Here is a 57,671-nt window from a genome sequence, read left to right as displayed (position 1 = left end):
AATATTTGAAGAATGGCTTTTGCGTTATATCCTGTTGCTTGATTTCTTGAGACGTCATTTGTTTCGTTACAGAAATGCATGCAAATTTACTTTCCAGAGCTGGAATAGCAGAGGAGATTTCTTGGTTAAAGTCCAATAAACTTAATTGATCATCTAAGATTGTAAAGATGGACCACAATTGACTATCTGCTGGCAGTGACTTTATGCTTACGCTCCCGAAAACTTGTGAGCGTTCTAAGATGGTTTCAGTCATTATTGGTGGTGCATAAGCAAGCTTTTCTACGCTCTTATTTGCTCCGATGAATTTTCGCATAGAGGATATAGCCCAGACTTGTTTCTGTGCCGCCCAAATATATTTTTCAACATATTCCTCGAATAGCTGTTCTTCGAGCGCTTCTTTTTCACTTAGTTTTAGAGCCGAGAAGACAGCATTTTCTAAACTCTCCTTTTCTCTATCCTCGAGTTCCTTAAGATTATTCATATCTAATGCTTTTAGTTTGGCTTTTGTAGCTGGGTTTAGATTCGATAAGTCAAGATGCTTATGGCTTTTTAAGGCTTTTCGCTTTACATCTGATTTAGCTACACTTTTAAGCCAAATTTCTAATATGCGTTCTCGTGGGATGTAGTCACCAAGCTGCGACTTGTGTAACCAGCCAATCTTTTGATACGAGCTTTTAAGGCTTTCATCAATTCTCGATGCGACTACAAGTAAAGGGTAAGCTGTTTCGACAGGCCATTTCCCATGTTCCTGTATGATATCTTTTAGAATACAAATATAAGGAGCTATCATTTTCCCCTGTCGTCCATTAGAACGGAAATAAGCAGGGTCTTGAATAAGTTCTTCCGGAGAGAATAACCATAGCAAAGATCTTGAAAACTTTTCTGACACTAGAACACTCAAATGTCGTGATAAAACTTTTCGCATAAACTCCAGCTGATAACGATCCCAACAGTAAAACTGCACCGTAGGGCGTTTTGAGACGCTAGACATATCGAAGTCGGGATGTACATTGTTTTTAGAGTCAGATGCCCAATCAAACATTTCTTCAATCTTTGTAAGAAATAATTTTAGTTGGGTTAGTTCTGAGTCTTCTTTCATCTCTTGGACAATAAATACATCCTTTTCAAAAAACTTTGTTTTCGGTCGTTTTTCTTTTGGTAAATTCCAAGGAGCCATTGCTGAAAAAGCACCTTGCACCGAAAATGAAGCTGCTAACCCGTAAGATATATCGTAATTAATATGAAACATGATGCCCAAATTCGGCATTCTGGCTAACGTTATATTTTTAGAGGGGAAAAAGCTTGGTTCGGTTCGACGTAGTACAGCGTTGGCTTTATCTATAAGGCGATGTCGTTGTTTCTTCAGTTCGCTATGGGTATTGAATGCTTCTAGAGGTAATTCACTGAGGTTTTGGGCTGCATGTACTCCCCCCTCATTTATTGCCCTGCGTGCGCCTTTAGTTACTCCAGGAACAATACTTAAATGTTTTTCTTGATATGAGCAATGGGCACAAAACTTACTGAAATTTCGTATTTTTTGTTTTTTATAAGCTTCATACTTTTGGCTCATCATGCCCAAATAGTCACATATATCGCAGTTTGGAGTTAGATGATATTCAAGGTCTTGCCAGTTTTCCTTTTCAACCAGTACACGAGGAATATCTTCAATAAGCACCCGTTTTAAAGGGAGCATATACTGGTCAAAAGTTCTAGTACTAAGCTCTTGCATCCAGTTCTTTAACTTTTCTCTAACAGTATCCCCTTTGAATATGTAATTATCAGCCTTATCTGTCGCGTAGGAGTGTTTTGTCCATATACCTATAGTATCGACAACTAAATAGCGCTTATCTAAATTATTATATGCCAACCAATTTGATAGCATCCAACTATAAAGAGCGGCTTCTGCAAATTGTCCTACGCCAGCTTCGTCTGCCAATTTGACATCACTTATCATAAAGAAAGTGCGACTTTCATTTGCTTCAATATGCTTGATATCCCCATCAGGTAATACTTCATAAAGAGGTTCATCATTAGTCGTTAAAAGTTGAATATCTGATGCCAGTATTATGTCAGGCCGCATAAAGCCAAGATCTGGTAAGTTTGGAATTGACGATGTTTCAACACCTAGCTTCTCGTAAAGAGTGTGCATGAAACCTTTTGTGGAGAAGCTTGCTTCGAGAAGTAAGGTGTTGTTGTTTATACCTTTTTGACACCGCAACAACAGGTCTTTTTCTGAAGAATATTGATTATTATTGGAGTCATCTAAATGAATTGTGTTGGCAGGTAGGGTGTTTCGGAGAATTTCATAGTAGGTTTTTTCTAGCTTTTTTCCTTCACGTTGGCTTATTCCTAGTCCCCTAGAGCGAAGTTTAAATGGATCTGGTATTTCTAGACGCTCTCTCTCTGGATCCGTTAGATTTTTTTTACCGCCATGATTGATTATGGATAGAAATAGCCTCCGATCACATTTAGTTTCTAGGTGATTTACTACGATTTTTTTATCTATTTGTTCCATAGAGATTCTCCATACAAACTAAAACAACAATTATTTTGTTTGCGTATGTGCATGCCTTTGACAATTATAATTTTTTTCATAGAAAAGATTATATTGGCCTTTATTCAATATTAGATCCATTACTTTTTGATAGAGGTTGGCTTTGTAAGGAGGTGATAAATGAGTGGATCCAGATGATTAGTTCTATTATCATGAAAAGAGTTGGTCGTTTGGAGGTTTTACTGTGGCACAATCTTTTTTTCAGGCGATAGGCGTAGTAAATGATGCTAAATCGTTGAAGCGTTTATCTGTCAGTGTCGGTATAAAGGTTGAAGAGCTTAAGTATTATGATGAAGAACATATGCTACCTAGTTCAGATACATTTTATAAACTATCGAGACATTTGCCAGTTGAACGAAATAAAGTGGCAATGAAGATGGGTATTTTTACTGCTGAAATTAGGGAGTGGCTATCCATGAATGCTGACGATTTTGATGTGGGGATGCAAACTGCTTTCGGAGTTGATGAAAAAAAACCAGATTTCTCTACATCATTAGGTAAGCTATATCATGCAAGCTGTCTGGAAGTGTTACCTCAATTACCAAGCGATACATATGATTTAATTTTTGCGGATCCACCATTTAACCTTAAAAAAAATTACAATGAGAAATCAAAAGATGACCTTCTGGCTCATGAATATGAAGTCTGGTGTCAAAAGTGGTTGGATGAATGCATCAGGCTTTTAAAGCCTGGTGGGAGTCTATTTCTATGGAACATACCCAAAAATAACCAAAAGCTGAGCCAATATATATCTCAATTTTTGACCTTTAGGCATTGGATCGCAGTGAAGATGAACTATGGCTTCCCTGTTATAGGTAAATTGTATCCTTCCCATTATTCATTACTGTATTTTACTAAAGGAAATAAGCCGAAAGCTTTTAAGCCAGATAGACTTCCTTTAGAAACATGTCCTAAGTGTGCTCACGAATTGAAAAGCTACGGTGGATATAAGAGCAAGCTAAACCCCAATGGTTTGAATATGCAGGATGTTTGGTTAGATATAAATCCTGTGCGCCATAAAAAATACAAGAATCGAAAACACAATGAATTACCGATTAGTTTATTAGACCGAATTATAGAAATGTCTACAGAACCTGGTGACTTAGTTCTGGATCCGTTTGGGGGTAGTGGTACTACATTTGTTGTTTCTGAATTAAAAGGTAGACGTTGGGTCGGATGTGAAATTGGCGAAATTGATACAGCTACAGGGCGCTTGTCTAATATTGAAGAGGAGTGGGAGGTACTGTCTAAACAAAGGGACAGCTTAAACTCCTTATTTCCTGATAGTGTTAGGCAGAAAAGATTAAAGGGATCTTTGTGGGTAGATACTAACAGCAAAAAAACTAAAGTGAGCTAGGGTTTGGCAATAGAAGATCGTTGAAATACTTAATCGACCTTGAATGGCGTAATGGACCTGGGAAGAGCATATTCCGCAATTTCCCTTTGAGTATGAATCTTTATTATTTTACGTTTGAATTGCGATGTGTAGTTAGATAAGTCTAGTATGAAACTATATTTTCCCAACCTCAAATTTCCAAACTAAAAGACTGGCCCTATAGCCCCATTCAGTATGAAACTATATTGCGGGGCCACAACTTATTGGTAAGCCGCTTTTTTAGTCTACCAAAACTTCAATCTGTTACGTTTTAGAGCCCATTGAATCTTCAAAGAAAGATATCACACTTCACTCAAAACCTACCCCGCTTCTTTAGACCCCAAAAGCACTGCATTTTAATGGCTTAAAATATAAGCTTCAGTTTCTGACAATACCTAAATTTGCTCTTACGTTTCTAGAGAGCTGGGTTCAGAGAAAATGTTGGTTTTTCCTTGTAGCGCTTACTAAGTAGCCATCGACTTGGCAAAATTAATAGGTAAACCATGCCTGTAAGGTATAACAGGTTGGCGCTCAACAGATACACCATAATGTGGGATAACAGTGCTACTAAGACAATGGCCAAATCAGTAAATATTTCACGTTTTATTGATATTTTTGAGACTGTTAGAATAAGCTTCTCGCAGTTTTTATAAATGTAGATATTCATCAGCATTAACAAACCAAAGATAGCCATTAAAGTTGATGAGAATATGTGTATAAGTTGAGAGATTTGATTCAAGGTTAATGTTTCTTCCATTTTTATTGTGCTTTGGTAAAACGGAAAAAATGTTTCTAGTGCCAAAGTAAACATATACTTCAGCGGAAACACAAAAAACAAGATAGTAAACAAGAAACATGCAAGTAGGGCTTTTAATGGCGTGTCTACTTTATCAATAGAGCTTAGTAGTCTCGCTTGATTATTCCAAATGATGAACAACATCAAGAATGTGATAAAAAAGCCAATAAAACCATGTGACATACTCTCAAACTCGGCATAGCTTTTAGGTATTTCCATTTTCACAACTAAAAAAGTAAGTGCCAATCCAAAGATTGCATCACTTAATGCTTCTATTCGAGATTTTGAAACCATTCAATTCATACCTAAACGTTAGAATAAAAAACAAACTAAGATAACTGATTAAATAATAAAACCCTTATACAAATCAACAATGTTCAATAATTTGTTCCCTTTTTGAATTTTATGAAATCAACTAAGAATGATTTGAAAGTAAATTGAATTGACGAAAAAAGTCGCAATGCTGTGTTGGTTTTCATAAAAATTATAAGCAAATTATTTTAGAAGAAGTTTTGATACTTTTACTTTAATAAACTTCGATCCATCGCTTAGTTAGATAGTGATAAATAATTAACTTATCCAATAAATACAGATACTTGTGCATTACTCTAAGTATCTTCTTGTGATCACAAAAGCGCTCCTCATGGATGTAAGTATCTACAAGTCGATGACGATAGTGATAATCAGGCACAATTCATCAAGACGTCAGGCTTTTTGTACTTGAACTGCTAATGTCATTGGTTCTTACATCACCATTAAGGGCAAATCATGAAGCCGAATTTAACTTTACTCACCCTATTATTTTTCAGTCTCAGCGGTTGCTCTATGAGTCATACTGAGGACAAACCTAATGTAAAAGAAAGTGCGTATTTTGGAGAGCAGCCCCCGGGTTTAGTGCCTAAAATATTTGAGCCGAAGATTGTTTCACCAAACGGGGAGTTTGAAAGCGGTACATTCACGCCAGACATGCAGTCTTTTTACTTCACCAAAGCCATAGGCGAAGACAAAAAGCGAGGCTTCTTTGTTATCAATAAAGAAAACAATCAGTGGGGAAAGGCGTCAGAAACCGATCTACGTTGGCCGCAGTTTTCTTACGATGGCAGCAAAATGTTCATCGGCAAAATGTATCGTGAGCGTCAAGGTAGTGGCTGGTCAGAGCCTAAAAGCCCTGGCGCGTTCATAAAACATATGGCACATGGCAGATCGGTCTCTGCAAGTGGCACTTATTACTTTACCGGATATAAAAAGCGAGGTGTTGTTGGCGCTTTGTATTACTCTCGACTTATCAACGGGGAGTATGAAGAGCCTATAAAGCTAAGAGATGATATGAATCAAGGAGAGTACATAGCGGGTTCCATGATAGCACCTGACGAATCTTATTTGATTTGGAGTGTGCAACGAGCAGGGGGGTTTGGGCAATCTGATCTTTATATTAGTTTTAAAAGGCAAGATGGCACTTGGTCGAAGGTTATAAACATGGGAGCAACGATTAATACAGAAAAACAAGAAAGCTCACCTAAATTATCGCCTGATGGAAAATACTTCTTTTTTATTCGAGGTGATTGGCATGTCAATAAAAATGGCAAACGGGTCTATGAAGGAAAGCAGCATTGGGTTGATATTCAACTGATCAAAAACTTAAAACGAAAAAGCTCGTTTTCATTTTAATATTTCCTTCAACTAAACAACATACGCTAGAAAATTATAAATTGCACAAATAAAGAATATTAATTCTTTATTTGTGCATAATAATTCTTTAGAGTTGTAGCCAATATCAATTCAATGTTGAACAAAGGTAAGCTGCAGGTGCGTACAACTGAACTCGTAGACGGTTTTCGTCAATCAACACCTTATGTAAATGCGCATAGGGGGAAAACATTCGTAATCATGCTCGGTGGAGAAGCGATCGATCAGCCTGGCTGTCGCAGTATCATCAATGATATTGCGCTACTGACGAGTCTCGGTATCAAAATTGTATTGGTATTTGGCGCGCGACCTCAAATTAATGAGGCGCTGAGTGATGCTAGCATAATTACCCAGTTTCATAATGATGTACGGGTGACCGACAATGAGTCGCTTAAAGTCATTAAGCAAGTTGCTGGTGCTATGCAGCTCGATATCACCGCGCGTTTGTCTAAATCGTTGAGCAGCACACCCATGTCGGGTTCTAATCTTAACGTTGTCAGTGGTAACTTTGTGATCTCTCAGCCTTTGGGTATTGATAATGGTGTCGACTATCATCATTCAGGCAAAGTACGTCGTATTGACGTAGATGGTATTCGCCATCAATTGAACAATAACAGCATTGTATTACTTGGCCCGATCACCGCATCGGTCACTGGTGAGAGTTTTAATTTAACAGCAGAAGAAATCGCTACCCAAGTCGCGCTCAAACTCAATGCAGATAAAATGCTGGGCTTTTGTAAAGAAGCAGGGATATTAGATGAAAATGGCGAAGCTTTAGCTGAATTAATGCCAAATGAAGCGGAGCAGGTCTTAGCGCGTCATCGTGAACAAGGCTCTACCTGTATGAGTGCCTCGGTATTTTTGCAAGCGGCCATTGACGCATGTCGTGGCGGTGTGCACCGTTGTCACCTAATGAGTTATGAAGAAGATGGCGCCTTGCTTCAAGAGCTGTTCTCTCTCGATGGCATTGGTACGCAAATCGCGCCACAAAGCTCTGAGCAACTCCGTAGCGCAACGATTGGCGACATTAACGGCATTATCAATTTAATTCGCCCGCTCGAAGAGCAAGGTTACTTGGTTCGCCGTTCTCGTGAGCAACTAGAAATAGAAATTGAACAGTTTACCGTGATCGACCGCGATGGCGTGATCATCGCTTGTGCCGCACTTTATCCATTTGACGAAGAGAATATGGGCGAATTTGCCAGTCTTGCCGTCCATCCGCAGTATCGTGATGCAGATCGTGGCAGTATTCTACTTCGATCGGTCATCAATAAAGCCAAGCGCATCGGTTATAAGAGTTTGTTTGCGCTGACAACACGCAGTATTCATTGGTTTTTAGAACAAGGCTTTGATTGTGTGGGGGTGGAAGACTTACCAGATAAGAAACGCTCACTTTATAACTACCAAAGACGGTCTAGAGTGTTGAAATTAGATCTAACAAGATTGCCGAAAAATAGGTAGTCAGCTGGGCTTTTTTGGAGCACTTGTAGGCGCGAATTTATGTAGCGCTTGTTATTACAGTTGTCTGCGTGGGGTAAACCCACGCCTACAGTGTTCGTTTCAATTGATAGTTTCAAAATGGCACGAGCTAAATGTAGGCGCGACTTTATGTCGCGCTTGTTTTGCAGTTGTTTGCGTGGGGTAAACCCACGCCTACAGTGTTCGTTTCAATTGGTAGTTTCAAAATGGCACGTGCCAAATGTAGACGCGACTTTATGCCGCGCTTGTTTTGCAGTTGCTTGGGGTAAACCCACGCCCACAGTGTTCATTTCAATTGATAGTTAAAATAGGGCACGTTAAATGTAGGCGCGACTTTATGTCGCGCATGTTTTGCAGTTGTTTGCGTGGGGTAAATCCACGCCTACAGTGTTTATTTCAGTTGCTATCGTCCAACCGTAGCTTCGGTGATGGCGTCAAAACGATAAATCGCGAACTTCCCGCTGCTTTCATCTTTGCCCTTGTTTAAAACGGGTGATTTATGCAATTCATTAACCGTGAAATAGATTTGATTATTTGGACCAACTGCAAATCCGTCTGGCCAACTTAATTGCTCACCTTGAAATAACGTGGAGTACTTACCATCAGGTTTTATTACGCCAATACTGTTGTCGGTAATTGAGGTCACATAGACATTACCCGCATTATCGACGGTGATACCATCTGAAATTGGCTTGCTGCCATGGCGAACGACATGACTTTCAAGCTCAGAATTAGTCAACGTGTTATCTGTAAGGTACTTTGTTTCAATACGATAAAGACTTAAGCCACTCATCGCGCCAAAATATACCCAGCGATTATCTGGGCTGATGGTAATCGGATTTGCGCCAATACGTGCAGGCTGATCGCCAAGCGTGATAACATGACCATCAATAACCATATCGAGATCTTCAGGAGTGGTGTAATTGCTACCTTCAAGTACCCTGCGAGCTTGGCCCGTCGTGAGATCGACCACGATAAGTGCCGACGTTTTTGCTGAGCCAACATCGGTGATATAAATGGCGTTGTTGCTGTAATCAATGGCTAAGTCATTAACGAAGCTTGTATTATTAGTGATCGGAAAACCTAGATAAATAATTTTATGCAAAGACTCAGTACGGGTATTCCAAGCGACTAAACGCGCGTTACTTGTTGGCGTCGCACCATCAAGTAACCATAAAATACCTCTGCGATCGACATTTAAACCTAGTACATCGTTAAGACCTTGACCAAGTTCGTTTGGTTTGTGTGCCCAAGCCTCATTCGGGTATGGCACCGTTTGGCCATTTACTTTTAATTCCATGACTTTCACTGAATGGCCGTAAAAACCGTGCACACTAAAAAACACTCGGCCTTCGGAGCTGATTGCGATGTTGCCAGGGGGCGTCGAATTAGGCAGTGCTGTGACTTTGGTGAGTGTTGCTTGAGCATTGAATAAGCTCAAGCTGGTAATGAGTAACATCAAGATTTTGATGAGTTTCATAGGGTTTCCTCTGTGTGTTTTTCAGGGCAATTCTTGGCGCCATAGCAGTGCCTACATATTGACCTGTATATGCAGACTTATCTTTCAGGAGTGAGTGCCGCGTTTGAAGGAGGTTAAACTAAGCTGGCGCTACTAAAATTGTTTGCATGGGGTAAACCCAAACCAACTTTAATGCGGGTTGGGATCACTTTTGGCAAAGCGGGCTTTGCGTTTTTCAGCTGCCGTTTTTTCGCGTTCAAGTAACTTTTCTGCATTTACCTCAACCAATGGGTCAAGTGCATCTCGGGTTATTTCACCATCAGCCGCCAATGATAAATAACGGCCACAACACACACGCAAAAACGACGTGAAGTTGCCAATATCATGATCGGCATCGAGTGATTCGTGATACAAACGAGTGATTAGTTGCCCAACACTCAAGTCATCTCTAAAGGCGATTTCTTCTAACACGCGCCAGAAAAAATGCTCAAGACGAATTGAAGTGGTGACGCCATCAATACGCAGTGAACGTGTGATGTTCTTCCAACAATCTTGGTCGGCTCCGATAAAAAGTTGGCACATAGTGATGGCTCCTCGTTGGTTATGCTTTGTTTAATAGAGCGATAAACTGTTTTAAAAATTCAGGATGTGCAGGCCACGCAGGGGCTGTGACTAAGTTACCGTCGGTGATTGCCTGATCCATTTCTACTGACACATATTCAGCGCCCGCAAGTATAATCTCTGGCTTGCAAGCCGGGTAAGCCGAAATACGCTTACCAATAATGATATTAGCAGCCGACAACAATTGCGGGCCATGGCAGATAGAAGCAATTGGCTTGTTATTGTCAGAGAATGCTTTGATAAGACTGATCACATTTTCATCCAAACGCAAATACTCAGGCGCGCGACCTCCGGGTAAGTAAAGCCCATCGTAATCGTCGGCACGCACTGCTGCAAAATCAGCGTTTAACGTAAAATTATGACCTGGCTTCTCAGTATAAGTTTGATGTCCTTCAAAATCATGAATAGCCGTGGCAATCACATCGCCTGCTTTCTTATTCGGGCAAACGGCATCAACCTGATAGCCCATAGCTTGCAGTGCTTGAAACGGCACCATGTTCTCATAGTCTTCTACAAAGTCGCCGGTGATCATTAAGATTTTCATTATTCTTCGCCTTCTTCCTGTTGTTGAGTTTGTTGCTGATTAACCTGAGCTTTGGTTAAGAGATTTACTAACGTATTGATATTGAATTTATAAGTTCTTTTTCAAGTCTGCAGCCGGAGACTTTTAGCGATAACAAGGCGAATTTACGCGTCAATAGCTGGCCTATTGCAAGTAAATTCAACGCAGTTAACGTTGAAAGTAGCCGCTGGAGATAGATTTATTATCCAGAGCTCAGGTTAATTATTTAAACAAAGAATGAAAAGAGGCGGGTAACAGCCAATTACTACATGACTAACTAACAGTAAAAGTGAACAAACAAGGAAGCCATTTAGGGCTTCCTGTTATTATTAAAATTCAAAGTTAACTTGCACAGGGTAATGATCAGACAGTTCGTTGTAGTAACCATCATGATAATAACGGCCTGAGGGTAAGTTCCAATTTCCGCGTAAGTAACGCCAGTAAAAGTCACGCTCTGCTTTTGGGTAACGTACTAACATTTCTGGGGTGTTGGTCGGTTGCTTATGATCTGCATGCCAAAGTACATAATCAAGCGTGTCGTTATACTCTAAGCTGTAGTCAAAATAGTAGGCGTTCGCTTTAGTAAACCAATTATGCTTTGCTGAGAAAGAGCCAACCTCAGGCGTGTTGAAAATTAGATGACTGCGAACCACTTCGAGCATATCTGTAATTTCAGATTGTTTACTCCACTCAACGTTCATATCGCCGCCGATAATGACCGGCTCAGAAGTCGGAATTTGCTCACTCTTAATGAAGTCTTGTATCTCTTGTAGTTGGCCCATTCGCACAATATGTTCAGCCTCAGTGTCGCCATCATGTGTTGCTTGCAAATGCGTGCCAATAAGGTGATAGCGTTTGCCGTGTTTTTCTATTTCAACATAAGCGAACCCTTTGTTAGCCAAATAATCCCAGCTATCAGCCAAGCTGTTATTAAACACATGGGCTTTTTGTTTAATGATGGGGTACTTAGATAAAATCACCACCCCACCGCGGATCACAAAGGGGCTATTTGAGCAGTTACCCGTTAAGCTGTGCCAGCCAGTACCGCTACAGTCTTGGCCAACATTGGGAGTTTGATAAGGATAAAGTTGAGCGAGTTGCGCTAACGCAGCTTCGGATTCTTTGCTAAACGCTTCGCTGATAAGAATAACATCAGGGCTATCGTTTAAATGAGAAATGACATTTGGTAAACGCTCTGCACGATTTGCTTGATCCCAATCCTGCACGTTTAATTGCATAATATTATAAGCCATCACTTTAAGTGTATCGGCTTTACTGTGTGCGCTAAGCAAAGCTAGAACACATACTAAGACACGCATTAATTTCATTTTGTTCTCCGACAATTTCGGTTGTTTAAGCCCTCCCTGACGTCAGCACAGTCCAATTGCTAAAGTGAATGCTCGAATAGAGCAAAAACTTGAGCGCTAAAGTAGTGTTAAAGAATGTCGGTTTAATTGCGTGAAAGTGCCTTTTTTATGAAGCTTTTCTTGAGGTTATGTTGCTAGTTTAAAAATGCTTACATGAAAGCATTGTTTGATTTATGTAATCGTCTGCGTGGCCGATACATAAACGCCGTTGTTTAATTAAGGAAGCGCAATGCATATTGCTAGCATTGATAAGATGCCGATCAATTTCAAATCACCGACTCAGCCAGCAAGCGAAAAAGCAGCAGTTAGCGAGCACAAAGAAGTCAAAGTGGGTGACAGTGAAGATGCAAAAGAAAGCGGTAGCGATACCGTTCACATTTCTATGGAGGGAATGAAAAAACTTGATGAAGAATCAAAAAGTGATACAGAACATCTACCTCAGCACATTAAGCAAATGATCGAAGCGATTGAAAATATCATTGAAATGATCGAACAAGCCGAAGAAGTGCTAGCCAAAGCTAAAGAAGAAAATTACCCTGATGAAGAGACAAAAAGGCAGGTAATTGAAGGCCATCAGAATCAAGTTAGCAGCTTGCAGCAAGCTAAAAATGACGCAATCACAAACTTGATAGATGCAATGAAGGAAGCGGGTATTTCAGAGCCCGGAATTATTGCTGATTTAATGGGTTAAAGTTCAAATGTAATAAAATGTCGTGTTATTTTTGAATGTCTCCGGTTTTCAATGGACATTCAAAGTTGCTGTTGGGGGTTGGTTTGAGTCTAATTTAGCTTGAGTGTGGTGTTCAAGTAGGTTCTTCAATTTTGCATTTTGTCGCGTTGGCGACGGCAACCAAGGGGCGGCTAAGCAATTCAATTTGACGTTTTGCAGAAGTTCATCCTTGAAGTTGTTGCCTGTCGGCATCCATGGCCTAGCTCACCTTGTAGCGCATCCATGCGCTGACATTACTCATCAATGCATACTTTTCGGGTGAGATATAAAGGGGGTGGTGCTGCCTATACCAGCTAGTTTTTGTTTTCATTACTCAGTTGTTATCATCTCTTTAGTTTTAAACTACTTTACGGGATTAAAGTGAGAATTTTTAAATTTAGGCATGGTTCGCAAAAAGATTTTGAAGCGCTTGAGCAATCTTATATATGGTTTTCATCTTTGGATGGGTTAAACGATCCATTTGAAGGTTGCTTTTATTTAGATCCCGAAGTAAGCGATGAAGTTCTATTCAAATACCATAAAAACATACTTGCAAGAGAGCCTTTGAGTAATATCTCACCTGCAGATGAGGTTGTTAAAAGATTCATTGATGAGGAAAAAAAGCAAGTTGGTGGTTACAAGCAGTGGTTGATTGATCATATGACACTACCTGAGTTAGAAGAAGAGTTAGAGCTATTAAAGAAAAAGTATAGTGTTTTCAGTTGTAGTAGAGCAGCTGAAGAACATGAACATCCTTCGCCATTAAATAGAATGGCTTTATGGGGATATTATGCAAATGGTCTTAGGGGATTTTGTGTTGAATATGATGAAGATATATTATTTTCGAGTATTCAAGAGCTGAACTCTGAAATGATATTGGGTAAAAGCTTGATTAATTACTCTACCGATAATTTACTACCTGTTGTATCCCTTAAAGATACATTAATGGATTCCATAGAAGGGTCTGCTAAGACACATGCTGCCTTGTTGAATGCAATTAGAACTAAAGCTAGTTCTCCATGGTCTGTTGAGAATGAGCTTAGGTTTATTGCTGAATCTCCTAGCAAACAAGTCGCTCATTGCAAAAAAGCTATTAAAAGGCTTTATATTGGCTCTCGTATGAATCAAGCTGATAAGGATAGGCTGCTTAATTATGGTAGAGAGAATGGAGTGGAATTATTTGAGGTGATGCATTCAACTCAAAAAAAGACTTATGGGTACACATTTAGAAAATGTTTAACCACTAATTAGGAGGTTGTGGGCTTTTTTAACCCACGAGCTTTAACTTTTTAGCCAATTCAGAAACGCTTCTTTAGTATCAAAAACATGGAATTTTTTATCCTTTACGGTTTCAGCTTCATTAAGTAACCATCTATAAGCTTCTTTTTTGTAGCCGTCGCCATCAAAAACAATCACTAAATTATGTTCAGGTGCTTTTAATAACGATTTAAAAAAGAATGGGAATTTCTGATCCACAGAGCCTGAACTTTCCTGCCTGTGAGCTTCGACACGTATCAGCCCATAGTGAGAACTGTTAACTAAAAAGGAGCTTTGCCTGTTTGTACCATACATATCTTCATATGAGTTTCGTGTATTGAATGTGTTTGGCTCTGGCAAGGTATTAGAACTTGCTTTAAAACCAATAGAAACTAGCGAATCTTCCAGCTCTTTACAAAACCGTCTATTAGATTCTATTGGAGTACGCGCACTTAAAGGTTGAGGGGCTTCCTCGAATAATGAAAATTGGTCTTCCATATCAAATCCTTGAAATGTCAAAAGGGAGTTTTAATTTATTAATTGGATTGCTTCAAAGCAAGTGAATGTTGATTGAAAATTGCTCAAAATCAAAGTTTGCACTAATTCGTTTTCATAACAAACTTAAAGCGTATCTAAGCATTAGGTGTCATACCGAACTTGTTTCGGTATCCATTTTCAATCATTACATTGACTCAAATGAGTGGTGCAAAACCGCACCACTGTCTTTTAAAACCTCTCCACGACGACGCTCGCTTCCTTTGCTAACATCAAAATGTTTGCAATAAGAAGGAAAATTGAAATGCGTTACTTATCTATTTATATCAATGTATTGGCTTTGTTTTTTGTGGCGGGTGTGAGTGCATCTCAAACGCAAAATGAGGCTGAGATCGAGCAGTTGTTTGTCAATTATATGGCGAAATATAACCATTACATTCAGACTGGCGAGTTACAACATGCACCGGGTTTGTATCATCCGCAGGTGATGTTGGTGTCTGATAAGCGGGTGCCGAGTGTAGTGACAGAGGCGCAGTTGTATAGCCAAATCGAGGTGTTTTTAGACTCACTGAAAAAGCGCGGTGTAAGTAAAGTGAACTGGCAAAAAGTCGATATTCATTTATTAAGTAATAATATGGCGCTTGCCAGCAATGTGGCGATTCGGTACAACAAACAAGGTGAAGTGGTCGACAGAGTGGGCGCGAGTTATACCTTATCAAAACAAGATAAGGGGTGGCGCATTGCGGCATTTGCGGTACATCCGGTCGATAATGCTTTTGTTTTTAATACCAATACTCTTAATTAAGCGAGCTATTTTGAGGCAAGGAAAACTTGTCGATAACGAGGCGGAAATTTTGCTATTTAGTTGTTCTAAAAAAGAAATTTTCAACGAAGTTAGCGTTAGTTTTAGTCCCTAAAAATGATTGAGTATTATTGTGGATTGGTATTACCCAATAGTGGCGAGAGAAGATGGAAAACTGGGACGATTATCGACTGCTGCTAGCGGTGCAGCAAAGCAATAGTATACGTGCTGCGGGTGAGCGCTTAGGGGTGAATCACAGCACTGTGTCTCGGCGCATGCAGAGCATCAATCAAAATCACCCATTTAAGGTGTTCGAAACAACGGCATCTGGGATAGAAATCACGGAATATGGCGCAGTTTTGCTGCAAACTGCACATAAAATGCAAGACCTGATGGCTGAGCAGGCTCGTACCTTGGCGAGCCAAGATTTTTCGCAAAGTGGCGCGGTGAGTTTGTCTTTACCGCCTGCTATTTTGCAGTTTTTATTACTCGACGAACTTGCGCTGTTCCAACAGCAACATCCCGATATTCGCCTTACCGTTTTTACTTCTTATGACTTTGCCAACCTCGACAGTGGTGAGGCCGATGTGGTTATTCGGGTATCGAACGATCCCGGCGATGAGCTAGTGGGTCACCGGGTTTTCCCTATTCAAGTCGGTTACTTTGCGTCGCGAGAGTATTTAGCAAATACACCGCCTGAGCAGCGGGTTTGGATCACTGGTGCGAATAGCGATTGGGTGAAAAATACACCTTTTGCTGAGTTGCCCGTGCGTTATTTGGTTGAAGATTTAGTGACTCGGCACACTATGGCTGCAAAGGGCTTGGGCATGATCCGCGGTGCCTGCTATATCGCCGAGCATTACCCAGAGCTGGTGCCTGTGATTGATGAATTTACGCCATTTCAAGATCTGTGGGTGCTTACTCACCCTGAGCTTCGTGATACACATCGTATTAAAACGGTGATGCAGTTTTTGTTAGGGGTTTTGCGTAAAAAAAACGGTTAGATAAATACACTTTTTGTATATAAAGTCTATTTTTGAGCATAAATTGTTCCTTTATTAAACCCGATATTCCTGTTAAGTTGGATTTGTAACCTACTTATTTTTAAAGGATTAGTCGTGCATTTACTTAAACCTTTGGCACTTTCTCTTAGCTTAGCTCTGTCTGCAATGGTTGTTTCTCCGCTGGCGCTTTCTCAAACATCAGCAACCGAAGAACGTGCTGAATACACCCAATTTACCCATGTGTTTAAATCGAACATTTTAAATGAAGAGCGCACAGTCATTGTGCAGCTACCAAAAAGTTATAAAGCTCAACCTGATAAAGTGTATCCGGTTATTTATCGTTTAGATGGTGCAGGTAATCTGCCTTTGATCACCTCTGTGATTGAACGTTTGCAAAACGACAATGCCGCACCAGAAGCCATCATAGTGGCAATTGAAAATACCGAGCGATTGAGAGACTTATATCCGACCGTGAATGAAGAGCCACAAGGTCCTGTAGGGCTAGGGGGCGGAGGTAAAAAGTTTTTAGACTTTTTTGAAAAGGAGCTTATCCCGCTAATCGACGAAAAGTATCGCACCCATGATTATAAAATTATTGGTGGTGCATCGGCAGCAGGGGTATTTGCACTTTATGCAATGACCGAAAAACCGACCCTGTTCCAAGCGCATTTAGCTTACAGCCCAGCTGTGTGGTGGAATTATGGCGCTGCAGTCACTCGCACAAAAGAGTTTTTAAAGAAAAACAAAACTTTAGATAGCTATCTTTATATGAATATTGGTGAGGAAGCAGGTGTAATGCGTCAGCGTTATAATGAGCTACTTCTGAGCCTTAGAATGGATAAGCCTGCAAAACTTAAACTTGTTGAAGATAGATTTGATTCAGTCTCTCATAACCTAACGTCTGCGGCAGGCGCCTTTAATGCCTACCATAATTTGTTTATGGCTAAGCAAATGCCGTTGAAAAAGCTAACATACGACATGACCTCTATTGATGCATATTACAAAAAGCTCTCTGAGCAATGGGGCGAAAAAGTCGCACCACCAGAGAATGCAGTTAGGCAGTTAGGCTATCAGCTAATCGGCATGCGCAATCACGATAAGGCCATTCAGGTCTTCGCGCACAATACCAAGCTGCATCCCGACTCTGTCAATGCGTGGTGGGGGTTGTCTTATGGCTATGAACAAAAAGAAGATAACAAAAAGGCGTTAGAATTTTTAGAAAAGGCCGTAAAGCTTGCTGATAAATCATATCCTTATTACGACATGCTGATGAATACACAGACACGGCTTAAGGCTGCTGTGAATTTATAACCGCCATGTTTACGATAGCGGAGCAAAATAGTATTTGGTGGTTATAATTAAATGATGGCCAGTATTTATAGGTAAATTATGAAACACTGTTTTCTTATTTATTGTTGTTTATTTGCCTGTATTGCAATGGCTGAAAGCCCACGCTTGTCGGTGGTGTTTGAGCATAACCCACCTTTTCAAACTATTGATGCTGAAAATAAAGGCCATGGGCCAATCATTGATTTTGCTGAGCTATTAGTTGCATCAGCAAAATCAAGCTCGGAGTTTGAGGCTGAGTTTAATGGAAAGCCGTGGGCGCGGATCATGGAAGTAGATGCCTATCAGCCCAATACGCTTATTCTGTCTATTTCTAAAACCCCACAACGAGAACCGCATTTTACTTGGTTGACGCAAGTTTATACTGGTCAGCAATATATTTGGAAAGTGAAAGGGCGAGATGATCCTGAAAACCAGCCATTGCAAGTTGCTGTTGAACGTAATGCCCATAAAATGATGAGTATTAAGCATCATTTTGGTGAAGAAAATGTGCTTAAATCTCTCAATTCTGCACAAGCGCTGCATGCACTATTAAGAGGTCGAGTGGATAGATTTGTAGGCACGGTTTTCGCCGTTTCGGGTAAGTTGAAATCGCTTGGTCATAACATGAATGAGTTACAGCGTTTGGCGAAGTTTGATGATTCAGGGTTCGCTAGCCAAGGTTTATCGTTTGCACTCACCCTTGACTCAGATGAACACATCGAGGCGGCGCTTCGAAAAGCATTAAAGGATCCTAAAGTTGAGCAGGCAAGGGCCAAATTACAGCAGCAGTTTGAAGCGTCGGAGCGCCAACTGATGGCGGGATATTATACCAATCCTCAATAATACTTAATCATTTTGAGGGATTAAAACTGACGGTAGCTTCGTTGGAAATTTCTTATTTAGAACAACTAAATAGCAAAATTTCCGCCTCGCTACCGACAAATTTTACTTGCCTCAAAATAGATCACTTAATTAAGAGGATTGGTATTAAGCCTTTTCGTCGCAGGCTGATCAATTTGGCGATTTAAAGCGTAAACACTCTCATATTCTAGAAAAGCACACCGTAAACTTATGCAACATATGCTAACCCCACGCAAACTGTTAAACAGCAAATGGACCGCCGTTCACCCGCAATCAAAAGAAAAGCACTTTATGGTGACCTGTGTTGAGTTTGATGAAGAGGGTCGCGTGAATGAATGCATCATCGAAGCGGTGATGACCAAGCGCGAAATAGAGATTAACTGGCGCGATCTGAAAAATCCCAAAGTGTGGAAAATGGGCTGGCAGTAATTATTAAGATATTAGTTATTAAGGTATTAGTCATTCAGACTTTAATAATGCAATATTTTGGTCTAGGGAGATAACTTGCTCAAGCAATAATTTGTTGTCTCGAATATCTGTTATCTTCCAAGCAAATGCTTTTAAAGGCGTGAGTTGCTCAATAAATTGACCATCAAGGTCGTATCTATTCAAGGTTTTACTGTCAAAACTATAGCTGACTATCTCACCGTCATGCAGCTGCATACTTTTACCATTGAGCTCAGACAATAACCTGCTCTTTGGTTGAACATCGTCTAATAAGAGTTTAAAAACACGACCGTTTTCATCGCTGTAAAACAGTATTTGTTCAAAGATCCAAAGCTGTTTGATACCCGACAGCGGGTAAGGTGTGAGTTCTGCTGTTGTGATATTAAGTTTAAATAAAGTATCGGAGTTGGGTGTGTTTGCAGTAACAAAAAGCTGTGTGTCATCGGCCCAAGCTAATACCTGATTGAGAGGGAGCCTAGTGTCTATTTGTTGGTTTTTACCCGCCAAGTTTATGATATTCGCTTTATTTCGGCTCACCACTGCTAGCTGTTTACCGTCTGGGGACCAGCTAAATTGTGAAATAGGGTGTTGCTGTATCAAGTGGCTGAGCTGAGTTGTTTGTTCGCCTTGCCAAAGCCAAATCTGATCTTGTCCGCTGCGGTTAGATATAAATGCGATTAGCTCACCATTAGGTTGGTATTTAGCGTGACGGTCTTGGCTGGTGGCACGGGCTAAACTCGGATAAGGAAGTTGTTGTCGGTTTAATCCGTTAGGGGTCGGTGCTGGAGTTTTACCTGATACATTGATTTCAGCTATATCTATGTCTTTTCGGCCCGTGATGGCCAGTAACGAAGAGTTATTAGGGTGCACTGTAATGGCCGATAGGTTGGTTTGAGGTGTGCTGATTTGCGACACCTTGCCGTCAAAAGTTATGCGATAAAGTGCGCCATAACTGGTTACCAATAAATGCGCGCCATTTGCTGAAAACTGTGCGTCGAAGCGCTGATTTTGCGCAAGAAAATCTGGTAATAAAAGAGCTGTATTTGCGAGTATCTCACCTTGTTGGTTTAACACAATCAAACGAGAGCCTGCGCTTTGACTATTGCTAAACAGGGCAAATTTTTTACTCTCTTGATGATAACTGAGGTGGTAAATCTCATCTTGCTCTGATTTATAAAGGGCGCTGAACTTCTTGCTTAAGTCATCGTAGAGTTGCAGTTGAAAGCGATCACCTTGATAGCGTAAAAACGCATATTGATGATTCTCGAGTGCAATAGGTTGGCGCAGTTGTGCTTTGCCGCAATCAAAGCGTGGCGTTGGTTGTTGAGGTTGGTTTAGTGCCTGAGCAAAATCTAGGGTAGCAATACGCCAGCACTGCTCGATGAGTGCCTCGCTATCATGCTTGGCTTGTTCGTCACATTGGTTATGCTCTACAAATACCAATGAGCGACCATCGGGAGTAAATCGGGTATCTCGATAAAACCCCGCTCGCGAGGTCAATTGTGTTTCTTGGCCATTGGCTACATTTTTGGCCCAAATATGACTCTGACAAGCATGTGTTGAGCGGTTAAAAACGATATAGCTGGCATTTGGATTGAAGCTGGCAAAGCTTTCATGTGCTTCGCTGTGAGTGAGCGTTTCAATATGTTGATAGCGAATATGGGTGTCGTGATTTAAATACCACACCAAGCAAGTGAGAAAAATGCTCATCACTAACGCTAAGATTTTAATGCGATTACTTGTTATTCGTTTAGGTTCTTCCTTAAATGCCTGATAAGTATGGTTAACTTTTTCTTTGTTAGTCAGCTGCGAATTTTCTGACCAGCGCACGGGCAGCATCAGTCGGTAGCCGATCTTAGGGTGGGTGGCAATGATGTGAGGCGACTTTGCATCGTCACCAAGCACCTTACGTAATCTCGCAATGCAGCGCTGTAATGCATTAGGCACCACTTCTGTACCTTGCCAGACTGTGGTCATGATCTCTTGATGGCTAACAACCTCGCCTTGCTTTTGTGCAAGTAAATAAAGCACTTGTAAGATCTTGGGTTCGACCTTGGTTTCTTGTTGCGCAAAAATAACAACAGAACGAGCGAGATCAATCTGGTGCTCAGCAATAAAAAAGCGAACTTGGTCGGTCATGGAGATCAATTACATGGGCTTGATTGCAAAAGTATACGGTCATCGTAAGTTGATGTCGATAACCAGGCTTAACTTGTAACTCACTGATAAATATAGACAACAGTAATTCATCAGCTTTTCATCACAGCACCATTGTTGTTTTGTGCACTCACTCAAGCATTTTAAAAAGTCTTCAGAGTGAGTGATTTAAGGATTTCACCATGGCAGCACAACAACAAAAAAATGCGATACAAAAATATATAAAGTACCCAATATTAACGGCGTTACTGCTAATGAGTAGCGCAAAAGTCACGGCGCACACGAGTGTCGATGAGATAATAAATAAAGCAGCAACGGCTTATGGCGCCGAGCAGCTATCGTCGCTGCAAAAAGTACAGTTTTATGATGAGCTATATCAATACGAGCAAGCACAGACAGGAATCGCCAGTGAAGGCTCACATGGAATTCAACTGAGCCAGTTTACGCAGCAATTGTCGATAGATTTTAAGCTGCAAGCTAAGGTATTTAAGCGTGCGGAGACTCGGCTGATAGGCAATCATGGCAGTGAAAATATGGTGGTACTAGAGCGCCGTTTTCACGATAACAAGGGCTACTTGGTCGACCATTGTCAGGCCCGCTACCGAGAGGTTGACGGCTTAAAATGGCATAACGTGGATTTTGGCTTAGCCAGCAGCATAGATACCTTGGTGATAAAGCAGCTTACAAATAACAAGTCGCAATTATCATTAAAAAATAGTGTGTATATACAAGGTGTAAAACACGAAGTTATCGAACTAACTCAAAACGGTACTAACAATGTGCTTTATATCAATACACAAACAGGGCTACTAACTCGGCTGATAAAAACGCGGGGCGAGCACAGCATTCACTATGATTTTTTAGCGTACAAAAAAGCCAAGGGGATCAGTTGGGCGAGTGAAGTCTTAGTCAGTCGCGATAGTAAACCTATCTCACATATCGTTAATCGACAGCTAAAAAGTCATTTTGACCAATCAGTATTTACTGGCGTCACGGCAGAATATAAGGAGTTTCAGCAAGAGGCTTATTTAGACTTTCCGACGCCGACAGTGAATGAGTTAGAAAAAGGCGTGTATTTAGTAGGGCAAGGCTGGGGGTTTAGTTTATTTATTGATAACGGCGACCATTATATTTCGGTGGGTGCATGGCAAATGCCTGATGATACCTTTGGTTGGCAGCAGCGTTTAGCGTTACTGCAGCAAACAACGGGCAGCAACAAGCCAGTAAAGGGCTTTGTTGTGACCCACCATCATGACGATCATCTAATGGGTTTAAACGGAGTCGTAAAGCAAGGTGCAGCATTGTATGTGTTACCCGAGCACGAACCTGCAGTAAGAGCGAGCATTTCAGAGCCGCTGGCAGATACACAATTAAAACTCATATCCCATGCAAGTAAACTAGGTGATGGCAAGATCCGACTGCTTGATGTACCAAGCAGTCATGCTGCACACAATTTAGTGGTGTACTTACCCGGGCATCAGATACTGTTTGCTGAAGATATGTTTGGCAGCAGTTTTGCGAAAGGCTTTGACTCACCAAATAGCTGGCCGATGCGCGATGTGTACGCTAGAACAAGCAAGCTTAATCAAGCCATTCAGCAAGCTAACTTTAATGTTCAAACCTATGTTTCATCTCATCATGGCCGCGTTTTTTCTCAGCAAGACTTTATTGACATGCTGCAATTGCGCTGCCCGAGTAATAATGAGCTACAAAACAGGCTGTTTAACAAATAAAAAAATAGCGAGTAATCGTCGACTCGCTATTTTACCTAACGTTTGGAGGAGTTAGGGTTAGACGGTTTGCTGGGCGAGCCGAGAGTCAATGCTGGCGATATTCGCCATGAGTTGCTCTTTCACCCTTTGCAGGTGTTGCTGTCGCTGTTCAGGGGCTTGTTTGGCAAAGCGAAGCGCGCTGTAAAGACTGCGTTTCGAAACTTGATACTTGTTGGCGGCTTGCGACAGGCTGGTTTCACCTATCATCACGCTTAACATGGCTTCGTGTAAGTCTATTTGTTTGCTCATTTCGCTTTCTCCTTGGTGTTTCTAGTGGCTTGTTTCTCTTCATGAATAGGCCAAACGCTGATATTTGCATACCAATCTAAGTGCCAAATTAACTGCATGGTTTGAATCAAGTTGTGCATGTGAAAACCCCTGTAATAACTGCGTTGCAAACTAGATATAGAAAGACTTGTGCCAGAGTTTTAAGCTCTTGATTTATTTGGTTTTGTTTTTTGTGGTTTAGAGCTGATGCACTACTTTTGTGAGCAAATCAGGTAACTTGCACTGTTTCAGCGCATGTTATGAGCGCTATAAAATAGTGGATTTGAAGTGAGAGAGGGCTTATTGAAATAGGCTTTTAAAAGCGAAAAATAACTAAAATGTGATGTTTTGCAGGGGAGCATGACAGCAAAAATAAATTCATTTTTACCCTTTATGGGTATTTTGAAAGGTGATTTTGCAGCCTGAAAAGCGAGATTGATAGTAAAAAAATCGTCACATTCAAAAAAAATAAAATTTTTTATTTGGTCTTTTGGCACTAAAAAAGGGCTAAAAAGCCCTTTTCATTATTTCAAAATTTAGAATGTTCAGCTTTATTTTCTTTTTCTACAAGCAGTGAAAAATAGTGTTGGTATTAGCCAAAACAATGAGCCGCCACCGCCATCTGATTGCTGTGTCTTGTCGGTCGGTGTAGTGGGTGTTGTGGTGGAATCTTCGGCGCTAATGGTATAAGAAATTTCTTCTGTAGTGACTTTGTGGCCCTCAAAAAAACCACTCAAACTTAAGTTAAACGTGCCTGCTTTTGTGGCTTCAAATTCATAATGGCTACCCTGATGTTCAGCGCCGTCATGGGCTGTCCAAACATAGTTGAGCTGAACAGGCTTAGAGGTTTCAAGGGCGGGTTTAAAACTGAGTTTTTCGCCGACTTTCGCGGTTTTTTCTCCTGAGATCGCGAAAGATTCAATCACAGGTGTTACGGCGTCAACTAGATGTTGCTTACTGTAACTGAGCTTGTCGTTAACAAACGCTTTAAGGGTGACTTGGTAAAAACCGGGTTGCTTGTATTCGTGGTTGGGTTTGGCTTCTGAGCTGGTTGTGCCATCGCCAAAATCCCATTGATAAGCGGTGATTTCATTGCTCAAGGTTGGTTGAGTATTGAGTAATAAAATCAGCCCTATTGTTGTGCTAGAAAGCATGCGCATAATTTCTCCTTTTTCCTTAGAGATGTAATTTTCATAACTGAATTAACGTTTGGATCTTATATCAAAGTTTTCAATAAAACACCAAAACCGGTCCGCTGGATACAAATATTAAAATTTAATGAAATGTTAATTTTTGCTCTTTCCCGGTATTGCGAACAAATATTAAAACCGATAATAATATTAATAGAACAACTACTCAGTTTGAGTGAGATTGTTCGCTTTTATTTCAAGGAATGGTGATTATGAAAGTTATTTTAGGAACGTCAGCGGCGCTTTTGGGAGCCGTTGCGCTAGCTATGCTTTTGCCTGAAAAAGCACAGCCTGAACTCAATGTACAGTCTACAGAAGTCGTTCAAGATGTTGTCGTTACTGATACTCTTGAAAATTCTTCATTGTTGATGAAATCTGACCTAACAGCCGATCTTGAGGTTGCGAAAGTGCAACAGAACGAGCCTGTAAGTATTTTTTCGTGGCAAATTAGACCGCTTGAAGAACTCCATGATAAACGCGAGTTAGAAGCCGAATACCGGTTTTTAAAAGAGCGTTTAGAAAGTTCTGAAGCAGTCGATCTGGTTAATAACAATAAATTAACAAATGAAGATATCGAAGCACTTCAAAAAACCTTTTCTCATCTAAATCTTATCACTGAGCGTTTGATAGAAATCGCCTCGCAAGAAGCTCAACAAGAGTTTGAGCAGCGCTATGGTTCTGATGCGTTTGCACAAGACATGGCTTTTGTAAAAGAGACGGTGAAACAAACGCTCGCAGAGCGAAAAAGTCGTCCAGCAAACTCTTCGGAGTCTGTTGAACCAATGGTTGAAGCAGTAAACGTAGAACAAGATGTTCTACAAGTCGTAAACCGAGTGGAAAACACTCAACAATAAAACTTATATAAGGATGAAAACAGTGAAAAAGACGCTTTTAACATTGGCGGTTCTTTCTGTGCCTGTCACCGCAATGGCTATGCCTAGCTTACGTGATGACTGCCAGTTTAGCAGCCCAATTCAATCAGGTGGAGCTGATATTTTATTCAGCCAAAACTGTAAAACAGCGTATGTAGCGCCGCCTAACACAGGTAAGGTAACGCTATCGGGTTATCATGAAACTCAAGGTACTGAGTTTTGTGGCAACTTAGACAATGCAAAAGCAACTTACGATGAGTCGCAAACACGTTCAAAAACGTGGCGTGACAAGTCTGAGGCTATTTTGCTTGAAGTTGACCCGCTGATTGATGCGAAAATTCAAGCTAACGCAGATCTACTTGAGCTGAAAGGCAATATCGATTACTGGGTATTCGAAGAGCTTAAAAACAGCTACGAGATGGCGTTACTTGCTTACAACGGTCGTTATGACGACTATAAATTCTGTCTGCAAGACGGTCTGCTAACACGTGAAGAGTGTCAGCAAAACCTTCGTGACACAGTTCAGGCATACTCTGATGCTCGTACTGAGTACAACCGTTACCGCAGTGATAACCGTATTGCACTAGCAAAAATCGATGAGCTAAAAGCAGATATCGTTCGTTTAGATGAGCAAATTGTTGCGCTAGAAGAGCGAGTGATTAAGTACGATGACTATGCGATGTCTATCGAAAGTCGTGCAACTTATAACTACATTGATTTAGCGAGCATTTACGGTGCAAATGCGAAGATGTTGTATACCTTAGACTACGACAGCTATGTTGATGGTATTCGTGCACAGAACGCGCATATTCCTCAGATCACGTCTTGGAAGCAAATGCCATTAGTGGGTGCTGAGTTCTTCACAAATATGAACCCAGATTTCATTAATACGGCTGATCCAAACATGGGCTCGTTAAAAGATTTAACGCCTATTCATACTATGAACACAGCGCAGAAGCTGATCAGTTTCCGTCCTAAGGGCTTCTCAAACTTGTACGAGTCTATGGATGGTGAAGACAAGTCAACTGAGCCAGGTGCATACATGAACAACATCGATCCGAATGATGTTGATGCACTGGTATACGGTAGCTTTGGCTCTGCAAGTTCAAACCTAGCTATGAACCTGTTTGGTGCTTGTCCGTTGAAGAAGCAAGGTGTGTCAGATACACAACTAGCGGCTTCATTTGATTCATATGTGCAAACTGGTTTGCGTTTACAATGGCTAATTGAAGTACCATTTGGCTACAAAGCGCAATACAAGGCTCACAACATTTTAAGCCAGTTCTCTTCGAACAAGTCGAGCGGTTTCCTATTCTGGAAAAAACGCAAGTCGAGCTTCTACGAGTGGGCTAAAAATACGCAAGATCTGAAGATTGAGTTCATCGATCCACCTCTATCTCGCTACTGGACTGAAGAAATGGAAGAAACTGTGCGTGAGTCAATCATGCGTCGTATCGCCTTCGGTGTACTAGATAGTGTTTATCCACGTATTTCTGCTGCACCACTGAATGATGCTGAGCATCAAGCATGGTCTAAAGGCGCACAACAAATTGGTTGTAGCTTTGGTCCTTACGGCTGTGCAATCGGCTGGGTAGTTGGCACGCTAGATAACCGTAAAAACTACTCACGTTTTTACAGTGACAAGAGCCGTTACTACACAGAAGAGTCGACAAAAGTCACTTATCTTCCAAAAGAAAAGTACTTAACTTTCTCTGCTCAATAAGCACCATCGCTAGGCCAACTTAGGTTGGCCTTTTCAATAAGGATATAGACATATGTTGCGTTCTATTTCGGCGGCACTGGTTTGTGCAGCCTCAATTTCAGTGCAGGCATTTGAAGTGCAATTGCCTCAATACATTTCTCCGGGTGAGCAAGTTGTGATGAGTGCAGGCCCAATTGCTCAATACGATGAGTTTGCATGGCAGTCATCAAGCTTTAACGTACAGTTGCAAAGTTATGGTGATAAACAGCAGTTTGCTGCACTAAAACTGCCGAAATATGCCAATGACAGTCAAATTAGTGTGTATACCTATGGCTTGCAGGGGTGGAGTTATGAAACCCAACAAAATGTCATAGAGGTACGAGCAAACAAACCAAAACTGCCCAGCTCAATCGATATTGTTGGACCAAGTTCGTTATTGCTAGATCAGCCAAATGTTCTTGTTCTGCAAGGCGTAGCGCCAAATACCAATATTAGTTGGCAAGCGGTTGATGACAATGGCAGTGATCAAGGTGTGCAGTTACAAAGTGTGGCCGATAATCAACTCGAGTTGAGCTTAGACTCGGCGGCATTTCAAGGCGAAACAATTCATGTACTTGCGACCATAAACTTATCGGGGTGGCAATATCAGGTTACTCAGTCTTTTAATTTAGAAGGACAAGCCCCTCCACCAAACTTGGTTATTAATACGCAAAATACCTATCAAGAATTTAAAGCAGGCACATTATCAGCGTTCGTTGAGCATACTTTGCCAGAAGACGAGGTTACATTTAAGTGGCGAGTGATTGCTAAAGGCAATGCTGAAACTGTGCAGCTAAGCACTTCTGAGCAAGCTCAAACTCAGGTGCAAGTTGATGGCATAGATACGGTTTCTAAAGTCACTCTCGCGGTAAATGCAACGGTTCGTTCGACTGAAAAAACGGTTTCGTTGAACAAAGAATTTGATATTTCGGTGCTGCCAAATAAAGCGCCCACTCTCTCTTTTAATACCACAAAAACTCAGCTGTGGGCGGGCGAGTCAATGGCGCTTTCGGTGACAAGCGCCGATCCTGAACAAGATGCTGTCACACTCGATGTAAAGAATTTATCGACCGATTTAGTCGCATTAACCAAGCAAGGGTCTGGCTATGTGATCACGGCAAAAGCAATAACCAGCGACGAACAAGCCAAGTTTAAATTAATGGCGACAGATGAATGGGGCAACGAAACCTTTGAGCAAATAACTTTGCCAGTACGTCGTTTACCGACTGTGAGTTTTAGTCATCTACGTCGCTTATACGCACATAGCCCAGGGACGCTAAAAGCGGCCATTGATATCCCAATGAATGACGTAAAGAAAATTACTTGGCAACAACGCTTTGGTGAGCAAGTACAGCTCACCACTCCAGCAGAAATGACAACCGATTTTATGGCTAAATCAGGTGGCTCGGAGTTGGGCTTCGCGGTGCATTTAACCCTTTCTGAAGATGTGACTGTTTCTGCAAATACCAATTTGACCGTGCTTTCCTCCCAACGACTAAACGACACAGGGGATGTGCTTTATGTTGATAAGCAAGGCAATTGGACCCAACACATCGCAGATAGCTTGGCAGGGTTAGATGCATTAGTTGGGCGTGATGCAGCAAGTGTTTTACTCAAGCAAGGCGCGGGTCCGCAGGGATTTGATTTTAATTTCTTGAGTGAACAAGGCGATGTGGTTGCGGCATTTTCAACTCAAGCTGTGTGTCTAAGAGATAATCACACCGGTTTTGTATGGTTATTAAAAACCGCTGCAAACGGCGACTTACAAAGTAAGCAAAATATCAATCAAATCAATAGCAATATAACCGCGTTAAATGAAAAGCAGCGCTGTGGCATGCAAACCTGGCGGCTGCCAAATGCCGAGCAACTGCTCTCGGTGTTAAGCACGCACAAATCAGAGCATACCTTGCATTGGTTGACGGCTACCGAAGCTGGACTTGGACAGGTTTTCTCTCGTTTGCAACTGCTGAGTGCAACGAAAAAAGCAGACCAAAACTACATCATAAATTGGCACCCAAGTACGTTAACCTCGTCTTGGATGAGCAGTCAAAATGCTTATCACTTCTTACTGATGGCCGGAGAGTAATCATGAAAAAATTAGTCTTATTTACAGCGATGGTTGCGCTGTTTGGCAACGCAACTGAAACGTTTGCGCAATGTGATGACCTATCGGATGTAGCCAGGTTCAGCTCGGCGGCTGAGCAAACCATTATCGATTATAAACATGGACTAATGTGGAGTGCTTGTGCCATCAGTCCATCATCGGGTCGATGTATGGGTGAAACAGAAGTGCGCTCTAGAATGACCGGGTTGCAAGCTCTGCAGTTTGCAGAAGATGCGCAACTCGGTGGTCATGCTGATTGGCGATTACCTAACTTAAAAGAGGCGTTAACGCTATTCGGCGGATGCAATGACTTTACTTACCAAGCGCCTTTGCAAGCTGGTAAATATCAGCGCCGAATTTGGACGGCCACACTCGATGCTGGACTGTCTGGCGCAAGTTTAAAAACAGTCACGATGAGTGATGGTCAAATTGTGCCTTGGGCAATAAAAACCAGCGCAGCCTCGGTATTTTTAGTGCGTGATGTCGCGCAAGGAGCGCAGTGAGCTTATGTTGATCACAACCTTATTGAGTTTAGGTATTTCGCTAGAGCAGGCTTCGCAGACCACTCGGCATTTAAATATGCCAACGAATTTGCCACACAGCTTGGTATACAAAACGGTGTTGAACACCCTCACGGGTACCGATGGTGATGATGTTATTCAAGGCACTAATGGCAATGATGATATATCGGGTTTAGCCGGTCATGACACCTTGTATGGTGGCCAAGGGCTTGATTCCTTGTTTGGCGATGAAGGCAACGACACTTTACATGGTGGTAGTGGCGACGATTACCTGATTGGCGGCAGCGGCGACGATGTGCTGCAAGGCGGGCAAGATAAAGATGACTTGCGCGGTGGGCAAGGTGTCGACAGGCTCTTTGGAGAAGAGGGCGACGATAAATTATACGGGCAAAGTGGCAATGATTTTTTGTCTGGTGGGCAAGGGCGAGATCAGCTTTTTGGCGATGAAGGTGTCGATGAATTACGGGGCGGCTCAGAAGATGACAGGTTAGAAGGTGGAGATGCCAGCGACAAGTTATATGGCGAAAGTGGCAACGATACCTTGATCGGAGACGGCACCAGCCATATTGGCAATGATTATTTAGATGGCGGGGTCGGCAATGACACCCTAATGGGCGGCGCGGGTAACGATGAACTACTGGGTCAGGCAGGGCGCGACACATTATTTGGAGACGATGGCGATGATCTGCTCAAAGGGGGGGATGACAGCGATACCTTAAATGGTGGTAGAGGTAGCGATACTTTGCACGGCGAATTGGGCGATGACGAACTCTATGGAGAGGATGGCGACGATCAGCTATTTGGTGGTTCAGGTGCCGATACTTTAGATGGTGGTGATGGTAACGATGTTCTGCAAGCCGGCGATCATGATGATTGGTTGTTTGGGCAAACGGGGCATGATCACTTATATGGCGGCAATGGCAATGACATGTTATTCGGCTATGACGGTGACGATCACCTGTATGGAGAAGCGGGTAACGACATTATTGATGGCGGCTGGGGCAATGACACGTTTTATGACTCTGCAGGTACTGACCAATTTGAAGGGGGTGAGGGAGATGACTTGTTTTTACTCACCAATGCAGGTTATGGCCGTCACAGTATTATTGGCGGGCCGGGGCAAGATGTTATTCGCTTAGCCGAAGGTGAACAGCACTTTACGCAGTTGCACACCGATATTCAGAGTGTTGAGATACTGCAAGGTAATGCGCTAGATAATCAGTTAGTGCCAGCAAATGGCATTGAAAAAGTCGAAGGTTTTGCTGGCAATGATAGTTTGAGTGACAGCGCTGGCAATGAAAGCCTTTACGGTGGCCTCGGTGATGACACGCTGTATAGCACCGCAGGTAGTGACAATTTATTTGGTGAACAAGGGAATGACACCTTTTTTATTTCTTCGAGTACGGCAAGTGCATATGGTGGTGAAGGAAATGACACCTTTTATCTTTCTTCATCCGTAAACCTAATCGATGGTGGTGCAGGGCAAAATAGCATTGAACTTCAGAATGTTGCGTTTGCAGACATTAAAGCCAGTATCAATGTGCAATCGTTAGTGGGCAATGCACTGCCTAATACGCTAAAGCATAGCTTATCGGTATCTCAAAAGCAGACTACTTCTGCGCAAATGCATATTTCATTGGGAGCGGGTATAGATAGATTTTTACCCGGCGTGATCGCGGATGATCGACAAGGGCTGACTTATAGCCTGAGCTATCAAGCAGATACCGTCACCCTGCAGACTGGGCAATTTACCTATCACTTAAAAAATGATGTTGAATTCATTCTGTTTGAGCAAATCAAGCAAGGATATATCGCTAAATTTTTACTCAATTTGAAAACGCAAAAAATGACCGTGATCTCGGAGCAACCGATTTAATCCTATTTTTTATTAACTAAGTCAAAACTAACTAAAAGGATATTTTTGTGAAGTTTATATCGACAGCTGTTTTGAGTGTACTGGGGTTGAGTGCCCCTAGTTTCGCGGCTCAATATCATGCAGTACCCGCATTAACCGGTAATGCAAATATGGGGGTGAATTGTATTAATGCACAACAAAGCGTAGATAGCGTCGGGATTGCCAGTCAATGCCAGCAGTTAACTGTGCCTACAAACCCTCGCATAGCGGCGCAATTTCCTGTGCCGCCAAAACATTATAATGTGCAATTCAATAACCCCGACTCTCCTATTTTTCGAGAGTTTGACGGTTATCCAATGGTGATAGAGCGCAGCGCAGGAAAGTGCTTTTTACGCAATGAATTGGTCAATACGATTGAGCCGCAAAGGAATGTGTCACCGAGCGAATTCACGAGCTTTTCTTACGACTGTGCAACGGGTCCTGAAGAGAGCTTCGATACCAGTCGTTTACTTTATCAATACACGGTAAGTGGCGCGTTCCAGCCGCAAAATGACGCGCATTTATTTGCCTCGGTAACAATGCAAATGGCGGCTCATTACTTTGCTGACTTATACCCTCAACAGAGTGAACTTTGCCCTGCTTGGGGTGGTGAATATTGTTTAGAGCAATTGCAACAAAGAGTTGGTTACAGTGCTGAAGGGCAAAAATACTCGAGTGATTGGGATGGCAAATTTGTCAATTTAGCTGAAGGTGGCTCCGTAGTAAGCCAGTTCTCACACGCCAGCTCACTCGATATCGTTGCGCATGAAATTGGCCATGCACTGCTTACTTGGAATAGTCCTCTGCTTTATCAAGGAGAAGAGCCCGCCGCGGTACAAGAAGCCTTCTCTGATATGACTGCACTGGCGGCCAGAGACTACTATATTCGCCATCTTGATGGCAGTGTCGAGCGTTCATTTTTAGATAGCCCTATGGCACAAGCTTGGCAAAACTCAGCAGAAAAAAAGTGGTGGTTAGGCACGGGCTTTAAATTTAATGGCAGCCCGCTGAGATTTATTGCTCAACCAAGATTCGATTTAATCAGTATTGATGACGCCCGAGATATTGCCGATGCAAATGGACCACATCAAAAAGCGGGTGCGTTGAATAAGTTCTTTTACTTATTAGCGGATTCAGCACAGTGGAATATCGAAAAAGCTTATAAATTGGCGCTAAAAGCGGCGAAAAACTGCTTTAAAAGCGATACAGGGATGACCGCTGCAGGATTGTGTTTTGAATCAGAAGCGCCATATGCTGAAAGAGCATTGATCAGAAGCTTACTTAAACAAGTGGGTATTGTATCTGAGCAAGCCAGCGACACACATTTGGCTTTCGAGGTCGAGCGTCAACTTGATGAGTTAACGTTTGCAATTACCGACAAGCGATTTAGCAATAGCCAAGCGAGACAGTTTGAAATTTTAGTTGATGGCGTGTCTTTTTTCGCATGGCAAAAAAATAATGGTCAGGGCAGCTTTGCGAATGCAAAACACGGCCGAGTGAGTTTGCCGCTAGGTGCTAATCTCATTGAGTTAGCCGTGAAATTATCTGATGGCCGTACTTTGTCAGCAGCAAGACATATTTTTAGTGCTGAGCAAGCGCGATGTCAGCCAAAGTTAACGGGCGCTGCAGCGACGAATGTGCAAGTAAATAACGAGCAACTCAACATAGAGAAAGCGTTTGCGCATCTGAATGTGGCGACTGATTTATATCACCAAGATAAATTAACGTTGCGTTTTAATACGCCGCTTAATAATCGCTTTGTGTCGGTTTTTGCTGATCTGGATAGAGATAGAGTGTTTGAAGCTGACAATAACAGCAATGAGCTTATTTATACGCAAGCAGATAGCACGTATGAAGTTACCTTTAACTTGCTGGCTACGGAGCAAATAAATGCGGGTCCATTACTGTTAAGAGTGCGTATTGATGATGTTCAACAGAATGCATGTGACACAGCTAACAATGCTCAAGTGATTGACCTAAAAGTCAATCTAAAGAAAGGCAGCAACTTACAGTCTGTCGACTTCGCGACGCAGCAAGTGAATGACCAGATCACCTTTACAGCGCAAGCAACAGGGCAAGGTAATTACACCTATAACTGGTATTTTGATGACCGATTAGAAGCCAGTAATAGCAACACCATTACGCGTTCAATTAATTCAGATACCTTAGTGAAAGTTGAGTCTTTGCTTGCAGGTAAAGTGGTTGCCACAGAGCAAAGAGTGGTGAAACCCGTTGCACCAATTAACCTTGCAATTAATTGTGTCGTAGAAGGCACGCAGTGTCGTTTTAATGTTGACCATGCTTCGCTACCAAGCGGGATTTCAGGACGATATTTCTGGGAGTTTGGCGATAACTTAAATACTTCAGATACTCGAACGAATGCAGAAAGCTTCTTATTTGATTATAAAACCAGTGGGCAATACAGCGCGAAACTCACTGTGTACCTTGATAGCTTGAATGCACAGTTTACAGCGCAAACGTCAGTTAATATCGCGGTGGCTCGTCCTGAAGTGACGTTTACCACACAAGCCGACTCGCAAAACTCATTGCAAATACTTTTTAGTGCTCAGCATATCGACACGTACAAACAAGTATTTTGGTCTGTAGAGCAAACGCGCTATGAACAAACTGACTTTACGAAACCTTGGCGTCATACCTTTGCCACTGCAGGTACACATGCCGTGCTACTTACAGTGGTTTACCCCGATGATACGAGAAAAACCATTCGCAAAGAAATCACGGTTGAAGCAGCGGCAGGTAAAACTCAATTGCAAATATTGAGCATTGATACCGACCTTAAAAGCTGGAATTGGTGGTGGTGTGACAGTACTGAGGCTCGCAATGTTACGCAAGCCACAGAAGTCACAACCGCTTGTAAATATGCGCAAATTGATATGCTAAAAGTGAATACCAACTTCGAAGATAGCAGCCTATTGAAGTATGACTACTGGGTCGATCTTAATAAAGATGGGGTATTTAGTCAGGATGAGAAAAATACCAATCATACGATTACCCTAGGCAGCAATCGCATTCCTGTATGTGTGACAGCATACACACTTGAACATGCCGAAACATCTTCGGCCTGTATCGCACCTGACGGCGGTGCAACCTTTAACTTTTATATAACTAAGTAAGATAACTTTTGTAATTTTAAGGAAAAAAAATGAAATTTAATCTATTGGCTCTGGCTATTAGCTCCACCTTGGCATTAGGCAGTGTGACTGCAGATGCACAACCAGCCGAACACAAAGCGGTAAAAGCGTCACTAGCAAGCAACATGCAACAAGATGGCGTACAGTATTTAGATCCTGATAGCCCAGCAGCACGTGCCGAGTTGGCTGAGATGTTTGCCGAAGCAGGTTGGACGGTAGAAAATAGTCCTCAGTTATACAAGCAGCTTCATACCCCGCAGCAGCGCATTGCTCAGTCTGCCTTTGCTAGCCCATCGCTATCTACATTAGAAAATAAAGAGTTAGAGTCGTTGTTTAGCCACCTTGGTTTTAACATCGTTAAAGAGGGTGACACTAAGTTATTCAAAGTGCGTTTATTAAACTCTGAGCCAAAGTCGACTCAGATGACGGTCATGACCATTAGCTTGGTGAATGAGAATGGCGATCAGATCACCACTAAGCAAACCTCTCGTTTCTTTGGTGATGCAACGGCATCTGAATCACGTAAATTATTGGGTGGTGAAGCCACATTAGAAAGTGCTTATGAATATGTAAAAAAAGCCAAAGCGATTTATGGTGAAGGTACTGCTTATGTAATATTTAAAGACGGCACTAAAGTACTCAAAAAAGGCAAAGTTAAATACGACCGTAATGCGATTTTAGGTATGCTTAGTAGAGAGCTTGGTATTCCTATGTCGAACAAGTATCGCGCGGTAAACCTTAAACCAATTGAGCCTATCAAACCGATTGATCCAATTATTATCGAGCCAATTGGTCCAGATCCAATCTATTTAAGAAAGGCACCTGCTGAAGAGTTTAAATATGCAGAGCAACCTGAGTTTCAAGTTGCTAACTTCGCTGGTGGTAACTTCTTTGATCATGTTGTGAGTCATCCAAAAGATTGGAAGAAAGCCGATGCGAACAACAAAAATGTATCGGGTCAAGACGGTAAGATCATGGTGTGTCTAAACCGAGACTATGGTGACTGTGACTACCCAATGATCCAATCTGGTGGTGACTACAACAACATTCCGCATGTGACGATCCCATTCCAGGGTTCGATTACGCTTCCAACTTATATTTCTAAGGTTTTATTTAAAGAAGATAATGTTTTAGAAAGTAATAATGTTCAGCCAACAGATGTGTTGATCCAGGGTAAAGATAGCTTTGTAGATAAGCTGTCGTATCATACAGATCATGTTAAAAATAGCTTCAGCCAGTACTTTACCATCGATTATTCTTTCGATGCCGAAACTTGGTTGCCACAATCGGTTTTACGTTGGAATATTCCTCGTGATAAAGGCTTGTTTGCAAAGCCGGGTATTTTTGAGCGTCGCCAAGATGCATACTGGATCTTAAATATTGCCATTGAAGAAAACTGGATGGGTAGTCCTGAAGATGCGTCTGCATTCTTTGGTATTTCAGGCGACGACTATAATGCTGAAACGGGCTACAGTTCTTATATTATCGCTTCAACTGAAGCGCCTGCGCTACCTCAAAGTGGCGCCGTATATGAACAAGCACCATTACAATTCTCTTATAGCTGTTTAGCCGAAGGTTCACTCATTTTGATGGCCGATGGCTCTAAGGTGGCAATTGAAACGCTTAATATTGGCGATTTTGTCACTGGCGCTAGCGAGTTCTCTCCAAAGATCAAAGAAACACTTCGAATTGCTGATATTTCAGTGGGTGTAGAGCACCTGCCTATGATCCAGTTAACAACCGATCAAGGGCAAGTACTGACATTAACTGAGTCTCATCCAGTACTACGTGAAGGCGGTCAACCTGTGTGGGCACTGAACATTGAGAAAGGCGATAAGATCCAAGTTAATGGTGGCCTTGCGACCGTTACTGGCTATGAAAAAGTAGACTACAAAGACAACGTATATAACTTGAAGCTAGAGCGAGTAAATGGTGAAACCGAGCAAGGCGAAAGTTTTGTGATGTTTGCAAACGGCATTTCAGTAGGCGATTTAGCAATGCAATCAGAGAATGAATTTGATACGCATAAAGAGTCGGTTGAAGATGTATTAAAGCGTTTACCAGTTGAATGGCATACCGATTACTTAAACAGCTTAAAAACAGGTAAGTAAACCTTCTGAGTTTTAATAATTAGCTAAACCCAGCTTAAAGCCGACCCATGTCGGCTTTTTTAGCTTGTGTGGAGGAGCATTTTTATCATCATAAAGATTATACCGTTCCACATTAAATCAGCATTTTTAACGAGAATGTATTAGAAATTCGATTCCCTAATATGTAGACTGATAGTTATCACTTATAAGGAGATTAATTAGTGAAACGATTTGCTTTTACGGCATTACTGATGCCGTTAATTTCAATTGCTGCTACCCCTTCATTTGCAGCTGAGAATACTCATTTCGCTGTGCCTGCGATGATGGGGAATGCCAAAATGGGCTTGCTGTGTGCTCAGGCGCCAGAGTTTGCGAGCCGTGATTGTCAAACAGCAGTGATCCCCGACAATGGCCGAACAAGAGCGCTGTTTCCCTATATTCCAGAGCAATATAACTTATTGTATCGGGACGAAAATAGCCGGTTATTTTCTCAATTCAGTGGTTATCCGTTTGTTATAAAATATCAAGATGGTATGTGCTCTTTAGAAAATGCCGCTGTGGTTACGCGCCAGAATACGGTTGATTATCCTGTCTACAGTTACATCTGTGACGGGGCTGCACAAGAAAGTGCGGATCTCTCACGAATCCAAGTTCAGTATACTGGTTCAGGTGTTTTTCAAACTGAAAACGACGCCCACTTTTATGGCGGTATCACTATGGATATCTTGCATAAAGAATTTGCCGCTATGTATCCAAATACCACCGTTCCATGCGATTCAGAGGCTGAGTATTGTTTAGAGCAACTCAATATTGTGGTAAATGGTAGTCATAGTCCATACACCAGTGCTTGGAAGGATGGAAGAATTTTGTTGGGCAGAGGTATTATTGGAAATGGAGTTTTTCCGCATGCCACTTCTTTAGACATGATTGCCCATGAAACAGGCCATGCCTTGTTAACTTGGAATTCGGAAATAGGCTATGGGGATGGTGATAACTCAGCCATTGGAGAAGCGTTTTCCGACCTCACCGCACTCTTCGTTCGCAATGAGTTTTATAAGGGATTGCAAGCGGGTGGCGAAGAAAACTTTATAGAATCAGATGCACATCAACACCTATCCGATGATGGCCGTTTTTTCTATGCACTGTCATGGGACAAATATATTCATAATAGAGCGCTGCGTTATTTATACTCACCGATGACAGATGGTCAGAGTATTGATGATTGGCGTGATATCGAAATTGAAACGCCTGGACCACACTACCAAGCAGGGATTTTAAATCGCTTCTTTTATCGTTTGGCGACATCGAACGGTTGGGATATTGCAAAAACATTTCGCTTAACCATGAAAGCGGCGCAGACGTGTTTTGTAGAAGATACTACGTTTGAGCATGCGGCCTTTTGTTTGATAGATGCAGCCGAAGAGCAAGATAAAGCAAGGGTGTCTGCTAAATTGCAAGAGGTGGGGTTAGTCCCGACAAACTCCTTAGCAAACAATCTCGATTTTTCAATTGAGCGCTTATATACCTCAATAAATTATGCCTTGGCAGAGTTAGAGCAAGCTGATTTAACCGCGGTGAATGTCAGCATCAATGAGCAATCTATTCACCAGTGGCAGTCAAACTTTAATACTCAGTCGCAGTTCAATGCTATCAAGCAAGCGCAGCTCAATTTAGATGCGGGCGAGCATGTACTCGCAATTGAAACTACGAACCAAGAGGGGCTCACTAAAACGGGTTACCGTTTATTAAGTATTTTTAATCAGCCAATCTGCCAGCCACAAACAGACACAGTGGTATCGAACCAGTTAACGGTTGGCACTGAAGATTTTGCTTTGACGCAAGGGTATGAGTTTTTAACGGTCAACGAGGCTTGGTATAAACAAGCTTTGGGTGATTTTCAATTCCATAATATGCCTGCCAATAAAGTGTTATCGGTATTTTATGACTTAAACAGAGATCGCCAGTTTGCAGACTCTGAGAAAGTACTGACGAGCACAGAAGCGAGCTCATTGATGGCATTACCCAATATTGATGCTGTACCAGGTGATATGTTGGTGAGACTACGTATTGATGATGCCGAGGCAAGCGCATGTGCTGAGAACGCGCTAAGTCAGGCTGTTGACTTGAAGGTGCATATTGAAGCGGGCACTCCAAGCACGCCTATCGACTTTAGCCATAAACAAGTTGAGCAAACATTAAAACTGGCGGTGACGCCTAATTATGCAGAAAACACACTATTTCGTTGGATCTTTCCAGAACAGGTGATTGAGCAAACAGCGTCTGAACTAGAAAAAGCGATCAATGCGCAGGGAGCGTATGTGGTTGCATTAGAACATGTCGAAAATGATAAAGTGTTAAGTAGAGCCGAAAAGCATATCGAGTTGATTGCTGATCCGAGCTTAGTCATCACATGTGAAACGCAAAATACGCAGTGTGTGTTATCAGCAAGTCATGATCCGCAAAATGCGGCTGTTGAGTATCAGTGGACGCTAGCTGGAGAGCAGATCACCAAGCAAGATAATCAGCCGTTTACGTATGATTTTGGCGAGTATGGTGAGTTCGACCTTTCATTGATTCTGGCTTACATAGATGGCACGGCTGAATTCTCAACCGCGACTCGAGTCACACTTGAAGAGTCTTTACCTGATTTAAGTTTAGTGATTGGTAAGCAAGTTAACAGCACAATCACCTTGCAAGCCGAGAGTGAGTTTGATGAGCGCTTTACATTAAATTGGCTCATTAATGGTGAGTTACAGTCGAGTCATGAAAAAGCAATAACGTATGAGTTTACGTCTGCGCAAACGGTGACCCTGCAGTTACTAAGAGCAGGTGAGGTTGTAAAAGAAGTTTCTCAGCTAGTTACACCTATTCTTGATCCAAACCTGACTATTCAGTGTGTACTTACTGGCACTCAATGTGCGCTGTCGGTAGAGCATGACTTAGCCGATTCAAATCTAACTTATCAATGGCGTTTAAATGGTGAAGACATCTCTAAAACGTCAAAAGATACCTTTAATTATGACTTTGCAGGATACGGAGAATTCACGCTTTTACTTACCTTACAAGCGCATGACTCTAATGCAGAGTTCACGACAAGCAAAGTAATTCAGATCCAATCTCCTGAACCACTGCCTGAGGTCGGCTTTAGCATTTCACAGCTAAATAACATCTTTACTTTTACTTTGAATACGGCGTTACCAGCTGGGTACCAAGTTATTTTGGTTATTGATGGGCAAGCATATGAATTGGTAGAAGGTCAGCTACAGCTTGAGTTATCAGATGACACCTCAAGTTATACTTATGTTCTAAAAAAACAAGGGCAAGTACTTAATCAGCAAACGCGAGATATTCACAGGGAGGCAATGCCGAGTTTGGACTTTGAGTGTGTGGCAGAGGGGTTAAGTTGCCAGCTAACTGCAACGCATAATAGCGAAACCCAAGTTGAGGCATATTTATGGTCTACATCGGTTATGTCAGAAGCTGTAAAAACTTCTGAGCCGCATTATGTCATGCAGTTCCCAGAAGCGGGTGAGTACTCGGTATTATTGACCTTAGTGACGGAGTCGGGTGCTCGTTTTACGAAACAAAAAAGCGTGACGGTTGCTGAACTGCCTTATGCAGATGTCGCCATTTCATTTTCACAACATAATGCGACTTTAAAGCTAGAAACAGAAAACAGTGACAGCCTGGGAGGGCAATATCAGTTTGTTTGGTTGCTTAATGGAGAGCAAATCACTGCGAAGCAACTAGAAACTGAGTTAGCGACTTTAGCAACAGATTATGTTGTGAAGCTGCAAGTGCTCATGGCGGGGGAAGTGGTTAAAGAAGTATCTCAAACCATTTATGTATTTGAGGATATAGGATTAGATTTTGCTTGGCAGAATAGCGCAAATAATCCATTACAGTTTTCTTTTCGAAGCTTGTAGGTAGAGTAGCCAACCAAAAGTTGATTAGCATACACCTAAAATAAAGGGGCCATTTGGCCCCTTTGCGGTTTATACCAATCCTCAAAATAGACCGCTTAATTAAGAGGATTGCTGTAAGCTTTTTACTTTTAGGTTCTTAAAAGTCCCAGCTGACTGTTCTTATGCTCAACTAATTTCATAAGATGTTGTGCTGCGTCTTCAATGGTATCGGCTAGTTGCGCAAGCTCTGCTGCCGCATCAGAAATCCCCGTCATATTTGCACTTAAATCTTCCGTTACAGCACTCTGTTGCTCAGCTGCGGTGGCGATTTGGGTGACTTCATTTGATATGTCATCTAGCGCTTGTACCATTTCACTCATTTGTGCTGCAGCGCTACCACAATGGGTCATGGCATCGCTGGCTTGCACGACTGACCGCTCAATGATGTCTTCAGAGGTTTTAACCTCATTTTGCAGGTTATCAATGAGCTGACTTATCTCATTCGTCGAGTCTTGGGTTTTTGAAGCCAAAGATCTTACTTCATCAGCAACCACAGCAAACCCTCGACCTTGCTCACCAGCACGTGCTGCCTCAATCGCGGCATTCAAAGCCAGTAGGTTCGTTTGCTCAGCAATAGAGCGAATTACATCGAGAATTTGTGTGATGTCGTTACTGCGAATAGCCACAGCATTGATAGACTCTTTGGCACTGGCAATTTGGTCAGACATGACCTGTACCGATTCTGACGCTGCAGAAATACCACGCTCACTTTCTTTTACCTTTTCATTGGTGGCATTGGTTGAAGCCGCTGCATTTTCTGATGAACGAGCCACTTCGCTGGCGGTTGCACTGAGCTCATTAATGGCGGTTACAACGCTGTCGATTTCCATATGCTGCATATTCACTTTGGCCTTAATGTCTTCCGCAGCTTGTGATGTTTTGGTTGATTGCTGATAAGAGTTGTTCGCCAGTCCTTTTAAGTCGTTCACCATATTACGTAGTTTTTGCGTAAATAGGTTAAAGCCTGTGGCAATGGCAATCAGCTCTTCATGTTGATTTACTTCGAGCTGAACGGTCAGATCTCCATCGTTACTGGCAAGGTTCTCGACTCTATCTTTAATGTCGGTCAGAGGCCCTATTATGGTTCTCAAAATGATCACTGAGAGTGCCAAAGCGATAACTGATGCTATCACGCCGATAAAGATCATACTTGAGCCCACAGTTGCGGTATCTTCAGCTTGTTGCTCTGCTAACTCGTTCGCGCGAGCAAGCGCTAGATCTTTGGGTAGTTCAATCACTAAGCTCCAAGTGGTATTGGCAACTTTGATCTCGATTGGCATAGTGAATACAAGGTTGTTATCAAACTCAAACTCAGTTTGTTTTTTTCGGTTGTCCATGATGGTTTTGCCCGCAGCGCCTGGTAGAGACTCAGTCAAAGGGCGAGCGAGTTTGTCATAATGGCTTGAACCGACAAGTAAGCCAATATCACTGAGAATACTAACTTTAGCTTGGCCGTTATAAAGCGATTTAGACACTTCTTCAGTGAGAGTTTGGAATCGAGGTAGATTAATATCAACACCGACCAAACCAATAAACCTACCATTGGCAATCACAGGTGTAGTAAGAGAGGTCATTAACTGTGAGTTACCTGGAGTTATTTCATAGAGGTAAGGCTCCATGATACAGGGTTTAAGGTTGTCTTTGGCGCACAAATACCACTCGCTTTCTCTAAAGCCAAACTCGTTGCGGGCATTGAGGTACTTTTCACCCGGATCTTCAATTTGATGCTGAGTGAATTTACCTGGGGCATCACGAGTAATGTAGACCTCTAAAGAACCTGCGCCAGGGACTGAGTGTGTTTGCCCTGAGTTGGTGAACTGGCTATCTTTACCGTCATATCCGTTGGCTTCGAATTGAGCATAAATTGAAGAGATACCCTGGTTTTTCTCGAGTGCACCGAGCACCATTAAATATAGGCTTTGTCTTGAAATCGGGCTTTGCTCTGCCGTTTTTGCAATACCGCCCGAAAGACTGTAAGGAATTTGATACTCCTTGTTGATATAACCACTCACTTGCTCAGCGTACAGTTTGGCTTTTGCTGTTAGTCGGCTATTGATTTCATCTAACACAACACTTTGTACACGTTCACTTTGCACCTGATTATTATTGTTGAGCTGCACCCAACTAATGGTGACTAGTGAGGCGACAAGCAACACGAGTGTGATGGAAATAAAAGCGATTAGCTTAATCTTAATAGAGAGCTGATTCATATTCCTACCGTTTTCTTTATGGGACATTATCAATATAGTCAATCTTGGGCATTTTGCAGGCGGGTGTGGTTTTCTGGAGGAAAGTGATTAGCTGTTAGCTAATCACTTTTAGGTTGCCTAAAGTCGCTTTTGTATCAGTGTTTTATTCTCAATACCAAACACCTGGCTTTGCACATTGCTGATGAAGTGCCATTGGCTATCGACATTATCAGGGGTGAAAGTGAGCGTCATAAAGCCACGCTGGTGGATGTTGGCAAACTCTAGGTCATCCACAAGCAGTTCGAGTACTTTTGCAAATTCGCTGGCTTGCGATTCAGGTAGTTGTAAATAGTACTCTAGGCCCGGAGAGCTCACCGAAGGCGTAGCAAACTCATAACCACATACATCGCCTTGTGCGGTACATAACTTACCAGACCACGCATTGTGGGTGTCACCGGCAATGGTGACGAGGTTTTTGTTTGCAGCTTTAGCTGTTTGTAACAACATTTCACGTTCAACTGGGTAGCCATCCCAAGCGTCTAAGTTATAGGGGGCGGTAAATCCAATGCGCATCTTGTCTTGTTCTGTTAGCGTTGGATCAGATGCCTGAGCGCGTGCCTTTAACTGCGCTAATTCAGTCATTTGTGAAGCAATTGCTGCACTTGGGTTAGCCATAGCAACCAGTAGCTCTGCAGGTAACATCATTTTGGTCATTAGCACTTGTTGGCCAAGTACTTGCCATTTTGCTTCTGAAGTTTTGATGCTATCGGTTAGCCAAGTTAACTGTTCAGTGCCAATGAGCTGCTGGGTAGGAGAAGTGAGGTCTGCTTGGAAACTTGCTGCATCTAATTGACCAGATGTTGGGTCAAAATAGTTTTGATAATCAAGCGGTTTTACGCGAGCTTCATGGCGCGTGTCGAGCATATAAAGAGAGACGAGTCCGCCAAAGTCGAATTTGCGATATAGGCTTTCTGCTTGGCCAGCCACATAAGGGCGAATTGGCATCCATTCGTAATAGGCTTTAAGTGCGGCCATCTTTCGGTCAGTAAACATGCCTTCATCGTCATTATGATTTTCAGCCCCATCTAGATAGGCGTCGTTACAGACTTCGTGGTCGTCCCAAACTGCAATAAAAGGGGTTTTGGCATGTAGGGCTTGAAGACCTGTGTCTGTTCTGTAAAGCGCATAGCGTTTACGGTAATCGGTTAGGCTGAGCAGCTCACCTTGATTATCTTCTGGTAACATTCGACCAAGCTCAGCTGCTTTGTCTGTGGCGTATCCCCCCATTCCGTACTCGTAAATGTAGTCACCTAAATGCAGCACTGCGTCTAAGTCTTGCATTTTTGCAGCCTCAGCATAGGCGTGAAAATAACCAGCAGGGTAATTTGCACAAGACATTACGGCAAATTTTACCTGTTTTACATCCATTTCAGGTAAGGTTTTGGTTTCGCCCATAGGAGATGGGTTGTCATTGGCTTTGAAGCGATAGTAGTAGCGAGTGTTTGCTTTTAGTCCTTCAAGATCGACTTTGATGGTGTAATCATTCTTAGCTAATGCAGCAAGAGGCTCATTAAACTCAAGGTTTTCAAACGTTTTGTCTAACGATACTTCTAAACTGACATTGACACTTTTGGGAGTACCTTCAGGTGTGACACGCGTCCACAAAATGACTCTATCAGTTAATGGATCACCACTGGCTACGCCGTGATTAAAGTCTACTGCAAAGTCATTATAAGATGGACTCGAGTCATTGTGGCTACATCCTACCAGTGATAAAGACACCGTAGCTGCGCCAACGCCTGCTAATGAACTTTTAATAAAATCGCGACGTGAAAGCCCTTTCATGGGTTGTACCTCTTTATTGTTATATCTCAGAAAAAGGCCGATGTTAGACAACAGTTATGACATTTTTACGACTGGTCTTACCTTGTCATAAGTTATTCATGGCATTGTCACATTAAGAGAATTGTGAGAAGGTAATATGTTGATTTATAAAAGCTTAATTTATTGAAAGGGAAATGGTAAATTAATGGCCTGACACAGTTTTTATGGCTGTTGAGTTTAAAAAAGATGCTGGTAAAGAGCAGCGTATATAGACTAGACTGCTCAAGCTATGTACAAGTTTTTAATGGTTAAGTTCTGCTAATTTTTGCCGATATGGTTAGCATGCTTTGTATTACTTTTGTGTTTCTGGCTTTGAACAGCCTTGTATTCATCTTTGGTAAAGTTAAAAACTGCAAGGTGTACTCCTAAAAGTATAAAGAGAATAAGAGTTATGTTTAAAGATGTCAGTGACCTTGCAAGTTGCGAAGTGCTTATTGTTGATGATTCGGAATTAATGCGCCGATTGTTGGTGGGTTGTTTGAAGGACACTTGCAAAGTAGTCACCGTTGAATCTGCAGAGCAGGCCATTGCTTATTGCCAAGAAGAAACCCCAGATTTGGTGTTGATGGATTGGGTATTAGAGGGCATGTCGGGTCTCGAAGCTTGCCAAACCATGCAGGCAACACCGGCACTATCTGAGATCCCAATTATTTTTGTAACCTCCAATGCTAATGAAGAAAGTCAGCTGCAGTGCTGGGAAGCGGGTGCTGTGGACTTTGTGCCTAAACCGATTGTACCGAAAACGCTGCAAAACCGTGTAAAGACGCATCTTAAATATAAACTTCAAGCCGATGTTTTACGTAACTACTCTTTTATTGATGGCTTAACAGGTATTTATAATCGCCGTTTCTTTGATACTGAAGTAGAAAGACTACTGAAGCAGCGCCATCGGGTTGCCCATTCACTTTCTATGATCATGATCGACATCGATTTCTTCAAAAAATATAACGACCATTATGGTCATTTGGCGGGTGACGATGTTCTCAAGCAGGTGGCTGATAAGTTAAAAGAAATCGTCAGAAGACCGCTTGACTCGGTATGTCGCTACGGCGGTGAAGAGTTTGTGGTGTTGCTACCAGATACCCCTTTGCAAGGTGCGAAAATAATAGCCAAAACTTTGGTACGTGCAATTGCAGGTATGGAACTAGAACATAGCCAATCTGAACATAATGTTGTGACCATTAGTGCGGGTGTTGCGTCTGCCACCAAAACATGCACCTCAGTTGAGTCGTTGATGCAAAGTGCAGATGAGGCGCTTTATCAAGCAAAAGGCGCAGGGCGCAATACCTATAAATGCGCTAATTAGAGACTGATAGGCGGTGCAGAAGGTTTAGACAAAATATAAATCATCACCGCCACTTCGATACTTGCAACAAGTATTAACACCCATAGTGCGGGTTGGCTATAAAGTAAGATCGCATACCCAAGTAGCATCCCCAAACCGGCTCCCCATTTTCCTTTGATAGGAATAACTTGATGATCATGCCAAAGTCTTAACGGTTCACCGAATTTAGGGTGTGTGAGTAGCCAGTTGGCGAATTTTGGTGAAGAGCGAGTAAAACAAGCAAGCGCGAGAATAAAAAAGATGGTGGTTGGCATCACAGGTAAGGCCATGCCGACAAAACCAAGACCGACAAAAATGATCCCAGCAGCATGAAGCCAAAAGCATTTATTAAAGAGTTTAGGACTACTTTTGCTCATTAATTAATCTCGCCAACATGTAATATTTTAAGCTTATCACAGAGTTATTAGTTTGCGAGTTTTTCTAAAACATTGAAGCATGACGTTTGCGTGAAGATGCTTCATTTGGACGTTTATATGTTTACTCTGAGTGGGGTTATTCGGTAATGTAGTCGAGATATCAAAATTTTGAAGTTAGGTGAATTATGGAACTTTCAGCATCAGTTTCTATCCAGCGCACGGAGTCTGGACTCGAGTATTTAAATGTCGACGGTCCGCGTTGTAGTGCCAAAATCTTTTTACAAGGTGCACAACTGACAGAGTTCACGCCTGTTGGCAAAGGTAACTTGATCTGGGTGTCAGAAGATGAAGACTATCTAGAGGGCAAAGCCGTTCGTGGTGGTATTCCTATTTGCTGGCCATGGTTTGGTGTGCACAGCGACCCTGATTGGCCAATTCATGGAGTGGCACGTAAGTTAATGTGGCGTGCTGAAGAAGTACATGAAAGCGATGAAGCCATTGTGATTAAGCTTTCATTACCTATGACTTTGGTTGATGAGACTTACTGGCCGCATAAATCCAAGCTTGAAGTTGAATTTCATTTAACTGAACAATTAAAAGTGAGTCTAACCAACACAAACCTGGGTGACTCGCCCTTTACTTTAACTCAAGCGTTGCATACTTATTTCCCGACGCCAAATATTGAAGCGACCACTGTGGATGGCTTACAAGGTTCAAAGTTTATTGAGTTTGGTGAAGGCCCATTTGATCAAAATGAAGTTGTTGGTTTCGCTCGTGAAACAGACATGGTGTATACCCAGGCAGCACCGGTTCAAGTTATTAGAACACCAGATGGTAACATTGAAGTGGGTCGTGAAAGCTCTACTTCTTGCGTGCTTTGGAATCCATGGATTGAAAAGTCTAAGCGTTTAAGCAACTTTAGAGATGACGAATATAAAACCATGCTGTGTCTAGAAGCGGCAAATGTAATGGATGACGCTGCTACCGTTGAGCCGGGGCAAAGTCATACGCTGACAACGACATTGCGCTGGGTATAAAGCCTTTTCATTGACCCATCCTAGCATGGGTTGACACTTTTATATTAAAACGCTCGGTGAACTTCATCGGGCGTTTTGTACTTTAAGGCTGTGTGTGGCCTTTTCTGATTATAGATTTCAACAGACTGCTTCACCATTTTCTTAGCCTCTGCCAGGTTATTTGGCTTTATCACTAAATATTCATTTTTAAGAATACCGTTTACTCGTTCAGCCAGGGCATTTTGGTAGCAATCATACCCATCAGTCATTGAACAGCTTACTCCATGTTTTTCATGTATCTGTTGATACTCATTAGAGCAATATTGAATACCTCTATCTGAATGATGGATAAGTGTTGATGTACTCTTTCTATGTGTCAGAGCGTGCTTGAACGCCAGCTTTACTGAGCTTGTTTTTAAATCATCACTTAAGTGATAGCCAACAACTTTCCTTGAATAAGCATCTGTCACGAGGCTGAGATAGGCGTCACACTCATTTGTTGGTAAATAGGTAATATCTGCCACCCACAGTTGCTCTGGACGGGTGAGCTCAATGCCTTCTTTTATGATGTTAGGATGTTTATAAAATCGATGAAAACTATGTGTCGTTTTATGGAACGCACGTTTGTTCGGTACTAATAATCGATTTAGCCTTAGTAAAGTAAATAAGTGGTCTCTTCCGATTGATATCTGAGATTGCTTCATCATGTATTGTAACTTTCTCGTGCCAATACGAGGATGAGTCATGCGCTCAAGCCTCACAAATGAGAGAACATTTTGCTCAAGTAGAGCGTTGTTTGCATTCACTTTACAACGCTTGTAATAAGCTTGGCGAGTAATACCTAAATACATACACGCTTTACTCACCGATAGCTTGGCTATGGTTTTTTCTTCAATAACTTGTTGCGTTGCTTTTTTGTAATACGTACTCCGAAATCTTTATCCAGTACATCAACTATCGTTTCGAAGAACTGTGCCTTGAGTTTTGCATCCTCTAGCTCTTTCTCAAGTGCTTAGATTTTTTGTTCTGGCGTTAAGTCTTTGGGCTCTGACATATAACCGACCTCTCTCATATGATTAGGTGTTCCTTTACTCCAATCTAGACGGCCATGCTTACGAAGCCAAACTAAAACTGTCGAAGCCCCTTGGATACCATAATGGTCTTGTGCTTGTTTGTAAGTGCATTCGCCTTTTTCTACCTTATCAACAACTGATAATTTAAAGGCAAGCGAATAATCTCTTTGGGTTCTCTTAGATATAGATGTCATGACATTCTCCAAATTTAAATTTGAAAAGTGTCAACCTTAATTAGGACGGTACACATTCATTTTAAAAAGCTGCATTGCATGATGTGGCTTTTTTTATAAATCAAACTTGATAATGATTCTTATTTGCATATAATCGGTTTTAAGGATGGTGTCTGACACAGTACAAATTAGGGAGAGGGTGATGATCTTTGTTTTAAGTTTAGTTGTCGTTGTATTAATGATAATGGCTTTGGTCAATATTAGAGCGTACACACCGCTATTTAAATATTTGCATCATATTGCGACTTGGTTAGCCGCGGCTATCATAGCCAGCGCTATGTTTTATATGGGATTAAGTATGTTGTTGGCGGTCACTATGTTTGTGGTGGCTGGTGGTATTTTGGCGTTATTTATCACTTTGGCAAAGCCAGAGCAGGGCGAGAATAGCTTTTTCTGAGTCCCCTTAGTTTTGGTTACATAACACCATGTTACAATTTCATACGGCTTGCCTACATTCTTAACAATGTGATTCCCTTATGCTTTACGCATATTTGAGAAAGGATCACGGAACATGCATTCAGTTATGAAAAAAGTCGCCCTTGGCTCACTCATGTCTTTGTCGAGTATGAGTTATGCCGCACCGATGTGGCAAACCATAGAAACCGAACATTTCAATGTGCATTACACGCAAGGACATAAGCGCTGGGCAGAATCTGCTGCACACGAGCTTGAGTTAGTTCGCGATAAAGTACTTGAGCAGCAAAATCGCAGTCTAGAAGCCAAAGCTGATGTGGTGGTATTTGATCCCTACCATGGCGCAAACGGCTTTGCTATTCCAAGTACCGATAAGCCCCTAATGGCGTTATTTACCACGCCACCACAATCAGACACCGTGATCTCTAACAGCAGTGGTTGGCAACAGCTATTGATTTTGCATGAGTACATTCATTTGGTGCATTTATCTCAACCGAATCGCAGTTCATGGCGACAAACACTTCGTGATGTATGGGACCCATACGATATCGCGCTTGCGATCATGCCGCGTTGGGTGGCAGAAGGGTATGCCACCTTGATGGAGTCGAAAATGACAGGTCGAGGTCGTTTATTTGATAACTACACTGAAGCCCTACTCACAGAGTTTGCTCGCCAAGGAGCATTATTGCCTTATTCTGCGCTCAACAATGGTAACGACAGTTATTTGAGTGGCTCAATGGCATATTTAATCGGTGTGCGATACTTGGCATGGCTAGAAAAGAACTATGGTGAGCAGACTCTAGATGCCGTTTGGACACGTATGCAGGCGGTGGAATCGCGTGATTTTGACGAGGCGTTTAAGGGCGTATTTGGCGACCATCCAGCAAAACTATATAAGCGCTTTGTCGCCGAATACACTTATCTGAGCATGGCTTCTGCGCAAGATTTACCTGAGTTGGATGCTAAGTTATGGCATGACTTTAAGTTTGATGCTAAAAACCTGCGCTTATCGCCAAGCGGGGAATTCATTGCCGTCACTGAGCGTGATAGCAAAGGTCGCACTGAGCTTAATATCTATGCGACCAAAGACAACGAAAAAGCTGAAAAAGACTTTAATGAAAAGCAAAAGGCCTTACTTGCGGCAGATCCTAAAGATGTGGCAGATAATGCGCCAGAGACCTTTGGCAGAATAAAAAAGCACACCCTGACGCCAAGTAATTTTTCAGGCATTCGCTATGCGCGTTGGAAAGATGAAAATACTCTATATTTCGTGGCATCGGTGCAAAAACCAAATGATCAGCATACAGTGCAAGGCGAATTATTTCAGTGGACGCTCGATGATAACCAAGTCACACAGTTAACCGATGATGCGGGCATTCGCCGTTTTGCGATAGATAAAAACAGCAATGCCATCGTGGCTGAGAAAGTACGCTTTGGTTATTCAAACTTGGTGAATTTAGAGCTCAACAATGGGTCTGAAACCATACTCTCAAGCAATCAACTTGGCGACACATACGATTATCCTGAGATCTCTGAAAATGGGAATAAACTGGCCTATTTACAATCAGGGCTGAATCAAAACTGGCAGTTGTATGTGCGAGATAGGCAAACACAAAACAACTTTCAAGTACCCACGCCTAAAGATTACCAATTCTTAACTCAGCCCAGTTGGTCCAAAGACGGTAATACCTTGTTTTACGTAGCCGGTGTTGAGGGCGCGATTAACCTATATGCTTATGACTTTAGCACGCAGCAGTTGTTGCAATTAAGCCAAGGTCAGCATGTGGTGAGTTTTCCACAGCAGTTAAGCGACAGTGAATTGCTGTATCTAGGTGTTTCATCAGAAGGTCCCGATGCTTACACACTGGAGATTAATAATACTGCTAGCTTGGTCACTGAGTTGAGTGACACGGAGCAAGCCCCTAAACTTTCAAATGCCGCCGTGCAACTTGATGATGCCGAAATTTATCAGCAGCCATTGCAAAGTAAACCCTATGATAAGTGGGATCACAGTGCATCCATGACTTTGGGTTCGCAGTATTACAGTGCAAGTACTGAGGTTTTACATCTGGGTGTGAAGGGGTCTGATTTCCTAGAAGAAGTAAGCTGGCATGTTGGGCTAAGCAAAAGCTTGGGCGACAGCACCCTAGTTGGTGGTTTTGCCGATGTAAAAATGCAACAAGGCAATACCGAGTGGCAGGCAAAGGTGTTTTCGTTTGAACTCGATACTGCAGCGCAAAGTCGTGGGGCAGAGATCGCTATAATGGCACCGCATACATTGCAGCAAACAGGGCTTAGCGCACAGGTTAGCCATAGCTATCGCCAAAATATGCTGTCATTGACAGGCCATGCTGCCGTACATGCGAGTGAACTAGACACAGGCTTAGGAAACCAAGACGAACGTTGGCTTCGCCTTGGGTTGGAGCAAAGCTGGCAATATGACAAACAGGCATTTGCGATTGGCCAGCAAATTAAAGCCCAGTGGCTAGACGGCAAATCAGGTGAGACGGACTGGCAGGGCTACAATCTCGCTGCGACGATATTCGGTAAAGCCTTTCATATGCCTTTGTATATACAAGCAGAGCAAGCGAAACGCGAAGAGTCACGGTTGAATTTAGGAGGCTTTAGATCGAGCCTAATTGATCAAAACGTCATGGCAAATACTATCTATAAACCTGATTTACCTTTCTTTGCCGGCATTGCTAAGCGTTATCAAGGTTATGGTGGCGGTGTGGCATGGTCAGAGGGCGCGCCTTGGCTTTATTATCAACAGCATCAATTAGATAACCAAGTGTTTGGGCAAAGCTATGGAGTTAAATGGACCACCTGGTTTAATGGTCGAGATTGGAGCGCAAAATTCGCCCCAGCGGGGATCAGTGATCTACGTATCGACATAGGCTTAAGTCGCGTTGAAAGCGCGCGTTTTGAAAGCGAAAACCGCGCATGGCTTGGGCTGTGGTTTGACTTGTAATTAATTTCGTAAGTAGGTCTATTTATTTTTTGTATTAATAGACCTACTTATTGCGCTAACTTTTTAGTAAGGCTTAATTTTTAAACCAGTAATGCAAAATATTACCGACTGCTGCCGTCATAACTCCCACTAAGATTTTTAGCTCACCCATCAAAGAGTTTTCACCTTCGAGCATATTCACATTATCACTTACTTCTACCCAAAATATGCCGCCTAAAATTGCAAAATAACAAAGCAAAAAAAGTAATGTGATGATAATTCTGACGTAAAGGAATATTGATCCAGAATTTTCAGAAGGTGCTTCTTTAGTATTTTCGGTTGCAGGCAAAGGCACTTGTTGTAGAGAGTTCATTTCTTGTCCTTAAATGTTTTTTGTAAATATATAGTTAAATCTGGTGAGTGGAAAGATAAGGAAGGAGATTTAGATAAGGTTAGGTTAAATTGCCCTGTCATTAACAGGGCAATGAGATTTTTACAGTGTTAGCTCTAGAGACTTCAGCTTCGCTTCGTACATCCCAGTCTTTTCTTGAGAGTCTGACATTTTGATGGCTTCTTCTAAGGCTGTTTTGGCTAGGTCATGATGATTTTGCATATAGTAAACTTTCGCTAATTCAAAATGTGGTTCAGGCAGATAAGGGTGTTGTTCGATAATTTTGTTCAGGATTTTTTTAGCTTTGTAAAATTGTTTACCATTGGTCGCTTTAATCGCTAGCTGTAAATAATCGAATGGGGTTTTAGCTGCTTTTTCGAGTTCAGTTTCAAGTCTATCGGCTAATGCGATATCAACGAGTTGGTCGGCTAAATAACGATAAGATGCAATTAGGTTACTGCTAACTAGTTTATGTTCGAGCGCAAATTCAAACAGCTTTTTCGCTGTATCTGTATCGCCAGCACGGCGGTGTAGAATCGCAAACAAGTTGATAAGCTCTGGGTTATGAGGGGTAAATTTAAAGGCTTCATTGGCGAGAGAATAACTTAAATCAAAGTTTTCCTTAAGCAATGCTTCAGCGGCTAAGTTTGCGTAAAACTTCGAGATAAGTCTTGGATATTTAGCATTACCTACATAAAAAGTATTTTGCTGTGGGAAGTAGTCAACAACAGTGCCAGCCCTTAAAATCTGGATCCAGCTTCTATCAGTTTCTTGAGACTCAGTCTCTATTTTTGGCGCGAATAGTTTTGTATTGAAATGCGATGATACCAACACGAGATCTTGTTCTTTTTTAAAAATGGGATAAGTCGAAACCTCACGAAAACTTGTCTCTACACCAGCTAAATTAGCGTAGGCTTGCGTTAAAACAGCTAAGCTGATGCAATTTCCATGTTGTTGATTGAATGCCTCAGTTGCGGTAAAAGTTTTACCGTCATAAGTAAAATTGCTGACTGATTTTTCAAGATAGTCAGCAATAAAAGTATCGGCTCTTTTCCCTTGTGATATTGAACTATTATATTTTTCTAAAAACTTTATTTGCTCAGCTTCTGGCAAAGAGAAAATTTCTTGTTCACTGGGAACGGGTTGCAGCTTAAATAAGGCGTGATTTGCCAATGAAACCGGTGAGGGAATGACGACTTTTTGTTCTAGCTTTGGTGCTGTTGCATTACAGCCAGTCAGTAAAAAAATGATGAAAGAAAACACAATGAAATAACGCAAAATACAGCTCCTTGTTACCTGTCAATCTAGCTTTGCACTGCTCAACTTCTATTCATACCTCGTATGCTTGTGTTTGTAAAGTTATGCACTAAAATGCGCGTCCTCTTTTAATTGTCAATAAAAATCAGTGTTTTACATCGTTTTTTATTGATGGTTACGCCTTTTTTACTTGTTCACAATATCGTTACAGGAGCCTGCGTTGTTCGACTACTTGCCGATCGTTTCATCCCTTATTTTAGTTTTTAGCTTTTGGCCTTTAATTAATAAAGTGCGCCGTAATCGCAGTGTGTCAGGGCTGTCACTGATGATGATGAGCTTTGGTGTGGCACAGAGTAGTTACTTTATTGCTTACAATTTGTTTTTTGATCGCTTGTTTATGGTGTTGCCATTTGTGGTGACCGGCGCTTTGAGTGCGCTGATCTTATATTACTTTGTGCGTTATAACTCAGATGAAAAACAACGTAGACAGTTGGCGATAATGCTGCTGTGCTCGGTGTTGCCTTTTGGACTGTTATTTTTACCAAATACCGATGCGGCAGGTTTGTTAAATGGCTTGACCTATGTAGGCTTAGTGATGAGCTCAGTCAGAGTTATGCCACAAACTTATAAAACCATTAAAAGTGGGGATGTGTCGAACTTAAGTGCCCGATATTTTTCGCTGCAATTTATTGCTGGTTTAACCGGATTGAGTGCAGAGTTACATATGACGCAAGTAAGTGTGGCGCACGTACTCACGTTTGTGATGATTTTGCTCACCAATGCTGCACAGCTGGCGTGTATTCATTACTATCGCCGCCCTGCGCTGGCTTAACAAAAACCATATCAATAAAAAGGCCAGCATAAACTTCGCTGGCCTTTTAACATCACAATGCAAACTGAGTGATTAAGCGTCTAATGCTTTCTCTATTAGGCGCTTAATATAAGCATGATGTGCTTTAGTGGCAGTGTCTGCGCCCCAAGGTGCACTCATGTCATTAATTTGTTGTAACTGATATAGCGCAGCTGCTTTAGCAAGGTTGTCATACTTACTTGGCTTGCCAAGACCAGCCGCTGCGATTAAGCGGTTTACATATTCAACCTGTAGGTTTTGGCTGAATGTGCTTACTTCTTTGCTCTTCACAAAAATACCAGCGGTTAAATCAGTCATAAAGTCGTTCAACGCGTACTCATTACCGTATAGTGCCGTGTCAGATAAACGCTGTAATACATTTGGGTGTAACAGTTGGTTTAGCACTGACTTTTGCATGCCTAAGACCATTTTGTGCGCTTTCGGATCTTCATTCTTACCATAATGGTTGAAGCCACGACGCTGTTGCTGCATGTAGTTATACAGAGGCTGCATGTTTGCCAATACATTTGGAGCAAATACTTTATCAGCAAGTGCTTGCATCGCTTCTTTTTGGCGTGCTAGAGGTACCGGTGTGAATGGTTTCACATCATCAGCCGTGCCAACTACGTTACGTTCTACATATACGCCACCAATTTGACGAGAGATCACGTCAGCTTGGCGCTTATATTGGCCGAATAGTACATTTGCAGAAGTTAATAGTTGCTGGTGTGATTCGCCTTGAACGCGAGCAGTATCAGTTAGCTTGCCTAGTAGGCTGTCGATAAGCTCCATGCGACCAACACCGTATGCTACTGGGTTAGATGATAAATCACCGATCATCACACGCGGATCAATATGGCGACCTGGTGCACGCATATCATCTGCGTCATTACCGAATGTTAGCTTTGGATCGTTTGAGCGAGATAGAATTGCTTCAAGGCGCTTTTCTTCTGCATCAGCCGTGCTTGCCGCAACGCTGTAGCCGTATTCAATTGCCCAATCATCGTAAGGACCCGGACGAGTTTGGAAGATATCACCTTGTTTTTTACCAAGTGGTGCAATGTTCGCCGGTGCATAATCCATAACAGAACCAGTCACAATACCTTGTGTTAGGTTCTTATCGTGTACTTGGTTTTCATCCCAGATGATAGACGACTTCATGTTGTGGTTAAGACCTAGTGTGTGACCCACTTCGTGCAAGATAAGTTGTACCAGCGCTTGACGAAGCATTTCTTTACGTTCGATGTCGCTGCCTGTTGATAGGCTAGCTGTCATCATTTCGCCTTGTAGCTCATGACCTAATGAACAGTTCATCGCATCATGTTCGCCTAAATCGGCATTGCTGTGGCTCATTGCACCTTGGCTGTAAAGCGTGTCGTAGATCCAGCGGTTCTTCATAAACACATACTCAAGCATGATGTCTGAACCTAAAATCTCACCCGTTAATGGGTGCGCAAGTGCAGGACCGTAACCGCCGAAAGGAGGGCGAGGTGATGATGTCCAACGTAGCACATTGTAGTTAATATCGCCGGCATCCCACTCTGCATCATCAGGTTGTATTTTTACAACCAATGCGTTTTTGAACCCGATTTTTTCAAATGCGCTGTTCCAAGCCAATACGCCGTCACGCACTGTGTCACGCCACTCAACAGGCGTGGTATTTTCAATCCACCATACGATTGGCTCTACAGGCTCAGATAGTTCAGCACTTGGATCTTTTTTCACTAAGTCCCAACGCTTGATCACGTCATTGTAAGGTGTCCAGTCAGGTGAAGTCATCACGTCGAATTGGTTAGTGAAATAACCGATACGCGCGTCGTCTTTACGTGGTTGGTAATCGTTTTTAGGTAGCGCCACAAAGCTGTGTTGAACTTTGACAGACACAGAACGCGGATCTGTTACTGCAGCAGAACCACGAACGCTTGGGTTCGGGTTGCTAAATACATAATCAACAACAATGTCTAAGTTGTTTGAATATGGACGCTGTTTGATGATGCGAGATTTTTTGCTATCCAGCTTGCCAACGTTGAAGCGTTTGCTGGCATTTTTATCACCAGCGCGCTTCCAAGGCGATACCTTGTGTAGTGATTCACTTAAGAAGATTTTGTCGGCTTTAAATGCGATCTTACCATCTTCTTGTTTTTCAATTTTTACACTCGCCAGTACCGCTTCACTGATGTTTGCTTCGCTTGCACGTGCTAGTGCAGTGTTTTCTTCAAACTGGTAGCGTGGTGTTTTGCTGATGATATCGATACGGTCGAAGTGCTGTCTAAATTCAATCAGTTTTGTTTCACGGTAGCTACCACGTACATGGCCAGCATCCGTTACACCGTCAACGGTATGTGCAAAATAAACAAATGGGGTGTTTAATTGGCTTTCTTCTAAAACCAGTAAGTGCTCACCTGTTTTCTTGTCTTGGTAAAGCTCGAACACGCCTTTAAATGCAGTTTTGTTTTCAATCAGGCTGGCAATGGTCTTTTCTTTTTTATCTTCTTTTTTGTTATCGGCAGCAATGGCTGCTTGGCTAGCAAAAGTCAGTGCTAGCGCAATTGAAAGGGCAGTTTTTTTCATAAGTACGCTTGTTATTTCTTTTTGAGATTTTTCAGTGTACCTAATATCACTTATAAAGCCATGGAGATGCGATTGATGACTTATTCTGGCCGTTGAAATGTGGGTTAAGTTTATGATTTATATGGTCTTTGATTTTGTAACATAGTATGTAGAACCAAACACCTGTCACTCATCGTATTGGTTGTAACAGATTCTTACAAATGTCACATTTTTCTTGGTACTAATCTTGTTAATATAAATGGTAGAGAAAGCTAAAATTTTTTACATAGGTGAAGTCGTTATGCAAACGAAGGTATTAAAATGGATATTTCCCGTAGCTGCGTTAGCTGTAGGGTTTATAGGGTCGGCAGGTATTAATGCTTTAGCCGAAGAACCAAATGCAAAGGAGCAAGTAGATACGCGTCCTGTCGTTGCTGTAGAAGCGGTATCTGCACTTGACCATCAAGTTGTAATTAATAGTTATGGTGAAGTTCAGCCTTTTGAAAGCACTAAGCTTTCAGCGCAGGTGTCTGGTGAAGTTGTGGCTTGGCACGATAATTTTGTAACCGGTGGCATTGTTGCCAAAGGCGAAGTGCTGCTGAGCATTGAAAAAGACAACTATGAAGCAGCCGTTT

General features: G+C 42.1%; 42 protein-coding genes and 1 pseudogene (2 of these 43 cut by a window edge). 25 read left to right on the top strand and 18 right to left on the bottom strand.

All coding sequences use genetic code 11. The annotated features are described in order from the left end of the window. Positions 1-2,515, bottom strand: partial view of a DEAD/DEAH box helicase gene (locus ACH784_RS17220; RefSeq protein ID WP_404392278.1) — the 5' portion only. 2,111 nt of this gene lie to the left of the window's left edge; 2,515 of the gene's 4,626 nt are visible here — the first part of the coding sequence; it begins with the start codon at positions 2,513-2,515; the stop codon falls past the left edge of the window. A 223-nt stretch (positions 2,516-2,738) separates the two neighbouring features. Between ACH784_RS17220 and ACH784_RS17215 the strand changes: the two genes are divergently transcribed. Beyond that, the gene (locus tag ACH784_RS17215; protein ID WP_404392276.1) at positions 2,739-3,911 is read left to right on the top strand and encodes a DNA-methyltransferase; all 1,173 of its coding nucleotides are present in this window, start codon (positions 2,739-2,741) and stop codon (positions 3,909-3,911) included. A 433-nt stretch (positions 3,912-4,344) separates the two neighbouring features. On the opposite strand, the gene ACH784_RS17210 is transcribed toward ACH784_RS17215, so the two are convergent. Then, entirely contained in the window at positions 4,345-5,019 is a 675-nt protein-coding gene (locus ACH784_RS17210) for a TMEM175 family protein (protein ID WP_404392274.1), read from the bottom strand. Between the two features lie 531 nt (positions 5,020-5,550). Between ACH784_RS17210 and ACH784_RS17205 the strand changes: the two genes are divergently transcribed. Together ACH784_RS17205 and argA are read left to right on the top strand one after the other, a co-directional pair. Continuing rightward, the gene (locus ACH784_RS17205; protein WP_404392272.1) at positions 5,551-6,393 is read left to right on the top strand and encodes a hypothetical protein; all 843 of its coding nucleotides are present in this window, start codon (positions 5,551-5,553) and stop codon (positions 6,391-6,393) included. A gap of 138 nt (positions 6,394-6,531) precedes the next feature. Next, positions 6,532-7,872 carry an amino-acid N-acetyltransferase gene (gene argA / locus ACH784_RS17200; RefSeq protein WP_404392270.1) on the top strand — a complete coding sequence of 447 codons (1,341 nt, stop codon included), beginning with the start codon at positions 6,532-6,534 and terminating at the stop codon, positions 7,870-7,872. 421 nt (positions 7,873-8,293) lie between these two features. Here argA and ACH784_RS17195 read toward each other — a convergent pair whose 3' ends face one another. The 4 genes from ACH784_RS17195 to ACH784_RS17180 all read right to left on the bottom strand — a co-directional run bounded on the left by ACH784_RS17195 (position 8,294) and on the right by ACH784_RS17180 (position 11,860). Further along, complete coding sequence (locus tag ACH784_RS17195; protein ID WP_404392268.1) at positions 8,294-9,370, bottom strand: L-dopachrome tautomerase-related protein; 1,077 nt, start codon at positions 9,368-9,370, stop codon at positions 8,294-8,296. 168 nt (positions 9,371-9,538) lie between these two features. Then, positions 9,539-9,931 (bottom strand): ribbon-helix-helix domain-containing protein, encoded by a 393-nt coding sequence (locus ACH784_RS17190; protein ID WP_404392266.1) that lies wholly within the window; start codon positions 9,929-9,931, stop codon positions 9,539-9,541. Positions 9,932-9,950: 19 nt separating this feature from the next. Next, a complete protein-coding gene (locus tag ACH784_RS17185) occupies positions 9,951-10,517 on the bottom strand; it encodes a DJ-1/PfpI family protein (RefSeq protein ID WP_404395305.1) in 567 nt (188 codons plus the stop codon). 344 nt (positions 10,518-10,861) lie between these two features. Next, positions 10,862-11,860 (bottom strand): sphingomyelin phosphodiesterase, encoded by a 999-nt coding sequence (locus ACH784_RS17180; protein ID WP_404392264.1) that lies wholly within the window; start codon positions 11,858-11,860, stop codon positions 10,862-10,864. Positions 11,861-12,128: 268 nt separating this feature from the next. On the opposite strand from ACH784_RS17180, the gene ACH784_RS17175 reads away from it, so the two are divergent. Both ACH784_RS17175 and ACH784_RS17170 read left to right on the top strand, forming a co-directional pair. Beyond that, positions 12,129-12,590: a hypothetical protein gene (locus ACH784_RS17175; protein WP_404392262.1), complete on the top strand. Its 462-nt coding sequence runs from the start codon at positions 12,129-12,131 to the stop codon at positions 12,588-12,590. A 399-nt stretch (positions 12,591-12,989) separates the two neighbouring features. Next, positions 12,990-13,859: a DUF2971 domain-containing protein gene (locus ACH784_RS17170; protein WP_404392260.1), complete on the top strand. Its 870-nt coding sequence runs from the start codon at positions 12,990-12,992 to the stop codon at positions 13,857-13,859. Positions 13,860-13,889: 30 nt separating this feature from the next. Here ACH784_RS17170 and ACH784_RS17165 read toward each other — a convergent pair whose 3' ends face one another. Then, positions 13,890-14,363, bottom strand: coding sequence for a PD-(D/E)XK nuclease superfamily protein (locus ACH784_RS17165; RefSeq protein ID WP_404392258.1), 474 nt, complete (start codon positions 14,361-14,363; stop codon positions 13,890-13,892). 301 nt (positions 14,364-14,664) lie between these two features. On the opposite strand from ACH784_RS17165, the gene ACH784_RS17160 reads away from it, so the two are divergent. The 5 genes from ACH784_RS17160 to ACH784_RS17140 all read left to right on the top strand — a co-directional run bounded on the left by ACH784_RS17160 (position 14,665) and on the right by ACH784_RS17140 (position 18,785). Further along, positions 14,665-15,165 (top strand): hypothetical protein, encoded by a 501-nt coding sequence (locus tag ACH784_RS17160; RefSeq protein ID WP_404392256.1) that lies wholly within the window; start codon positions 14,665-14,667, stop codon positions 15,163-15,165. A 164-nt stretch (positions 15,166-15,329) separates the two neighbouring features. After that, on the top strand, positions 15,330-16,166 hold the full coding sequence (locus ACH784_RS17155; RefSeq protein ID WP_404392254.1) for a LysR family transcriptional regulator: 837 nt from the start codon (positions 15,330-15,332) through the stop codon (positions 16,164-16,166). 165 nt (positions 16,167-16,331) lie between these two features. Next, on the top strand, positions 16,332-17,477 hold the full coding sequence (locus ACH784_RS17150) for an alpha/beta hydrolase-fold protein (protein ID WP_404395304.1): 1,146 nt from the start codon (positions 16,332-16,334) through the stop codon (positions 17,475-17,477). A gap of 78 nt (positions 17,478-17,555) precedes the next feature. Next, positions 17,556-18,338: a substrate-binding periplasmic protein gene (locus ACH784_RS17145; RefSeq protein WP_404392252.1), complete on the top strand. Its 783-nt coding sequence runs from the start codon at positions 17,556-17,558 to the stop codon at positions 18,336-18,338. A gap of 228 nt (positions 18,339-18,566) precedes the next feature. Beyond that, a complete protein-coding gene (locus ACH784_RS17140; protein WP_404392250.1) occupies positions 18,567-18,785 on the top strand; it encodes a TIGR02450 family Trp-rich protein in 219 nt (72 codons plus the stop codon). A gap of 30 nt (positions 18,786-18,815) precedes the next feature. Here the strand turns inward: ACH784_RS17140 and ACH784_RS17135 are convergent, their stop codons facing one another. Beyond that, positions 18,816-20,942: a winged helix-turn-helix domain-containing protein gene (locus ACH784_RS17135; protein WP_404392248.1), complete on the bottom strand. Its 2,127-nt coding sequence runs from the start codon at positions 20,940-20,942 to the stop codon at positions 18,816-18,818. Positions 20,943-21,142: 200 nt separating this feature from the next. Here ACH784_RS17135 and ACH784_RS17130 point away from each other — a divergent pair, with 200 nt between their 5' ends. After that, entirely contained in the window at positions 21,143-22,693 is a 1,551-nt protein-coding gene (locus ACH784_RS17130) for an MBL fold metallo-hydrolase (protein WP_404392246.1), read from the top strand. Positions 22,694-22,750: 57 nt separating this feature from the next. Here ACH784_RS17130 and ACH784_RS17125 read toward each other — a convergent pair whose 3' ends face one another. The 3 genes from ACH784_RS17125 to ACH784_RS17115 all read right to left on the bottom strand — a co-directional run bounded on the left by ACH784_RS17125 (position 22,751) and on the right by ACH784_RS17115 (position 24,159). Next, entirely contained in the window at positions 22,751-22,981 is a 231-nt protein-coding gene (locus ACH784_RS17125; protein WP_404392244.1) for a helix-turn-helix domain-containing protein, read from the bottom strand. Next, a complete protein-coding gene (locus ACH784_RS17120) occupies positions 22,978-23,100 on the bottom strand; it encodes a hypothetical protein (RefSeq protein WP_404392242.1) in 123 nt (40 codons plus the stop codon). Before ACH784_RS17120 ends, ACH784_RS17125 begins: the two co-directional genes overlap by 4 nt. Before the next feature lie 450 nt (positions 23,101-23,550). Then, complete coding sequence (locus ACH784_RS17115) at positions 23,551-24,159, bottom strand: PKD domain-containing protein (RefSeq protein WP_404392240.1); 609 nt, start codon at positions 24,157-24,159, stop codon at positions 23,551-23,553. 242 nt (positions 24,160-24,401) lie between these two features. On the opposite strand from ACH784_RS17115, the gene ACH784_RS17110 reads away from it, so the two are divergent. From ACH784_RS17110 to ACH784_RS17075, 8 genes are all read left to right on the top strand, one after another. Next, positions 24,402-25,043: a hypothetical protein gene (locus ACH784_RS17110; protein ID WP_404392238.1), complete on the top strand. Its 642-nt coding sequence runs from the start codon at positions 24,402-24,404 to the stop codon at positions 25,041-25,043. Positions 25,044-25,065: 22 nt separating this feature from the next. Then, a complete protein-coding gene (locus ACH784_RS17105; protein ID WP_404392236.1) occupies positions 25,066-26,784 on the top strand; it encodes a hypothetical protein in 1,719 nt (572 codons plus the stop codon). A 52-nt stretch (positions 26,785-26,836) separates the two neighbouring features. Continuing rightward, positions 26,837-28,888 (top strand): hypothetical protein, encoded by a 2,052-nt coding sequence (locus ACH784_RS17100; RefSeq protein WP_404392234.1) that lies wholly within the window; start codon positions 26,837-26,839, stop codon positions 28,886-28,888. 2 nt (positions 28,889-28,890) lie between these two features. After that, positions 28,891-29,409, top strand: a complete 519-nt coding sequence (locus tag ACH784_RS17095; RefSeq protein ID WP_404392232.1) for a DUF1566 domain-containing protein — start codon at positions 28,891-28,893, stop codon at positions 29,407-29,409. 4 nt (positions 29,410-29,413) lie between these two features. Continuing rightward, entirely contained in the window at positions 29,414-31,303 is a 1,890-nt protein-coding gene (locus ACH784_RS17090; RefSeq protein ID WP_404392230.1) for a calcium-binding protein, read from the top strand. A gap of 47 nt (positions 31,304-31,350) precedes the next feature. After that, the gene (locus ACH784_RS17085; protein WP_404392228.1) at positions 31,351-34,455 is read left to right on the top strand and encodes a PKD domain-containing protein; all 3,105 of its coding nucleotides are present in this window, start codon (positions 31,351-31,353) and stop codon (positions 34,453-34,455) included. A 29-nt stretch (positions 34,456-34,484) separates the two neighbouring features. Next, positions 34,485-36,584 (top strand): Hint domain-containing protein, encoded by a 2,100-nt coding sequence (locus tag ACH784_RS17080; RefSeq protein WP_404392226.1) that lies wholly within the window; start codon positions 34,485-34,487, stop codon positions 36,582-36,584. 200 nt (positions 36,585-36,784) lie between these two features. Next, positions 36,785-40,489 (top strand): M4 family metallopeptidase, encoded by a 3,705-nt coding sequence (locus ACH784_RS17075; RefSeq protein ID WP_404392224.1) that lies wholly within the window; start codon positions 36,785-36,787, stop codon positions 40,487-40,489. Positions 40,490-40,617: 128 nt separating this feature from the next. On the opposite strand, the gene ACH784_RS17070 is transcribed toward ACH784_RS17075, so the two are convergent. Beyond that, positions 40,618-42,738: a methyl-accepting chemotaxis protein gene (locus ACH784_RS17070; protein ID WP_404392222.1), complete on the bottom strand. Its 2,121-nt coding sequence runs from the start codon at positions 42,736-42,738 to the stop codon at positions 40,618-40,620. 117 nt (positions 42,739-42,855) lie between these two features. Continuing rightward, positions 42,856-44,562: an alkaline phosphatase D family protein gene (locus ACH784_RS17065; RefSeq protein WP_404392220.1), complete on the bottom strand. Its 1,707-nt coding sequence runs from the start codon at positions 44,560-44,562 to the stop codon at positions 42,856-42,858. Positions 44,563-44,992: 430 nt separating this feature from the next. On the opposite strand from ACH784_RS17065, the gene ACH784_RS17060 reads away from it, so the two are divergent. Further along, a complete protein-coding gene (locus ACH784_RS17060) occupies positions 44,993-45,907 on the top strand; it encodes a diguanylate cyclase (RefSeq protein WP_404392218.1) in 915 nt (304 codons plus the stop codon). Here ACH784_RS17060 and ACH784_RS17055 read toward each other — a convergent pair. Beyond that, the gene (locus ACH784_RS17055) at positions 45,904-46,302 is read right to left on the bottom strand and encodes a YbaN family protein (RefSeq protein ID WP_404392216.1); all 399 of its coding nucleotides are present in this window, start codon (positions 46,300-46,302) and stop codon (positions 45,904-45,906) included. The two genes, ACH784_RS17060 and ACH784_RS17055, sit on opposite strands and share 4 nt — an antisense overlap. A gap of 185 nt (positions 46,303-46,487) precedes the next feature. Between ACH784_RS17055 and ACH784_RS17050 the strand changes: the two genes are divergently transcribed. After that, complete coding sequence (locus tag ACH784_RS17050; protein WP_404392214.1) at positions 46,488-47,339, top strand: D-hexose-6-phosphate mutarotase; 852 nt, start codon at positions 46,488-46,490, stop codon at positions 47,337-47,339. 44 nt (positions 47,340-47,383) lie between these two features. Here the strand turns inward: ACH784_RS17050 and ACH784_RS17045 are convergent. Continuing rightward, positions 47,384-48,585: pseudogene (locus ACH784_RS17045) on the bottom strand (IS3 family transposase). A 181-nt stretch (positions 48,586-48,766) separates the two neighbouring features. On the opposite strand from ACH784_RS17045, the gene ACH784_RS17040 reads away from it, so the two are divergent. Both ACH784_RS17040 and ACH784_RS17035 read left to right on the top strand, forming a co-directional pair. Next, a complete protein-coding gene (locus tag ACH784_RS17040; RefSeq protein WP_404392212.1) occupies positions 48,767-49,021 on the top strand; it encodes a hypothetical protein in 255 nt (84 codons plus the stop codon). A gap of 114 nt (positions 49,022-49,135) precedes the next feature. Continuing rightward, positions 49,136-52,009 (top strand): TolB family protein, encoded by a 2,874-nt coding sequence (locus tag ACH784_RS17035; RefSeq protein ID WP_404392210.1) that lies wholly within the window; start codon positions 49,136-49,138, stop codon positions 52,007-52,009. A 73-nt stretch (positions 52,010-52,082) separates the two neighbouring features. Here the strand turns inward: ACH784_RS17035 and ACH784_RS17030 are convergent, their stop codons facing one another. Together ACH784_RS17030 and ACH784_RS17025 are read right to left on the bottom strand one after the other, a co-directional pair. Then, positions 52,083-52,361 (bottom strand): hypothetical protein, encoded by a 279-nt coding sequence (locus ACH784_RS17030; protein ID WP_404392208.1) that lies wholly within the window; start codon positions 52,359-52,361, stop codon positions 52,083-52,085. A gap of 120 nt (positions 52,362-52,481) precedes the next feature. Then, positions 52,482-53,657: a hypothetical protein gene (locus ACH784_RS17025; protein ID WP_404392206.1), complete on the bottom strand. Its 1,176-nt coding sequence runs from the start codon at positions 53,655-53,657 to the stop codon at positions 52,482-52,484. A 199-nt stretch (positions 53,658-53,856) separates the two neighbouring features. Between ACH784_RS17025 and ACH784_RS17020 the strand changes: the two genes are divergently transcribed. Next, positions 53,857-54,468, top strand: a complete 612-nt coding sequence (locus tag ACH784_RS17020; RefSeq protein WP_404392204.1) for a hypothetical protein — start codon at positions 53,857-53,859, stop codon at positions 54,466-54,468. A 72-nt stretch (positions 54,469-54,540) separates the two neighbouring features. Here the strand turns inward: ACH784_RS17020 and ACH784_RS17015 are convergent, their stop codons facing one another. Continuing rightward, positions 54,541-57,057 carry a zinc-dependent metalloprotease gene (locus ACH784_RS17015; RefSeq protein WP_404392202.1) on the bottom strand — a complete coding sequence of 839 codons (2,517 nt, stop codon included), beginning with the start codon at positions 57,055-57,057 and terminating at the stop codon, positions 54,541-54,543. Between the two features lie 280 nt (positions 57,058-57,337). Here ACH784_RS17015 and ACH784_RS17010 point away from each other — a divergent pair, with 280 nt between their 5' ends. Next, positions 57,338-57,671, top strand: partial view of an efflux RND transporter periplasmic adaptor subunit gene (locus tag ACH784_RS17010; RefSeq protein WP_404392200.1) — the beginning only. It continues 827 nt past the right edge of the window; the window shows 334 of its 1,161 coding nt (coding positions 1-334); its start codon is at positions 57,338-57,340; its stop codon lies off the right edge, out of view.

The sequence above is a fragment of the Pseudoalteromonas phenolica genome (assembly GCF_044788725.1).
Classification (GTDB): domain Bacteria; phylum Pseudomonadota; class Gammaproteobacteria; order Enterobacterales; family Alteromonadaceae; genus Pseudoalteromonas; species Pseudoalteromonas phenolica_C.
The sequence above is the reverse complement of the archived record's forward strand: the minus strand, read 5'-3'. Positions and strand labels throughout refer to the sequence as shown.

Excerpts from the sequence above, each read along its gene's own strand:
- ACH784_RS17120 (WP_404392242.1), bottom strand. The coding sequence starts at position 23,100 with ATGCACAACTTGATTCAAACCATGCAGTTAATTTGGCACTTAGATTGG.
- ACH784_RS17095 (WP_404392232.1), top strand. The coding sequence starts at position 28,891 with ATGAAAAAATTAGTCTTATTTACAGCGATGGTTGCGCTGTTTGGCAAC.
- ACH784_RS17210 (WP_404392274.1), bottom strand. The coding sequence starts at position 5,019 with ATGGTTTCAAAATCTCGAATAGAAGCATTAAGTGATGCAATCTTTGGA.
- ACH784_RS17130 (WP_404392246.1), top strand. The coding sequence starts at position 21,143 with ATGGCAGCACAACAACAAAAAAATGCGATACAAAAATATATAAAGTAC.
- ACH784_RS17100 (WP_404392234.1), top strand. The coding sequence starts at position 26,837 with ATGTTGCGTTCTATTTCGGCGGCACTGGTTTGTGCAGCCTCAATTTCA.
- ACH784_RS17205 (WP_404392272.1), top strand. The coding sequence starts at position 5,551 with ATGAGTCATACTGAGGACAAACCTAATGTAAAAGAAAGTGCGTATTTT.
- ACH784_RS17165 (WP_404392258.1), bottom strand. The coding sequence starts at position 14,363 with ATGGAAGACCAATTTTCATTATTCGAGGAAGCCCCTCAACCTTTAAGT.
- ACH784_RS17160 (WP_404392256.1), top strand. The coding sequence starts at position 14,665 with ATGCGTTACTTATCTATTTATATCAATGTATTGGCTTTGTTTTTTGTG.
- ACH784_RS17015 (WP_404392202.1), bottom strand. The coding sequence starts at position 57,057 with ATGAAAAAAACTGCCCTTTCAATTGCGCTAGCACTGACTTTTGCTAGC.
- ACH784_RS17190 (WP_404392266.1), bottom strand. The coding sequence starts at position 9,931 with ATGTGCCAACTTTTTATCGGAGCCGACCAAGATTGTTGGAAGAACATC.
- ACH784_RS17090 (WP_404392230.1), top strand. The coding sequence starts at position 29,414 with ATGTTGATCACAACCTTATTGAGTTTAGGTATTTCGCTAGAGCAGGCT.
- ACH784_RS17115 (WP_404392240.1), bottom strand. The coding sequence starts at position 24,159 with ATGCGCATGCTTTCTAGCACAACAATAGGGCTGATTTTATTACTCAAT.
- ACH784_RS17030 (WP_404392208.1), bottom strand. The coding sequence starts at position 52,361 with ATGAACTCTCTACAACAAGTGCCTTTGCCTGCAACCGAAAATACTAAA.
- ACH784_RS17125 (WP_404392244.1), bottom strand. The coding sequence starts at position 22,981 with ATGAGCAAACAAATAGACTTACACGAAGCCATGTTAAGCGTGATGATA.
- ACH784_RS17150 (WP_404395304.1), top strand. The coding sequence starts at position 16,332 with ATGGTTGTTTCTCCGCTGGCGCTTTCTCAAACATCAGCAACCGAAGAA.
- ACH784_RS17140 (WP_404392250.1), top strand. The coding sequence starts at position 18,567 with ATGCAACATATGCTAACCCCACGCAAACTGTTAAACAGCAAATGGACC.
- ACH784_RS17180 (WP_404392264.1), bottom strand. The coding sequence starts at position 11,860 with ATGAAATTAATGCGTGTCTTAGTATGTGTTCTAGCTTTGCTTAGCGCA.
- ACH784_RS17195 (WP_404392268.1), bottom strand. The coding sequence starts at position 9,370 with ATGAAACTCATCAAAATCTTGATGTTACTCATTACCAGCTTGAGCTTA.
- ACH784_RS17155 (WP_404392254.1), top strand. The coding sequence starts at position 15,330 with ATGGAAAACTGGGACGATTATCGACTGCTGCTAGCGGTGCAGCAAAGC.
- ACH784_RS17145 (WP_404392252.1), top strand. The coding sequence starts at position 17,556 with ATGAAACACTGTTTTCTTATTTATTGTTGTTTATTTGCCTGTATTGCA.
- ACH784_RS17060 (WP_404392218.1), top strand. The coding sequence starts at position 44,993 with ATGTTTAAAGATGTCAGTGACCTTGCAAGTTGCGAAGTGCTTATTGTT.
- ACH784_RS17080 (WP_404392226.1), top strand. The coding sequence starts at position 34,485 with ATGAAATTTAATCTATTGGCTCTGGCTATTAGCTCCACCTTGGCATTA.
- ACH784_RS17040 (WP_404392212.1), top strand. The coding sequence starts at position 48,767 with ATGATCTTTGTTTTAAGTTTAGTTGTCGTTGTATTAATGATAATGGCT.
- ACH784_RS17055 (WP_404392216.1), bottom strand. The coding sequence starts at position 46,302 with ATGAGCAAAAGTAGTCCTAAACTCTTTAATAAATGCTTTTGGCTTCAT.
- ACH784_RS17050 (WP_404392214.1), top strand. The coding sequence starts at position 46,488 with ATGGAACTTTCAGCATCAGTTTCTATCCAGCGCACGGAGTCTGGACTC.
- ACH784_RS17065 (WP_404392220.1), bottom strand. The coding sequence starts at position 44,562 with ATGAAAGGGCTTTCACGTCGCGATTTTATTAAAAGTTCATTAGCAGGC.
- ACH784_RS17035 (WP_404392210.1), top strand. The coding sequence starts at position 49,136 with ATGCATTCAGTTATGAAAAAAGTCGCCCTTGGCTCACTCATGTCTTTG.
- ACH784_RS17070 (WP_404392222.1), bottom strand. The coding sequence starts at position 42,738 with ATGAATCAGCTCTCTATTAAGATTAAGCTAATCGCTTTTATTTCCATC.
- ACH784_RS17175 (WP_404392262.1), top strand. The coding sequence starts at position 12,129 with ATGCATATTGCTAGCATTGATAAGATGCCGATCAATTTCAAATCACCG.
- ACH784_RS17110 (WP_404392238.1), top strand. The coding sequence starts at position 24,402 with ATGAAAGTTATTTTAGGAACGTCAGCGGCGCTTTTGGGAGCCGTTGCG.
- ACH784_RS17135 (WP_404392248.1), bottom strand. The coding sequence starts at position 20,942 with ATGACCGACCAAGTTCGCTTTTTTATTGCTGAGCACCAGATTGATCTC.